This window comes from Marinobacter guineae, assembly GCF_002744735.1.
Classification (GTDB): domain Bacteria; phylum Pseudomonadota; class Gammaproteobacteria; order Pseudomonadales; family Oleiphilaceae; genus Marinobacter; species Marinobacter guineae.
The window spans coordinates 287,247-344,917 of record NZ_KZ319339.1; the positions used below are offsets into that span (position 1 = coordinate 287,247).

At 57.3% G+C, this 57,671-nt stretch carries 45 protein-coding genes (1 of these 45 only partly in view); 6 read left to right on the forward strand and 39 right to left on the reverse strand.

From position 1 onward, the window contains the following. From folC to leuC, 11 genes are all read right to left on the reverse strand, one after another. Nucleotides 1–1,133 carry the 5' portion of a bifunctional tetrahydrofolate synthase/dihydrofolate synthase gene (gene folC / locus CLH62_RS01320; RefSeq protein ID WP_099616356.1) on the reverse strand. It extends 193 nt beyond the left edge of the window, so only the first 1,133 of its 1,326 coding nucleotides appear in the window; the start codon lies at nt 1,131–1,133; the stop codon falls past the left edge of the window. Continuing rightward, a complete protein-coding gene (gene accD, locus CLH62_RS01325; RefSeq protein WP_099616357.1) occupies nt 1,117–2,043 on the reverse strand; it encodes an acetyl-CoA carboxylase, carboxyltransferase subunit beta in 927 nt (308 codons plus the stop codon). Before accD ends, folC begins: the two co-directional genes overlap by 17 nt. Before the next feature lie 46 nt (nt 2,044–2,089). Beyond that, nucleotides 2,090–2,902 carry a tryptophan synthase subunit alpha gene (trpA, locus tag CLH62_RS01330; RefSeq protein WP_099616358.1) on the reverse strand — a complete coding sequence of 271 codons (813 nt, stop codon included), beginning with the start codon at nt 2,900–2,902 and terminating at the stop codon, nt 2,090–2,092. Nucleotides 2,903–2,921: 19 nt separating this feature from the next. Further along, nucleotides 2,922–4,130: a tryptophan synthase subunit beta gene (gene trpB / locus CLH62_RS01335; protein WP_407657769.1), complete on the reverse strand. Its 1,209-nt coding sequence runs from the start codon at nt 4,128–4,130 to the stop codon at nt 2,922–2,924. Further along, the gene (locus CLH62_RS01340; protein WP_099616360.1) at nt 4,123–4,752 is read right to left on the reverse strand and encodes a phosphoribosylanthranilate isomerase; all 630 of its coding nucleotides are present in this window, start codon (nt 4,750–4,752) and stop codon (nt 4,123–4,125) included. The genes trpB and CLH62_RS01340 overlap by 8 nt, the downstream gene beginning before the upstream one ends. Then, nucleotides 4,749–5,657: a tRNA pseudouridine(38-40) synthase TruA gene (truA, locus tag CLH62_RS01345; RefSeq protein WP_099616361.1), complete on the reverse strand. Its 909-nt coding sequence runs from the start codon at nt 5,655–5,657 to the stop codon at nt 4,749–4,751. The genes CLH62_RS01340 and truA overlap by 4 nt, the downstream gene beginning before the upstream one ends. Nucleotides 5,658–5,763: 106 nt before the next feature. Then, nucleotides 5,764–9,024 carry a FimV/HubP family polar landmark protein gene (locus tag CLH62_RS01350; RefSeq protein WP_099616362.1) on the reverse strand — a complete coding sequence of 1,087 codons (3,261 nt, stop codon included), beginning with the start codon at nt 9,022–9,024 and terminating at the stop codon, nt 5,764–5,766. Nucleotides 9,025–9,338: 314 nt separating this feature from the next. Further along, nucleotides 9,339–10,454 (reverse strand): aspartate-semialdehyde dehydrogenase, encoded by a 1,116-nt coding sequence (gene asd, locus CLH62_RS01355; RefSeq protein ID WP_099616363.1) that lies wholly within the window; start codon nt 10,452–10,454, stop codon nt 9,339–9,341. A gap of 131 nt (nt 10,455–10,585) precedes the next feature. Beyond that, nucleotides 10,586–11,659 (reverse strand): 3-isopropylmalate dehydrogenase, encoded by a 1,074-nt coding sequence (gene leuB, locus CLH62_RS01360; RefSeq protein WP_099616364.1) that lies wholly within the window; start codon nt 11,657–11,659, stop codon nt 10,586–10,588. A 33-nt stretch (nt 11,660–11,692) separates the two neighbouring features. Continuing rightward, the gene (gene leuD, locus CLH62_RS01365) at nt 11,693–12,340 is read right to left on the reverse strand and encodes a 3-isopropylmalate dehydratase small subunit (RefSeq protein WP_099616365.1); all 648 of its coding nucleotides are present in this window, start codon (nt 12,338–12,340) and stop codon (nt 11,693–11,695) included. 16 nt (nt 12,341–12,356) lie between these two features. Next, on the reverse strand, nt 12,357–13,775 hold the full coding sequence (leuC, locus tag CLH62_RS01370) for a 3-isopropylmalate dehydratase large subunit (protein WP_099616366.1): 1,419 nt from the start codon (nt 13,773–13,775) through the stop codon (nt 12,357–12,359). Nucleotides 13,776–14,195: 420 nt separating this feature from the next. Between leuC and CLH62_RS01375 the strand changes: the two genes are divergently transcribed. Beyond that, nucleotides 14,196–15,068 carry a LysR family transcriptional regulator gene (locus CLH62_RS01375; RefSeq protein WP_099616367.1) on the forward strand — a complete coding sequence of 291 codons (873 nt, stop codon included), beginning with the start codon at nt 14,196–14,198 and terminating at the stop codon, nt 15,066–15,068. Nucleotides 15,069–15,071: 3 nt separating this feature from the next. On the opposite strand, the gene CLH62_RS01380 is transcribed toward CLH62_RS01375, so the two are convergent. From CLH62_RS01380 to CLH62_RS01455, 16 genes are all read right to left on the reverse strand, one after another. Continuing rightward, nucleotides 15,072–16,220, reverse strand: coding sequence for an MFS transporter (locus CLH62_RS01380; protein ID WP_099616368.1), 1,149 nt, complete (start codon nt 16,218–16,220; stop codon nt 15,072–15,074). Between the two features lie 203 nt (nt 16,221–16,423). After that, nucleotides 16,424–17,896: a gamma-aminobutyraldehyde dehydrogenase gene (locus CLH62_RS01385; RefSeq protein WP_099616369.1), complete on the reverse strand. Its 1,473-nt coding sequence runs from the start codon at nt 17,894–17,896 to the stop codon at nt 16,424–16,426. A 32-nt stretch (nt 17,897–17,928) separates the two neighbouring features. After that, a complete protein-coding gene (locus CLH62_RS01390; RefSeq protein ID WP_099616370.1) occupies nt 17,929–18,741 on the reverse strand; it encodes an ABC transporter permease in 813 nt (270 codons plus the stop codon). Further along, nucleotides 18,731–19,678, reverse strand: a complete 948-nt coding sequence (locus CLH62_RS01395) for an ABC transporter permease (protein WP_099616371.1) — start codon at nt 19,676–19,678, stop codon at nt 18,731–18,733. Before CLH62_RS01395 ends, CLH62_RS01390 begins: the two co-directional genes overlap by 11 nt. Beyond that, nucleotides 19,675–20,730: an ABC transporter ATP-binding protein gene (locus CLH62_RS01400; RefSeq protein ID WP_099617585.1), complete on the reverse strand. Its 1,056-nt coding sequence runs from the start codon at nt 20,728–20,730 to the stop codon at nt 19,675–19,677. Before CLH62_RS01400 ends, CLH62_RS01395 begins: the two co-directional genes overlap by 4 nt. A gap of 84 nt (nt 20,731–20,814) precedes the next feature. Continuing rightward, nucleotides 20,815–21,969 carry an ABC transporter substrate-binding protein gene (locus CLH62_RS01405; RefSeq protein WP_099616372.1) on the reverse strand — a complete coding sequence of 385 codons (1,155 nt, stop codon included), beginning with the start codon at nt 21,967–21,969 and terminating at the stop codon, nt 20,815–20,817. A 247-nt stretch (nt 21,970–22,216) separates the two neighbouring features. After that, on the reverse strand, nt 22,217–23,122 hold the full coding sequence (locus CLH62_RS01410; RefSeq protein WP_099616373.1) for a LysR family transcriptional regulator: 906 nt from the start codon (nt 23,120–23,122) through the stop codon (nt 22,217–22,219). A 103-nt stretch (nt 23,123–23,225) separates the two neighbouring features. Further along, the gene (aroC, locus tag CLH62_RS01415) at nt 23,226–24,320 is read right to left on the reverse strand and encodes a chorismate synthase (protein WP_099616374.1); all 1,095 of its coding nucleotides are present in this window, start codon (nt 24,318–24,320) and stop codon (nt 23,226–23,228) included. A 37-nt stretch (nt 24,321–24,357) separates the two neighbouring features. Next, the gene (gene prmB, locus CLH62_RS01420; protein WP_099617586.1) at nt 24,358–25,260 is read right to left on the reverse strand and encodes a 50S ribosomal protein L3 N(5)-glutamine methyltransferase; all 903 of its coding nucleotides are present in this window, start codon (nt 25,258–25,260) and stop codon (nt 24,358–24,360) included. A 94-nt stretch (nt 25,261–25,354) separates the two neighbouring features. Continuing rightward, nucleotides 25,355–26,569 carry a patatin-like phospholipase family protein gene (locus tag CLH62_RS01425; protein WP_099616375.1) on the reverse strand — a complete coding sequence of 405 codons (1,215 nt, stop codon included), beginning with the start codon at nt 26,567–26,569 and terminating at the stop codon, nt 25,355–25,357. 5 nt (nt 26,570–26,574) lie between these two features. Continuing rightward, nucleotides 26,575–27,489, reverse strand: coding sequence for a DUF4892 domain-containing protein (locus CLH62_RS01430; RefSeq protein WP_099617587.1), 915 nt, complete (start codon nt 27,487–27,489; stop codon nt 26,575–26,577). Continuing rightward, nucleotides 27,482–28,456 carry an alpha/beta fold hydrolase gene (locus tag CLH62_RS01435; RefSeq protein ID WP_099616376.1) on the reverse strand — a complete coding sequence of 325 codons (975 nt, stop codon included), beginning with the start codon at nt 28,454–28,456 and terminating at the stop codon, nt 27,482–27,484. Before CLH62_RS01435 ends, CLH62_RS01430 begins: the two co-directional genes overlap by 8 nt. Before the next feature lie 13 nt (nt 28,457–28,469). Beyond that, on the reverse strand, nt 28,470–28,820 hold the full coding sequence (locus CLH62_RS01440; protein ID WP_008171779.1) for a PilZ domain-containing protein: 351 nt from the start codon (nt 28,818–28,820) through the stop codon (nt 28,470–28,472). Between the two features lie 100 nt (nt 28,821–28,920). Further along, the gene (gene holB / locus CLH62_RS01445; RefSeq protein WP_099616377.1) at nt 28,921–29,970 is read right to left on the reverse strand and encodes a DNA polymerase III subunit delta'; all 1,050 of its coding nucleotides are present in this window, start codon (nt 29,968–29,970) and stop codon (nt 28,921–28,923) included. Beyond that, nucleotides 29,963–32,038, reverse strand: a complete 2,076-nt coding sequence (locus tag CLH62_RS01450) for a transglutaminase TgpA family protein (RefSeq protein ID WP_099616378.1) — start codon at nt 32,036–32,038, stop codon at nt 29,963–29,965. Before CLH62_RS01450 ends, holB begins: the two co-directional genes overlap by 8 nt. Further along, nucleotides 32,035–33,069, reverse strand: coding sequence for a DUF58 domain-containing protein (locus CLH62_RS01455; RefSeq protein WP_099616379.1), 1,035 nt, complete (start codon nt 33,067–33,069; stop codon nt 32,035–32,037). The genes CLH62_RS01450 and CLH62_RS01455 overlap by 4 nt, the downstream gene beginning before the upstream one ends. A gap of 189 nt (nt 33,070–33,258) precedes the next feature. Here CLH62_RS01455 and CLH62_RS01460 point away from each other — a divergent pair, with 189 nt between their 5' ends. Then, on the forward strand, nt 33,259–33,876 hold the full coding sequence (locus CLH62_RS01460; RefSeq protein ID WP_099616380.1) for a hypothetical protein: 618 nt from the start codon (nt 33,259–33,261) through the stop codon (nt 33,874–33,876). Between the two features lie 139 nt (nt 33,877–34,015). Here CLH62_RS01460 and CLH62_RS01465 read toward each other — a convergent pair whose 3' ends face one another. Both CLH62_RS01465 and CLH62_RS01470 read right to left on the reverse strand, forming a co-directional pair. Continuing rightward, nucleotides 34,016–34,978, reverse strand: coding sequence for a DUF6160 family protein (locus CLH62_RS01465; RefSeq protein ID WP_099616381.1), 963 nt, complete (start codon nt 34,976–34,978; stop codon nt 34,016–34,018). 166 nt (nt 34,979–35,144) lie between these two features. Beyond that, a complete protein-coding gene (locus CLH62_RS01470) occupies nt 35,145–35,756 on the reverse strand; it encodes a hypothetical protein (RefSeq protein WP_099616382.1) in 612 nt (203 codons plus the stop codon). 181 nt (nt 35,757–35,937) lie between these two features. On the opposite strand from CLH62_RS01470, the gene pabB reads away from it, so the two are divergent. Next, nucleotides 35,938–37,296, forward strand: coding sequence for an aminodeoxychorismate synthase component I (gene pabB / locus CLH62_RS01475; protein ID WP_099616383.1), 1,359 nt, complete (start codon nt 35,938–35,940; stop codon nt 37,294–37,296). Nucleotides 37,297–37,369: 73 nt separating this feature from the next. On the opposite strand, the gene thrH is transcribed toward pabB, so the two are convergent. Further along, a complete protein-coding gene (thrH, locus tag CLH62_RS01480; RefSeq protein WP_099616384.1) occupies nt 37,370–37,984 on the reverse strand; it encodes a bifunctional phosphoserine phosphatase/homoserine phosphotransferase ThrH in 615 nt (204 codons plus the stop codon). A 214-nt stretch (nt 37,985–38,198) separates the two neighbouring features. Here thrH and CLH62_RS01485 point away from each other — a divergent pair, with 214 nt between their 5' ends. After that, a complete protein-coding gene (locus CLH62_RS01485; protein WP_099616385.1) occupies nt 38,199–38,921 on the forward strand; it encodes a phosphoadenylyl-sulfate reductase in 723 nt (240 codons plus the stop codon). Between the two features lie 29 nt (nt 38,922–38,950). Here the strand turns inward: CLH62_RS01485 and cysB are convergent, their stop codons facing one another. Beyond that, a complete protein-coding gene (gene cysB, locus CLH62_RS01490) occupies nt 38,951–39,928 on the reverse strand; it encodes an HTH-type transcriptional regulator CysB (protein ID WP_099616386.1) in 978 nt (325 codons plus the stop codon). 254 nt (nt 39,929–40,182) lie between these two features. On the opposite strand from cysB, the gene CLH62_RS01495 reads away from it, so the two are divergent. Continuing rightward, nucleotides 40,183–42,891: a winged helix-turn-helix domain-containing protein gene (locus CLH62_RS01495; protein ID WP_099616387.1), complete on the forward strand. Its 2,709-nt coding sequence runs from the start codon at nt 40,183–40,185 to the stop codon at nt 42,889–42,891. Nucleotides 42,892–43,188: 297 nt separating this feature from the next. Here the strand turns inward: CLH62_RS01495 and dinG are convergent, their stop codons facing one another. From dinG to CLH62_RS01520, 5 genes are read right to left on the reverse strand one after another with little or no spacing between them, the layout of a single operon-like run. Next, on the reverse strand, nt 43,189–45,318 hold the full coding sequence (dinG, locus tag CLH62_RS01500; protein WP_099616388.1) for an ATP-dependent DNA helicase DinG: 2,130 nt from the start codon (nt 45,316–45,318) through the stop codon (nt 43,189–43,191). After that, complete coding sequence (locus tag CLH62_RS01505) at nt 45,318–46,034, reverse strand: general secretion pathway protein GspB (RefSeq protein ID WP_099616389.1); 717 nt, start codon at nt 46,032–46,034, stop codon at nt 45,318–45,320. The genes dinG and CLH62_RS01505 overlap by 1 nt, the downstream gene beginning before the upstream one ends. A 2-nt stretch (nt 46,035–46,036) precedes the next feature. Next, the gene (locus CLH62_RS01510; RefSeq protein WP_099616390.1) at nt 46,037–47,773 is read right to left on the reverse strand and encodes an ExeA family protein; all 1,737 of its coding nucleotides are present in this window, start codon (nt 47,771–47,773) and stop codon (nt 46,037–46,039) included. A gap of 1 nt (nt 47,774) precedes the next feature. Further along, nucleotides 47,775–49,262: a DUF3336 domain-containing protein gene (locus tag CLH62_RS01515; protein ID WP_099616391.1), complete on the reverse strand. Its 1,488-nt coding sequence runs from the start codon at nt 49,260–49,262 to the stop codon at nt 47,775–47,777. Between the two features lie 29 nt (nt 49,263–49,291). Next, on the reverse strand, nt 49,292–50,080 hold the full coding sequence (locus CLH62_RS01520; RefSeq protein WP_099616392.1) for an MlaA family lipoprotein: 789 nt from the start codon (nt 50,078–50,080) through the stop codon (nt 49,292–49,294). 92 nt (nt 50,081–50,172) lie between these two features. Here CLH62_RS01520 and CLH62_RS01525 point away from each other — a divergent pair, with 92 nt between their 5' ends. After that, a complete protein-coding gene (locus CLH62_RS01525) occupies nt 50,173–50,580 on the forward strand; it encodes an acyl-CoA thioesterase (RefSeq protein WP_099616393.1) in 408 nt (135 codons plus the stop codon). Between the two features lie 11 nt (nt 50,581–50,591). Here the strand turns inward: CLH62_RS01525 and CLH62_RS01530 are convergent, their stop codons facing one another. The 3 genes from CLH62_RS01530 to CLH62_RS01540 all read right to left on the reverse strand — a co-directional run bounded on the left by CLH62_RS01530 (nt 50,592) and on the right by CLH62_RS01540 (nt 57,578). Then, nucleotides 50,592–51,713, reverse strand: coding sequence for a beta-ketoacyl-ACP synthase III (locus CLH62_RS01530; RefSeq protein WP_099616394.1), 1,122 nt, complete (start codon nt 51,711–51,713; stop codon nt 50,592–50,594). A 131-nt stretch (nt 51,714–51,844) separates the two neighbouring features. Next, on the reverse strand, nt 51,845–55,780 hold the full coding sequence (gene hrpA / locus CLH62_RS01535) for an ATP-dependent RNA helicase HrpA (RefSeq protein WP_211285629.1): 3,936 nt from the start codon (nt 55,778–55,780) through the stop codon (nt 51,845–51,847). Between the two features lie 121 nt (nt 55,781–55,901). Then, entirely contained in the window at nt 55,902–57,578 is a 1,677-nt protein-coding gene (locus CLH62_RS01540; RefSeq protein WP_099616395.1) for an AMP-binding protein, read from the reverse strand. Nucleotides 57,579–57,671: the final 93 nt, after the last annotated feature.

Sequence of the window (57,671 nt, forward strand, 5' to 3'; positions counted from 1 at the left end):
GAAAGCCCCCTGGGAACATCAAGCCCCGCCAGGTACCAGTGATCCACAACTCCGGCCATGGCCCTGCCAACGCCTTCAACATCCTTGTCGGCCAGCGCGGCATAAACGGCGCGAACCTCTTTACCAGGCGCTTTCAACCGCTCCAACTGGCCAGCCAGCCAGCCAGCCGCATGGGGGTTATGGCCCACATCAACAAAGATATCCGGGCTTTTTCCGAGCAACTCGAAGCGCCCGGGGACACTCACGGTGGCAAGCGTCCGTTCGATCGCTGGAATATCCAGCTCCGGCTCTAGACTTCGAATGGCCACTACTGCCGCAGCAACGCTTTTGACCGGCAATGGTCCGGCGGGCAAGCGAATTAGCTGCCCCGCATATTCCAGAGTCAGGCCGGAATTCGGCCCCTTGTCGTCCTTCTGCGGTGTCAGGTGATAATCCCGATCCAGCAATGCCAGATTGACTTTCTGCGCAGCAACCTGCTGAAGCACAGAACGGGGCGGATCATTGTCGGCATAAACGGCGGGAATCCCCGGCCGTAACACGCCGGCCTTCTCAAAGCCAATCACCTCCCGGTTATCGCCGAGAAAGGCAACGTGATCAATGTCCACCGATGTCAGTATGGCGAAATCGGCATCCAGAACATTAACCGCATCCAGGCGCCCGCCCAGACCGACCTCCAGAATCCAGTGATCCACACCGGCATTGGCGAATGCCACGAACGCCGCCAGAGTGCCAAATTCGAAATAGGTCAAAGAGACCTTTCCCCGGGCTGCTTCAACCGCCTCAAACGCCTTCACCAACTCTTCATCGGAGATGTCGACACCGTCCAGACGAACACGCTCGTTGTAGCTCTGGAGATGAGGCGACGTGTAGGCTCCGGTACGACGCCCCGCGGTTTGCAGCAGCGCCTCAACAACCGCAACCGCACTGCCCTTTCCGTTGGTACCGGCGACAGTGATGATGCGAGCTTCCGGTTTGCGCCGGAAAAGCCGGCGAAGCACTATCAGGACCCGGTCAAGCCCCAGGTCGATTTCGGTTGGGTGTATCGCCTCGAGGTAGGTAAGCCACTGATCAACGGTGGCACCAGCCCCCGGCGCGGCCGGAGGCTGGACAGAGCGATTACTCGGTGGGGGCATCGGTTTCCGGCTTTTCTGACACTTCAAACTCGATAGGGTCTTCCGTGCCCGGACGTTCCTGACCGGTGAACTTGGCCAGAACGTGAGCAATCCGCTCCCGCAGCTGGTGACGGTGGAGGATCATGTCTATTGCCCCGTGCTCCAGCAGGAACTCACTGCGCTGGAACCCTTCAGGGAGCTTCTCACGAACCGTCTGCTCAATGACCCGCGGCCCGGCAAAACCGATCAGCGCGTTGGGCTCGGCGATATTCAGGTCGCCCAGCATCGCCAGACTGGCGGAAACGCCGCCGAAGACCGGATCCGTCATGACCGAAATATAGGGGATTCCTTCCTGTTTCATGCGTTCCAGAACCGCCGCGGTTTTGGACATCTGCATCAATGACAGAATCGCTTCCTGCATTCGCGCGCCGCCACTGGCGGAGAAACAGACCAGAGGGATGCGGTGCTCCAGGGCAACGTTAGCCGCCTGAACGAATTTCTCGCCGACCACCTGGCCCATGGAACCGCCCAGAAAACCGAACTCGAAGGAGCAGGCAACGAGCGGAACACCCAGGGTGGTCCCCCTCATCGCAATCAGGGCGTCCTTTTCTCCCGTCGCCTTCTGGGCCTGGGACAGACGGTCCTTATAACGCTTGGTATCCTTGAACTTCAGTCGATCCCATGGCTCAAGTTCAGCCGAAATCTCTTCCCGGCCGTCTTCGTCAAGGAATACATCCAGGCGTCGACGGGCCGTAACCCTCAGGTGGTGATTACATTTCGGGCAAACATCGAGATTTTTCTCAAGCTCCGGCTTGTAGAGAAATGCGCCGCATTTCGGGCATTTCTTCCATAGCCCCTCCGGCACACCGGTTCTCTGCTTGGATTCCGAGCGAATCTTGCTCGGCATGATCTTGTCCAGCCAGTTACTCATGGTTTCATCCTGTCCTTTGATGCCTGTCTGGCCTCACCTCTTTGAATCAGGAGGCCAGGCTGTCCAGTGCTTCGCGCATCGGGTGGAGCAGATCCGTCAACGCTCGTTTGAGCTGGCCGGTATCTGCCTGATTTCTGGCTATTGTATCGACCAGGACACTGCCAACAATTACACCATCGGATACCCGACCCACTGCAGCAGCCGTTTCAGCATCCCGGATACCGAAGCCGACGCCCACGGGAAGCGCTGTCAGTTCGTGAATGTGGTTCACTTTTGCGGCAACCTCTTCCACGTTGATTGTGGCAGAGCCTGTCACACCCTTGATTGAAACATAGTACACATAACCGGAAGAGTGCTCACTGATTGCCCGAATTCGGTCATCGGTGGTGGTTGGTGCCAGCAAGAAGATAGCGTCGAGGTTGCGCTCGGTAAACAATGGAGCCACCTCGTCAGCCTCTTCCGGAGGCAGATCGACCGTCAGGATGCCATCCACGCCGGCATCTTTGGCCGCATCAGCGAATTTTTCATAGCCCATGGCCTCCATGGGATTCAGATACCCCATCAGAACCACCGGCGTGCTGTCGTCGGTCTTGCGGAACTCCTTGACCATGCCGATAACCTGCCGGAGGGACGTTCCATGCACCAGCGCCCGCTCGCAAGCCAGCTGAATGACGGGACCGTCTGCCATCGGGTCAGAGAACGGAACCCCCAGTTCAATAATGTCAGCGCCAGCTGCCACCAGGGTATGCATCAAATCTACCGTGACATCGGGATGCGGGTCACCGGCGGTAATGTAGGGAATAAGTGCCTTGCGACCTTGTCCTTTGAGGGTTTTGAGAACCCCTTCGATTCGGCTCATGCCTGCTCCTGTTGATTGTTCAGATCTCGATGCCTTCAAGCTTGGCAACTGTGTTGATGTCCTTGTCGCCGCGACCGGAGACATTGATGACTACGGTCTGGTCTTTGTCCATGGTTGCCGCCAGCTTGATGGCGTAAGCCACCGCGTGGGCGGTTTCCAGAGCGGGCATGATGCCTTCAACGCGGGTCAGCTTCCGGAACCCTTCCATGGCTTCATCGTCGGTTACCGAAACATAGTGGGCCCGGCCGATATCCTTCAGCCAGCTATGCTCTGGCCCAACTCCCGGGTAGTCCAGGCCGGCACTGACGGAATGGGTAGCAGCAATCTGGCCATTTTCGTCTTCCATCAGATAGGTTCGGTTACCATGCAGCACACCCGGCCGACCGGCACAGAGAGGCGCCGCGTGTTTACCGGTTTCAAGGCCCAGGCCACCGGCTTCAACCCCGTACAACTCCACGGATTCATCGCCGAGGAACGGATAGAACATACCTATTGCATTTGAACCACCGCCAACACAGGCAACCAGTGCGTCTGGCAATTTACCGGTTTTCTCAAGACACTGACGACGGGTTTCACGACCGATTACTGACTGGAAATCCCGTACCAGCATCGGATACGGGTGCGGCCCGGCCACCGTGCCGATGATGTAAAAGGTGTCATCAACGTGCGCGACCCAGTCCCGCATGGCGTCGTTCATGGCATCCTTCAGTGTTTTGGAGCCACTCTGCACGGAATGGACCTGAGCGCCCAGCAGCTTCATCCGGAACACGTTCAGAGACTGGCGCTGAACATCCTCGGCACCCATAAACACATGACACTCAAGCCCCAGACGGGCGCAGACCGTTGCAGTTGCAACGCCGTGCTGGCCGGCACCGGTCTCTGCAATAATCCGTTTTTTGCCCAGGAAACTGGCGAGCAGCGCCTGGCCAATAGTGTTGTTCACCTTGTGGGCGCCGGTGTGACAAAGATCTTCACGCTTGAGCCAGATCTGCGCACCGCCGGTCTCCCGGGTCAGACGCTCGGCAAAATAAAGAGGCGTGGGCCGGCCCACATAATCCGCCAGTTCCTTGTCGAATCGCGCCTGAAATTCCGGGTCTTTTTTGAGGCGGTTATATTCTTTCTCGAGCGTCATCAGGGAATCCATCAGAGTCTCGGAAACAAACCGCCCACCGAAAGCCCCGAAGTGACCCCGTGCGTCCGGCAGTGCGCTCAGCATTTCTTCAGTCAGTTTTACAGACACGGTGAACCTCTTTGATAAAATGAGAAATTTTCTGGAAATCCTTGATGCCTTTGTTCTGTTCGACGCCGCCGCTGACATCCACCGCCCACGGTTTCACCTGGTTTACTGCGGCAAATACGTTAGCAGATGACAACCCGCCGGCCAATATAAGCGGTAGTGGCCGGTCCTCCGGTATCAGGTCCCAGTTGAAGGCCCTTCCCGTACCGCCGTATTTTTCCGGATCCCAGGCATCTACCAGCAAACCGGCAGAGTCCCGAAACTCTTCAAAAGCGCGCTCAATCTGACCGGATTCCCGAACCCGGACAGCCTTGATCCAGCGGCGCCCGAATCCTGAGCAATAAGCAGCTGTTTCGTCGCCATGAAACTGCAGAAGATCAAGAGGGACCTTGTCGAGCACAGCCTCGACCTCCTGCTGAGAGGGATTCACAAACAGGCCGACAACGGATACAAATGCCGGGATTCGGCGGACAAGAGCCGCAGCCTGATCTGCGGTGACCGACCGGGGGCTTGGCCCATAGAAGACGAACCCCAGAGCATCCGCGCCGCATTCAATCGCCGCATCAACGTCCTCAGGGCGAGTCAGGCCGCAAATCTTTACGCGTGCGCTCATTGGCTCGGAACCCGTTGCTTGGGATGGATATGCGTGGGCTCAAGGGGGCGGTTTTCGGCCCGACTGAACCACGGCCTCAAAAAACCCGGACCACACTCGGCAGCAGGCAAACCGAACTCTTCGGGATAACCTACATCAACCAGATACAGACCATGAGGAGGCGCGGTAACACCGGCGACGGTCCGGTCCCTGGCAGCCAGTATCTCATGAATCCACTCTACTGAATGCTTCCCTGAACCCACCGCCATCAACGCCCCTGCAATATTCCGCACCATATGATGCAAAAATGCGTTGGCCTGCACATCTATTACGACAAAATTGCGTTTCCGGGTTACCGAGATCCTCTCCAGAAAACGGATCGGTGTCCGGGACTGGCAGCCGGCTGCACGGAAAGACGAAAAATCGTGCTCACCTGCCAGCGCCTGTGCCGCCTCATGCATTCGCTCGGCATCGAGAGGGCGGAACGTCCAGCTCACCTGTCCCCGTTGAATACCGGGGCGAACCGGGTGGTTGTAGATGATGTAACGATAGCGGCGGTATGTGGCGGAAAAACGGGCGTGGAAATCGCCATCACCATTCCCGGCCCAGTGCACGGCAATATCATCAGGCAACGCAGTATTGATCCCCATTACCCAGGACCGGAGGTTCCGAACGGAAGGCGTATCGAAATGGACAATCTGGTAACTGGCGTGGACACCGGCGTCTGTGCGCCCGGCACAAACCAGATCCACGGGGTGGTCGGCGACCTTTGCGACCGCCTTGGTCAATTCAGCTTCGACCGACCGGACGCCGGATTTCTGGAGCTGCCAGCCGTGGAAACTTCGACCATCGTATTCAAACGCAAGCGCGACGCGCCCCGCACCGATGGCGTTATCCGTGGTGAGTTGCTGGGTTTCAAGAAACAAGGGCGAATCCGGGAAGTATGTTTCTGTAAAAACAAAGCGCCGGCTTGATGCCGGGAATCAACCCGGCGGCCGGCGCTTGCTGCCTGTCAGACCCGATTATAACGGATCAGGACAGATTTTTAAGGAGATCTTGTGCCTCCACTTTCTGATCTTCGTCACCTTCCAGGGCAACCTCTTCGAGGATGTCCCTGGCGCCATCAGCGTCACCCATCTCGATGTAGGCCCGCGCAAGGTCGAGTTTGGTGGCAGCCTCATCGGTGCCGGCAAGGAAATCAAAGTCGTCGTCATCCCCAAGATCGTCCTCGTCAATATCTGCAACGGACGAACGGGAAGACTCCTCGGCGACCTCATCGGATGCCATCGGCAAGTCCAGATCTTCATCTGATGTCTTATCAACATCAGTCGAAAGGTCCTGGCCTTCAAGGTCATCTGCTACGCCCTGCTGCTCAAGCTCCTCGACGCTCTCAACTGTCTCTTCAGGACCAGCTTCTTCGGTATCGCCCAGAACGTCACCTTCCGCGAGGGTGTCCTCAAGGCCCAGCTCCTCATCCAGGGAAGCGACCTCTTCCTCATCGTGATTCGCCGAATCCGCGGAATCGGAGAACTCTTCCATCAGCGCCAGGTCTTCATCTGACACATCCAGCTCAAGGTCATCCAGCGAAGATTCTTCCATCTCGCTGCCGCCCAGCTCGTCCTCTTCACCGGCCACCTTATCGAGCTCGGCATCAAGCTCATCAAGGAAGGACTCATCCAGAGAATCGATATCTGCTTCGGCGTCTTCTTCAGACAGTCTGACGTCATCGGCGGCTTCGCCTGACGCACTCGCTGGCGCCTCTTCTTCCAGATCACCCTCATCAAGCTCCAGACTCAGGTCTTCTTCAATTTCATCAGACTTGATTTCAGTGTCAGAGGATTCATCAAGATCCATCTCGAACTCTGAGGACATATCCCATTCACCGGATTCTTCAGACTCAGGCGTTTCTTCCGTAGCAGTCTTTTCTTCTCCGGATTCCAGTTCGAGGCCTGACAGGTCGTATTCAATCAGGTCGTCCTTGCTCTCTTCTTTCTGATCTGCAGATTCTTCAGGTTCAGACACTTGCGGTTCTTCAAACTCATTGAGGTCAAAGTCTGAAAGATCAGAATCGAAGTCACCGAATTCGTTCTCGGCCGGCTCTTCCTGCTCCGAATCGAACTGATCCGCCAAGAGTTCCTCTGATGCAGGTTTATCTTCATCATGCCCCGAGTCGCCACCCATCTCTTTTCCGGACTCGTAAGAGGTGGCGAAGGAGTCTGAGCGAAGCTGTGATTCAAGGTCATCGATGCTGGGCATGGACTCCGCTTCTTCCAGTCTCGCCCGCAACTCGTTCGCTGTCGTCAGGGCTTCTTCCTCATCCAGTGCCTTAATCTCACCAAACTGCTTTTCAAAGGACTCACGATCCTTTGTATCGGCATATACACCCAACAACTTCAGACGCAGATCAGTGCGGCTCGGCTCACGGGAGATTGCCGTTTCCAGCGTCTGTGCTGCCTGATCGTGGCGGCCATACGCAATATAGGTGTCTGCTTCTTCGAGGGCGTCACTGGCGGCTGACTCCTGATCGTCCTCTTCCAGGTTCAGATCAAAGGAATCTGAACCTTCCTCCGGTTCACTGTTCAACTGTTCATAAAACGCCTTTTCCCGGTTCGCATTGCGACGGGCAAGGAGCAGCAGCAACAACAGAAGAATGATCAGGCCACCCCCGAGGGCAATCTGGTACATCGGGTTGTTGGTGATCGCATCAATAACATTACCCGGGAAACCCTTGTCCGCAGCAGGAGCCTGAGGCGCCGGCTTTGGTGCCGGCTCTGCAGCCTGCGAGGGCTGAGAGACTGCCGGAGCTGGCTCCGGCTCGGTAACGTCGCCACTGGGTTCTCCAGAGGTGTCGTCGGCACCGGCCGTCCCGGATTCGTCCGTGGCCGTGGCCATGGCTTCCCCGGTATCGTCACCGGCCTCCGCCATGACCAGCTCATCGGATGGCGAGGCAGCATCGGCAGCCGCGTCTTCCGGTGCATCTTCAGTTCCCGCCATTTCAGCGGTTTCCGATCGAGGTTCGGCCTGATCACCGGACAGGGTGGGCTCACCCTCTCCAATGGCATTTTCATCCGCAGCGGCAGTTTCTTCCTGGGGTGTTGCGCCCTCAGTAGGCGCAGCGCCGGCATCCGCGGTTTCACCGGAGGCAGTCTGCTCCGATGCGTCAGCCCCGGCTACCTGTTGCATCTCAGCAAGCTGGGTATTTTTCAGTTCAAGCAGACGCTGGAGTGTCTGCACCTGATCCTGAAGATCTTCGACCCGGCTGTTCAGCTCTGTATTTTCACGCCGTGCGCTTTCCAGTTCTTCCATAGCAACGGCGGTGCCGGCATCAGCGCCACCGGGCAGCTGCCCATCCCCGCCGGCCGAGCCGCCTTCGGAAGTGTCGCGACCGGATTCCTCAGAGACAACCAACTTCAGCTCATCACCCCCTGCAGCCGATTCCTGGGCCACAGGTTGCTGTTGCTGGCTTGCAGTGGCGTCAACGGTACGCTGGGGAGACTGAAATTCCTGATTCTGCTGGCTGACGATCCGCGTTGCCTGAGCGCGCGTCCGGCTCTGAATCTGGTCGATGGAGGGTATACGGAGCACTTCGCCGCGCTTCAGGCGGTTGATGTTGTTGCTGATGAAGGCATCCGGATTCAGGTCCTGTATTGCAAGCATGACCTGCTGAGTGGAAACGCTGTCATCGGGGCGGACACTGGAAGCAATCGTCCACAGGGTATCGGATGGCCCGGTTGGCCCAAAGGTATCTGCCTGATATCCCGTGCCCAATGACCGCTCTGCCTGCGACTGGCGGCGCACGGACTCCTGGCTACGGGTTACTGCTGGCTGCCGGGCTGTTTCGGTGGAAGCCGCCGCGGGTACGTTAAGCTGCTCCTGAACCCCCGACTCTTCCGCATACACAGGCGGATCAACGAGGACTGCGTATTCACGCATCAACCGACCGCTCGGCCAGGTCATTTCCAACAGAAAATTGAGGTACGGCTCTCTCAGGGGCTCACGCGAGGAAACGTTGACAGCGAGACTGCCATCGTTACGGGTTACCACCTGGAACCTGAGCTTGCTTAGAAACTGGTTGCGATCCAGCCCCACCCGCTCGTACGCCTGTTCTGAAGCAATGTTGACGAATACGTCCACTGGATTAATGCCACGGCTCTGGGGCAGAACGATCTCTGCATCCAGTGGCTCATTCAGATAGGACTGAAGTTCAATTTCACCCAGCCCAAGGGCCTGTGCGACGCCGGATCCAAGCCCTCCCGCCAGAGCCAGGGCAACCGCAAGCTTGCGTACCTTCATGCTTTTTCCTTTCCAGTCTCCGTTATTCGTTACTGCTCTTTTTCAAACAGAATCGGACGAGGTTGGATGACTTCCGTCTGGATAGTTCTAGTTATTATGTGTTCTTTTTAATATTCAGCCCGGCAAGTATTGTTGATAAAACCTCTTTTATCAATCGATCAGCCGCAATCCTTGCACCATTTTTTTATCAATCGCGTGGAACTGCCTAGCGCTCTTGAAAATAACAGGGGCGGAGGCTGAAATCAGCCTCCGCCCCCTTACCGGATTACTGAAACCGGACACAGTTGGCATTTATTGCCTCTGTGTAACAAATCTTAACGCTCCTGAAGGATTCGGAGCATACGGCGCAGCGGTTCGGCAGCACCCCAAAGCAGCTGATCACCCACTGTGAACGCGGAGATATACTCCGGCCCCATTGCCAGCTTGCGGATGCGACCGATGGGCACACTCAGGGTGCCGGTAACCTTGGCCGGGGTCAGTTCCTCAATAGTCGCATCGCGATCATTAGGAATAACCTTCACCCAGTCATTGGCTTTCGCCAATATCGACTCGATTTCCGAAACCGGCAGGTCCTTCTTCAGCTTGATGGTCAGTGCCTGACTGTGGGAGCGCATGGCGCCAATCCGCACGCAGATACCATCAATAGGAATCGGGTTGTCCGAACGACCAAGAATCTTGTTGGTCTCCACACCGGCCTTCCACTCTTCCTTGCTCATGCCGTTATCGAGTTGCTTGTCGATAAACGGAATCAGACTACCGGCCAGCGGTACCTGGAAGTGTTCGGTCGGAAAACCCTCAGAGCGCATGGTTTCGGTCACCTTCCTGTCAATCTCGAGGATTGCGGAAGACGGATCGTCCAGCTCGGATTTCACGCTGTTGTTGAGCTGACCCATCTGGTTCAGCAATTCACGCATGTTCTGCGCGCCTGAACCGGAAGCCGCCTGATAGGTCATGGGGGATACCCATTCGATCAGGTCCTGCTCCAGCAGGCCGCCGAGAGCCAGCATCATCAGGCTTACGGTGCAGTTACCACCAATGAAGTCCTTTACGCCCTTATCCAGCGCCGCATCAATGACATTGCGATTGACCGGATCAAGAACAATCACCGAATGGTCTACCATCCGGAGTGTGGACGCTGCATCAATCCAGTAACCTTCCCAGCCTGCGTCGCGTAGCTTCTGATAAACCGGACCAGTGTAATCACCGCCCTGGCAGGTCACGATTACGTCCATGGTTTTCAGAATCTCGACATCAAACGCGTCCTGAAGAGGGGGCACGTCCTCCTTGCCTACATCCGGTGCCGGCTTGCCGGCCTGGGATGTGGTGAAAAAGACCGGTTCGATATCGGCGAAATCGTTTTCTTCACGCATGCGCTGCATGAGGACCGAGCCCACCATGCCACGCCAACCTACAAGTCCAACTCGCTTCATGTGCGATCTTTAGACCTCGTTTTATGCCTGCCCGCAGCCTTTATCGCCGGCAGGGACAGGATGGATGATCCCGCGGAAACTGCATCCCGTTGCCGTCGGGTCTCGAATACACTGTTTTTCAGAAGCGCTGATTATAACGCAGCAAGTACTGCCTCGCCCATCTCCCGGGTTGAGACCTTCTTCGCACCTTCAGACATGATGTCTGCCGTACGTAGTCCCTGATCCAGCACCTTGCTGACAGCGGCTTCAATCGCCTCAGCTGCGGCTTCCTCGTTAAGACTGTACCGCAACATCATTGCAGCACTGAGGATAGTAGCCAGCGGATTGGCAATACCCTGGCCGGCAATATCCGGCGCCGAACCATGACAGGGCTCGTACATACCCTGCTTTTCGGAGTTCAGCGACGCCGATGGCAACATGCCAATGGAGCCGGTGAGCATAGCCGCTTCGTCCGAAAGAATATCACCAAACATGTTGCCAGTCACAATCACATCGAACTGCTTGGGTGCACGAACCAGCTGCATGGCGGCATTATCTACGTACATGTGGGACAGCTCCACATCAGGATATTCCCGGCGCAGATCGTTCATGATTTCCCGCCACAGAACAGTCACTTCCAGCACATTGGCCTTGTCGACTGAGCACAACTTTTTACCCCGCTGTTGCGCTGCCTCAAAAGCAACACGGCCTATACGACGAATTTCCGATTCTGTATAGGCGTAGGTGTTGTAGCCCTGACGCTCGCCACTTTCCAGTTCGCGAACGCCGCGCGGCTGACCAAAATAGATGCCGCCGGTCAGTTCCCGGACAATCATGATATCCAGGCCGGATACCACTTCCGGCTTCAGAGACGACGCGGAGGCCAGCTGCGGATAAAGGATGGCCGGGCGCAGATTGGCAAACAGCTCCAGGTTGGAACGCAATCCGAGCAGGCCTTTTTCCGGACGCTGGGCCATCGGCAGACTGTCCCACTGAGGGCCACCAACGGCGCCCAGCAGAATGGCATCCGCCTTCCTGGCCTTTTCCAGGGTCTCCTCCGGTAACGGGCTGTCGGTTGCATCAATCGCAGCCCCACCCACCAGGCCGGATTCGAAGCCCAGGCCCAGGTTGAACTGATCGTTGATCTTGTGAAGTACCTTTTCTGCTTCCGCCACGATTTCCGGGCCAATACCGTCACCGGGGAGCATTAATACTGTTCTGGACATAGCGTTTCCTTGCAAGACTCTTTTTCTTCGGATTTAGCTGCTGGCGCCAAACAACCAGGGCGCGGTTTTACGACGGCTGTCTTCATAGGTTTTGATTGCATCCGCATCTTCCAGCGTAACTCCGATATCGTCCAGGCCGTTAAGCAGACAATGCCGGCGGAAGTCATCGACCTCAAAACTGAACGTCTCACCGGACGGTGTGGTCACCGTCCTGGCTTCAAGATCCACAGACAGCTGATAACCTTCATTCTGCTCCACTTCCCCAAACAGCTGATTAACAATTTCTTCTGGCAGAACAATAGGTAACAAACCATTCTTGAAGCAGTTATTATAAAAGATATCGGCAAAACTCGGGGCAATAATCACCCGGAAACCAAAATCCTCCAGCGCCCAGGGCGCGTGCTCGCGGCTGGACCCACAACCAAAATTGCGACGAGCCAAAAGTACGCTGGCATTCTTGTATCTGTCCTGATTCAGAACAAAATCCGGATTGATGGGACGCTCGGAGCAATCCTGATCCGGCCTGCCCTCGTCCAGGTACCGCAATTCATCAAACAGGTTCGGGCCGAAGCCGGTGCGCTTGATGGATTTCAGAAACTGCTTGGGAATAATCATGTCCGTATCCACATTGGAACGGTCCATGGGGGCTACAACGCCCTGATGTTGCGAAAATGCGCGCATGGTTCTCTCCTGTGGATCAGTTCATCAACTCACGAACATCAACGAAATGGCCAGTCACCGCAGCGGCGGCCGCCATAGCCGGGCTCACCAGGTGGGTGCGCCCACCAAAACCCTGACGACCCTCGAAGTTCCGGTTTGAAGTGGAGGCACAATGCTCGCCCTGGCCTAACTTGTCCGCATTCATGGCCAGACACATGGAGCAACCCGGGTCACGCCATTCCAACCCGGCTTCGAGAAAGATCTTGTCCAGACCTTCCTGCTCTGCCTGTGCTTTCACCAACCCGGAACCCGGAACCACCATAGCCTGCTTCAGGGTCGGAGAAACCTTCCGGCCTTTCACCACCGCTGCCGCTTCACGCAGATCCTCGATACGGCTGTTGGTACAGGAGCCAATAAATACCCGGTCCAGCTTAATTTCAGTGATCGGCATATTCGGCTCCAAACCCATGTATTTCAGCGCCCGTACGATACCTTCACGCTTGATCGGATCCGCCTCCTTCTCAGGATCCGGCACATGGCCTTCGACCCCGACAACCATTTCCGGTGAGGTGCCCCAGCTGACCTGCGGCTGGATTTCCGAGCCTTCCAGCTCAACAACCTTGTCAAATACCGCATCGTCGTCGCTGCGCAGGCTACGCCAGTACTCAACCGCCGCGTCCCATTGCTCGGCTTTCGGCGCAAACGGGCGTCCGCGCACGTAATCAATGGTGGTGTCGTCCACAGCAACCATGCCAACACGGGCACCCGCCTCGATGGACATGTTGCAGATGGTCATACGGCCTTCCATGCTCAAACCACGGATGGCCTCGCCGCCAAACTCAATGGCATGACCGGTGCCACCGGCCGTTCCGATCTTGCTGATAATGGCCAGAACAACATCCTTGCCGGTCACTCCCGGTCCAAGCTTGCCGTTCACCCTCACCAGCATGTTCTTCATCTTCTGCTGAACCAGGCACTGGGTCGCCAGCACATGCTCAACTTCACTGGTACCGATACCATGAGCCAGACACCCAAAGGCGCCGTGGGTAGAGGTGTGGGAGTCACCACAGACAATGCTCATACCCGGTAAAGTGGCGCCCTGCTCTGGCCCGATCACGTGGACGATGCCCTGGCGCTGATCCTTGATTTTGAACTCAAGAATGCCGAACTCATCGCAGTTCTTGTCGAGGGTTTCCACCTGAATCCGGGATACCGGGTCGACGATGCCTTCCACGCCCCGTTCACGGTCGGTGGTCGGTACGTTGTGATCCGGGGTGGCAATGTTGGCATCAATCCGCCACGGCTTCCGCCCGGCCAGCCGCAGGCCTTCAAATGCCTGAGGCGAGGTAACTTCGTGCAGTAACTGGCGATCAATGTAAATCAGCGCGGAGCCGTCGTCCCGCTGTTTGACGAGGTGATCGTCCCACAATTTGTCGTATAAGGTCTTGCCCGCCATGGTTCTCTCTCACTCTCTGGGGGTTTCTGGTTATCAGATTCGATGTCCCCATCTTACCGCCTGGGCATGGATAACCTCAATTCATGTTTTTTATCTTTGGCATCCTTTTTGGTTATACTTTGGTGAAGGTCGCGGATGGGTATAACGGTTTCAAAACACGCCAACAAGCACGTCCATGTGGGCTCGTTTCGGGCCGTCCATGGCCCTCAACGGTTTTGAAACCGTTATACCCATCCACTCCCCGAAACTCAGAGGACTCCTCAACTGCTCGGGGCGCAGGCAGGGACAGGCTTTCCAAAACCGTGGAGCGCCAGGGATGGCGCGACCGAGCCCTACAGGGACGTATTCACGGGCGTGTTTTGGAAAGCCTGTCCCTGCCTGCAACCTCCTCCAAAGTTTCAGGCTAAAAGGACCGTTTCCGTGGACTCGAACGCATTAAAAGCCTTCCTGACAATCGTAGATCAGGGCTCATTCTCAGAAGCCGCAGAAACCCTGCACCTGACACAGCCGGCTATCTCCAAACGCCTGGCCTCCCTGGAAAACCAGCTCGGCACCACCCTGATCGACCGCAGCCACCGCCAGATCAGGCTGACCGATGCCGGCAGCCGTTTGCTTCCTCATGCCCGTAGAATCCTCGACGAAATCCACAATGCCCGGATTGCCCTGTCCCCGGATTCGGGACAGGTGGAAGGCGAACTACAGATCATTGCCAGCCACCACATCGGGCTACACCACTTGCCAAACTGGCTGCGGCGATTCAAACGGGAATACCCGCAGGTTTCCATCAATCTGCAATTCATGGAATCCGATGCGGCTTATGAGCAGATGCGCAAACGAAATGCGGAACTGGCTTTTGTTACCCTGAGCGATAGCATGGAGCCCAACTTCAAGGTATTCGCCCAATGGCCGGATCCCATGGTGTTTGTGGCAGGAGTTGAGCATCCGCTTGCGGCGCAAAGTAAACCGGCGCTTTCAGACCTTGCCGACCACCCTGCGCTACTGCCGGACACCACAACAGCCACCTACCGGGTAGTCAGCCGGTTGTTCCTGGAAGCCAACCTTCACCTGAACCCTCAGATGCCAACCAATTACCTGGAAACCCTGAAAATGATGACCAGTGTCGGCCTTGGCTGGAGCGTTCTGCCCCTGCGGATGGTCGACGACAGCCTTCGCGTGCTGGAAGTAAACAGGCCCGTTTCCCGGGTTCTCGGCGGCATAGGCCTCACGGGCCGGCAGCTAAGTAATGCGGCAAAGGCATTCCTGGCAATAGTACAGGAAGAGGAAGGCGCCTGAATTTCAGACTTCACCATGGATCGGCGGTGGCCGAAGGCCGCGCCAGGTAATCACGATCGCAATCGCCATGGCCGCGGCACCGCCCCAGAATGCCGCGGACGTACTGAAACCATCCACCAGAAAACCGGACAGCCACGCCCCCAGTGCACCACCGGCGCCAAATGTCAGACCGCTATACAGCGCCTGCCCCTGGCCATGGTGATGCTTTCCGAAAAAGCCCTGGATGTATTGAACCGAAATGGCATGAAGTGCGCCGTAGGAAGCAGCGTGGAGCAACTGCGCAAACAGCAGCACCGCCAGCACATCGGTCACCTCGGCAATCAGCACCCAACGAATCATGGTAAGCGTAAGCGCACCGATTGCAATCTGCCGAATGGTAAAATTCCGGGTCAACCGGTGCATAACCAGAAACAGCGCAATTTCCGCCACAACACCCAATGACCACAATAGCCCGATCGCCAACTTGCCGTAACCGTGCTGCGCCAGGTGAATGCTGAAAAAGGTGTAATAGGCGCCGTGGGACACCTGAAGCAGAAAATTCATCAGGAAAAACGTCACCACCGCCGGGTGAGTAATAATCGCCTTGAGACTGCCTTTCGGTGCCGGTGGCTTCCGCTCCCCCCGCTCAGCAGGCAACAAAAACGCGGATATGGCTATTCCCGCGAACACCGGCAACAACAACCAGGGCAGATTCCGGATCGGCACCAGCTCCAGCAAACCACCCACCAACGCCACCGCCCCGATAAACCCGACCGACCCCCAAAGCCGAACCTTGCCGTACTTCTCTTTGTTCTTGCCAAGGGTGCGGAGCGTGATCACTTCATACAACGGGAGAATGGCATTCCAGAAAAAGGTAAACGCCAGCATCACCAGCAGCAGCCCGTAAAAGCCCGGTTCCAGCAACACGCCGGCAAAAAACAACGAACCGGTAATTGCCCCGAACCGAACCAGCCGCACCCGCTGGCCAGTTCGGTCCCCAATCCAGCCCCAGATACTGGGTGCAACGATCTTGGTCAGCTGAATCGTCGCCATCAACGTGGCAATTTGCAAATAGGAAAATCCCTGTCCTTCGAGATACAGGGACCAATAAGGAAGTAGCCCGCCAAGCAGGGCAAAAAACCAGAAATAGAGATTGGAAAGTCGAAAGTAAATGGCAAACCTCTTTCAGACTATCGAAAGGCCATGGCGTCAGGGCCCGGGCTGGGCGCCCGGAAATGGGTAGCGCCAGAGGTGGCGCTACCAAGCCCTACAGGGATGATTCACGGCCGCTTTTTAAAGGGGCACTCCCCCGGATGCGTTACTCCAGCCGTTAGTCCCCCAGGAGTCACCTACTTCCACGCGGTCGGGTTGCGCTGTCAGGCGTACTTTATCATCACATGGCGCACAGTGGTGTAGTCCTCTAGCGAGTACATGGACATGTCTTTACCGTAGCCGGATTGCTTCATGCCGCCATGGGGCATTTCATTGACCAGCATAAAATGGCAGTTAACCCAGGTACAGCCATAACGCAGTCGTGACGACACATCCATGGCGCGGCTGACGTCATTGGTCCAGATGGACGAGGACAACCCGTATTCCGAGTTGTTGGCCCAGGCGACCACATCATCGGACTCGTCAAAGCGGGTCACAGAAACTACAGGACCGAAGACCTCACGCCGCACGATTTCATCGTCCTGGCGGGCGCCGGCAATGACTGTGGGCTGGTAGTAGAATCCCGGGCTCTCCGGCTTGCCATTGCCTCCGCCGGTGGTGACTTCCATATGAGGGTGCTCCGCCGCCCGTTCCACAAAACTGGCCACCCGCTCCCGCTGGCGTTGAGAAATCAGAGGAGGAATCTCGTTTTCGTCATCATTGCTGCGATCGTAGACGATGCTTGCAGCGGCATCAGTCAGCTCCGCTACCAGCCGATCGTAGATGCCGGCACCGGCGTAGACCCGGCAGGCGGCGGTACAGTCCTGGCCGGCATTGAAGTAACCAAAGGTGCGCACCCCCTCGATTACCGCGTCGAGATCGGCATCGTCATAGACAATCACGGGGGCCTTGCCCCCCAACTCCAGGTGAGTCCGCTTGACGCTCTTTGCGGCGTTAGTGAGGATCTTCTTCCCGGTGGCAATATCCCCGGTCAGTGACACCATGTCCACCTCGGGATGGGTTACCAGGGCATTGCCCACGCTTTCCCCCCGCCCCAGCACAATATTCAGCACCCCCGGAGGCAGCACTTCAGCGGCCACCCGGGCCAGCAGCAGGGAAGTCAGCGGCGTCTGCTCCGAGGGCTTGAGCACCACCGTGTTGCCGGCGGCCAAGGCGGGGCTGATCTTCCACGCAGCCATCATCAATGGATAGTTCCAGGGCGCGATGGTTCCCACCACCCCTACCGCCTCACGGCGGATCATGGAGGTATGACCTTCCATGTACTCACCGGCCGCACTGCCCTGCAGGCAGCGCGCGGCCCCGGCGAAATAGCGCAGGCAATCCACCACCGCCGGAATTTCCTCTGCCAGCACGATGTGGTAAGGCTTGCCGCAGTTGAGGGCCTCAAGCGCGGCAAATTCCTCACTCATCTGCTCAATCCGGTCCGCCAGCCGCAGCAGCAAGGTGGAACGTTCGCCCGGCGTGCTTCGGGACCAGCCCGAAAAGGCCTTGCGGGCAGCAGTCACAGCCTGGTGCACCTGCTCGTCGGTGGCCTCCTGCAACCCCAGGATTTTGGTACCGGTACGCGGGTTTAGTATGGGTTCCTCGGGACCGTCTCCGTGCACCAGCGAGTTGCCGATGAGCATCCGGATATCTCGGGGCAACTGTCCCCGGAACTGACCGTTTGTATTGGACATCATGGTTTCCTCGTCGTTGTCGCCGGCCCGCCCTACTTGCCTTGGCCGGCGATGGTTTCGCTGCCGCGGGTGAAGTAGTAGGCCATCAGAATGGGTAGAAAGGTTATGATCACTACAAATACTGCCACCACGTTGGTGACCGGCCGCTGCCTTGGGCGCACCAGTTCGCTGAGCATCCAGATCGGCAGGGTCTCCTGCTGACCGGCCGTGAAAGTGGTGACAATGACCTCGTCAAAGGACAGGGCAAAGGCGAGCATGCCTCCTGCCAGCAGTGCGGTGGCCAGATTGGGCAGCAATACGTGGCGAAAGGTCTGGAAGCTGTTGGCGCCCAGATCCAGAGACGCCTCCAGCAAGGACGGCGACGTTCGCCGCAGGCGCGCGACCGCGTTGTTGTAGACCACCACCACACAGAAGGTGGCGTGCCCCAGCACTATGGTCCAGAAAGAGAAAGGAATGCTGGCAATGTCAAAGGCCGAGCGCAGGGCAATGCCGGTCACCACGCCTGGCAGCGCAATGGGCAGGATTATCAAAAGCGACAGAGCTTCCCGTCCGAAGAAACGGGTGCGGGCAACGGCGGCCGCAGCCAGGGTTCCCAGTACAATAGCGGCGCCGGTGGCAATGCAGGCAATCTTCAGGGAAAGCATGAAAGCATCCCAGATATCCTGGCGCTCCCACGCCACGGAGAACCATTTCAGGGTGTAGCCCGGGGGCGGAAACTGATAGCTTTTTTCTTCCGTGGTGAAAGCGTAGAGAAAAATCAGCACCAGTGGCAGGTGCAGAAACAGCAGACCCGCGATCGCCGCCAGTTTCAGGCGCCGGGGTGCACCGGAACGGTTAAAGCGCATTGAAGGCCCCCATACGTTTGGCAATCCATAGATAGATGGCCATCACCACGATAGGTACCATGGAGAAGGCTGCGGCCATGGGCAGGTTGCCCGCCGTGCCCTGGTGCACATACACCGCCTGACCGATGAACAGGCGTGACGACCCGACGATCTGGGGTGCAATGTAGTCCCCCAGTGTCAGTGAAAAGGTGAAAATGGAGCCGGCGACAATACCCGGGAGCGCAAGAGGGAAAATAATCTTGCGGAAGGTCTGACCGGGGCGGGCGCCCAGGTCACCGGAGGCATCCAGCATGGAAACGGGTACCCGCTCCAGGGCTGCCTGTATCGGTAGGATCATGAATGGCAGCCACAGATACAGGAATACCAGGAAGGTGCCAATATAACTGAAGGTCAGCGACGGCCCACCAATGACCGGCAGCGACAGCAGCGCCTCGACCAGAGGACTGAGGCCAACCTTACTGACACCCCAGTTGAGCACCCCCTCGTTGGCCAGGATCAGTTTCCATGCGTACACCCGCACCAGGTAGCTGGACCACAGCGGCAGCATTACCGCAATAAAGAACAGCCCCTTCACCCAGCCCCGGGCATAGCGGGCCGCATAGTAGGCTATGGGGAAAGCGATCATGGCGGAAGCCACCGTCACTGTCGCCGCCATCAGCACAGTGCGCAGCACAATATCCAGATTCGATGGCCGCAGCAGCTCCAGATAGGTTTTGAAAGTGAACTCCCTGACGATCCGCCCGGAAAACTCGTCGATGGAGTAGAAACTCTGCACCAGCAGGGCCAGTAGCGAGCCCACATACACCACCCCGATCCAGAGCAGGGGTGGGCCCAGCAACAGCGCCAGCAGAATCGCCGGGCGGCGATAGAACAGATCCGACAGACGCCCCAGAACGCCGCCGCGGAACAGGGTTAGGCTCGCATCCCGGGTGTTCATACGTGCTTCATCCCGTGCATGTCATCGAGATGCCAGCGGGCATGAGCCATCCGGCCCACCACGGGCTCGACGCCCACAGCCGGCACCGCCAGGGCCAGTTCGGCACCCTTGACCGCGAGAACACAGCGGCGGGTAGCACCTTGGTACTGCACGTGGCGCACTTCGCCGGTGACAGTAATGGTGTCCGCTTCATCCGTAAGACCCTCTGGCACCAGACGGATCTTTTCGGGGCGCAGACTCCAAAGTCCGGAGGGAGCGCCAATGCGCTCACAGAAAGCCGGCTCCAGGATATTCGAGGAGCCCACGAAATCAGCAACAAAACGGGTCTCGGGACGCTCGTAGATATCCACAGGACTTCCCACCTGTACCACCCTGCCTTCATTGAACACTGCCACCCGGTCACTCATGGACAGGGCCTCACCCTGATCATGGGTGACAAACACGAACGTAATCCCCAGCTCCCGTTGCAGGGACTTGAGCTCAACCTGCATCTGCTCCCGCAGTTTCAGGTCCAGAGCCCCCAGGGGCTCATCCAGCAGCAGCACCTTGGGGCGGTTGATCAGCGCCCGGGCCAGGGCCACACGCTGGCGCTGGCCTCCGGACAACTGTCCGGGCTCCCGATGGACGAATTCCGACAGCCGCACCAGTTCAAGCATCTCTTCCGCCTGGCGGCGGCGCTCCTTTTTGCCTACACCACGAATCATCAGTCCGTAGGCAACGTTGTCCACAACATTCATATGTGGAAACAGAGCGTAATCCTGAAATACCGTATTGACCGAGCGGCGATAGGGAGGAACCCCGTCTACCCGCTCCCCGAAAATGATAATGTTGCCGGCGGTGGGCTGTTCGAAGCCTGCCACCAGCCGCAGGCAGGTGGTCTTGCCGGAGCCGGACGGGCCCAGCATGCCGAAGAATTCACCTTCATGAACTGTCAGGTCCACCTTATCCACTGCCTTGACCGCATCGAAGTGGCGGCTAACACCGGCCAGACTGACTGCGACTGGAGACGATGCCTCCCGGCTTGGCGACACTTGGCGGGTAGTTTCTGGCATGGAGATAAACACCGTTTTTTGTTGCATTAAGAACTCTCCGACCCGGTACCACAGCGGTGCTGCCGGATACCGGGCCCTGTTTTTCTAGCGGCCGCCGAGAATAGCGATGTAATCAGTGACCCAGCGGTAGTAAGGGACGCAGCCAGCAGGGTCACTGCAGCTGGAGACCGGAGTGCGCCAGAAGCTGATGCGCTCGAAGTTCTGCAGACCGTTAGTCTCGCAGCCGTTCTCGCCCAGCAACTCGTTGTCTTTGCAGGCTTCCAGGACCACAGGCACTGAGCCGAACCAGGACGCCAGATCCCCCTGCAGTTTCGGGTTCAGGGAATGCTCCATCCACTTGTAGGCGCAGTTGGGATTGGCGGCCTCGGAGTGCATCATGGTTGTATCGGCCCAGCCAGTGGCGCCCTCTTTCGGGATCACCGTGGCCACAGGCTCACCCTGGGCCTTGAGGATGTTTGCCTGGAAAGGCCAGGCGGAGGAGGCAATCACGCCCTCATTGGTAAAGTCATCGATCTGCACAAAGGCATCGTGCCAGTAGCGGCCTACGAGTTTGCGCTGCTCTCGCAGCAGATCGAGTACCGCTTTGTACTGCTCCGGGTTGAGCGCATAAGGGTCGTCAATGCCCAACTCAGGCTGATGAAACTTCAGATACAGCGCGGCATCTGCAATGTAGATTGCGCCATCGAACGCCTGCACCCGGCCCACATTGGAGGTGCCATCCGGCAATTCCATTTCTTCAAATACCACGCGCCAACTGGTGGGTGGTTGGTCCTTGAAGGTCTCGGTATTGTACATCAGCACATTGGCGCCCCACTGATAGGGCACTCCGTAGTGGACACCGTCCACGGTGTGCCAGGGCGATTCCTTCAGGCGCTCATCGATGGTGTCCCAGCTGGGTATCAAATCGGTGTTGATGGGCTGAACCCGGTCACCCATGATAATGCGCAGGGAGGCATCCCCGGAGGCGGTGACCAGGTCAAAACCGCCCTCGTTCATCAGCGCAACCATCTCGTCCGAGGTACTGGCGGTCTTGACCTGCACCTTACAGCCGGTTTCCTGCTCAAAACCGGTCACCCAGTCATAGTTTTTGTCTGTCTGACCCCGTTCGATGTAACCCGGCCAGGCCACAATATTGACCTGACCCTCACCAGTACCAACCGACTTTTTCATGTCGGCCGCTACTGTCATCGTTGTCACCATAAAGGCAGCCGCCACCAAGGTAGTGCAAGCATTTCTCATGATTATTCTCCTGCTTGGAAAAGCTGGCCGCTATCGGCCCCTTCGAATGTCCTGCAACATGTATTTTCAGATTATAGGTAGTGACCCTCATATCGCCACATATAAAAACAGAAAACATATATCGTTATTTCCGATATCACAGAAAGCGAAGAAGTTCAGCGAGTAATAGAGCCAAGGCAGGGAGAATAATTTCGGGAATTCCGATGTATCTGGGGAAGCGGCGTGACACGTCAACCGGACAGGCGCCTTAACGGTGCTGCAACGATGGTTGCTCCAGGGCCAGATCGATAAATGCACGGGCCGGGTCGCTGACCGCGGCACCACGGCGCCAGGCCAACCCTACTTCGACCGGCGGCAGCGGCTCGGCCAGCGCCACGCCATCAATGCGGTCTCCCTCCAGGGACCAGGGTCGGTAGACCAAATCAGGCAGCACCGACACTCCGGCCCCGGTAGCCACCAGACTGCGCACCGCTTCCACGGAGGAGGTGCGCATGGCCATCCCCGGCTTGTGTCTGGCGGCCGTCCATAATTCAGCGGTGGCAAGACGGATCTCGTCGGTATTGAGGAGAATAAAGCGTTCTTCCAGCAGAGCTTCCCGGGAAACTGCGGCAGAAGCGGACAGCCGGTGCCCATTGGGCAGCCAGGCACGAAAAGGCGAGGTTTCCATCACCGCGGTATTTAGGGCACCGCGTTCAGACAGCGCCGAAAGGATCAGGATCGCCACGTCCAGTTCACCACTGAGCAGGTAATGCTCCAGGTATTCGGGCGCGTCCTCTACTACCCGCACCGCGGTGGCACTAAAAGCTCGCCGGTAACGGGCCAGCAAATCCGGCAGGGCGTAACCGGCAACGATGGAAGTCACACCGACATTGAGCGTGCCGGAGACCTGAACCTGATCTTCAAACACGCCCCGGGCGTAGCTAACCTCCGCCAAAATCCGATTGGCATGTCGGAGAAAGGCATGACCCTTGTGGGTGAGCCCCATGCCCCGGGAATGACGCTCCAGAAGCACCACCCCCAAGTCTGCCTCCAGGTCCTTGATTGCTTCGGTGACCGTTGACTGGGACACGGACAGGTCCCTGGCGGCGCCGGAAATCGAACCTATCTCCGAAACCGCCACGAAATAGCGCAATTGCCGAAATGAGAAGCTCATGTCACAGGCCTGTACCGAACCGTGCCCTTCACTGGCGCGATTATCCCTTTGCTTGGCAGCCGCATGCCAACGTCAACTCCGCTACTCCGAAGCCAAAACGAAATCAGAGCTGCCCAATAACCGGAGTGGAAACCGAAACATCCCCATTCTGCCCCCGATGCCGTAAATAATGATCCATCAGAACAATGGCCATCATCGCCTCGGCAATCGGCGTCGCCCGGATACCAACACAGGGATCGTGCCGCCCGGTGGTAATCACCTCACAGGGATTACCGTGCACATCAATACTACGGCCCGGCAGACGCAGACTCGACGTGGGTTTCAGAGCAATACTGGCTACAATCGGCTGGCCCGAGGAAATGCCGCCCAACACACCGCCGGCGTTGTTGGAGAGGAACCCCTCAGGAGTCATCTCATCCCGGTGCTCGGTACCCTTCTGCTCGATGCAGTCAAAACCGGCACCAATCTCCACACCCTTCACGGCATTGATACTCATCAATGCGTGGGCCAGATCCGCATCCAGGCGATCAAAAATCGGCTCACCCAGCCCCGGAGGTACACCTTCAGCGACCACGTTGATCCGCGCACCAATGGAATCACCTTCCTTACGGAGGGCGTCCATGTAAGCCTCCATCTCGGCAACCTTGTCTGCATCCGGGCAGAAAAAGGGATTCTGGTGCACCTGATCCCAATCCAGCTTTTCCGCCTTGATCGGTCCCAGTTGAGAAAGGTAGCCGCGAATACGGATACCCAGACGCTGCTCAAGAAACTTTCGCGCAACCGCACCTGCAGCCACCCGCATCGCGGTTTCCCGGGCCGAAGAGCGACCGCCGCCCCGATAGTCCCGAACACCGTATTTGTGCATGTAGGTGTAATCAGCATGGGCAGGACGGAACTGTTCGGATATTTTCGAGTAATCCTTGGACCGCTGATCGGTGTTCTCAATCATCAACCCGATCGGCGTTCCGGTGGTTTTACCTTCAAAAACCCCGGAGAGAATTTTCACCTCGTCCGCTTCCCGGCGCTGGGTCGTGTGACGGGAGGTGCCCGGCTTGCGTCGATCCAGGTCCCGCTGCATGTCCGCTTCCGACAGCTCGAGCCCCGGAGGACAACCATCAATAATGCACCCCAGCGCCGCCCCGTGACTCTCGCCGAAAGAGGTGACAGTGAACAGTTTTCCGAAAGTATTTCCAGACATAATTCAGTATCTTGTTAGGCTTTTGTAAGAAATCGGATTAACTGGAAGCCTGCCAATGGCGCAGGTCCTGCTCAGTAACCACAAACACACCGTCACCGCCGTTCTCGAAATCCAGCCAGGTAAACGGCAGATCCGGATAAGCTTCATCCAGAGCCACCCAGCTGTTGCCAACCTCCACAATCAGCAGGCCTCCTGGCGTGAGGTGATCAGCAGCGCCGCCGATAATCCGGTGGGCAATATCCAGCCCGTCTTGCCCGGCGGCCAGACCCAGCTCCGGCTCATGGCGGTATTCTTCCGGCATGCTGGCGAGGTCTCCCGCATCCACGTAGGGCGGATTGCTCACAACGACATCATAGCGCCCGTCGATGTTTTCGAAGACGTCCGATTGTACGGTACGAACACGGTCCCGGACTCCGTGAAGCTCGATATTCGATTCAGCCACCGCCAAAGCATCCGCGGAAATATCAGAAAGATCCACCTCCGCCTCGGTGAAAACAGACGCCGCACCAATACCAATACAACCACTACCGGTGCAGAGATCAAGTATGCGTTCAACCGGCTTGTCACCCAGCCAGGGCTGAAAGCCGTTCTCAATCAGCTCACCAATCGGTGAACGAGGTACCAGCACGCGCTCATCAACGTGAAACGGCATTCCCATAAACCAGGCTTCGCCTAAAAGGTAAGCCAGGGGGACTCGCTCATCCACACGCCGGCGAATCCGCTCCAGAATCAACTCCCGCTCTTGCCGGGTAAGCCGGGCATCGAGAAACAGCGTGTTGTTCTCCAATGGCAGATGCAGGCTGCGCATGACCAGCTGAACCGCCTCGTCCCAGACATTATCGGTACCATGACCAAAAAACAGAGGCGAGGCAGCAAACTGTGAGGAGGCGTAGCGGAGGTAATCCCGAACGCTATGGAGATCATCTATAGGGCTGGTCACAAACATGAATCCTGTGCGAGAGCGTGTCAGCGCGGGATTATACGCTGTTTATCCACCTGACTGCAGCCTTGCGAATACCGTCGGGGCCGTGGTCTCAGATCGCCAGCGGGCCGGAACTGCTGCGGCTTTCCTCAAATCGGTCCAGAGCCGCCGCCATGCGCTCCCTGCCCAGCTGAATCAGTTCCGGAGCCTTGTGGTAATCGTAACTCCGGCAGGCATTTTTCGGTACGTTTACCAGCAGATCCGGCGGATAGCCAGCAATCTTGTACTGTACAAGTGCGCTCTGCATCGTCTCGATGGTGAGGTTCATCACGTCGAACTTGCCGATACCAAGTTTATCCCAATCGATGGTTTCGTGATCTTCCTGAGCCTTCTTGTCGGTAGGTTTCCTTTCGACCTGCTTCTGGTGCTCTTTTTTTCGTACCTCTTTGGTAATCTTGTCTTCCGGGCTTTCTCCGTTGTCCGGTTTGCGCGCGGCCAGGGATTTTAGAGTGTCCCAGTCAAACCAACGCGAAGCTTTCTCGCGAATAGCATCCACCCACTCATCCATGTCTGAGCTACCGTCCACGGCTGAGGCAAAGGCAGCATCCGGAATGCGGTTACTTCGGTCATCCTCACCACTGAGGTTAACCGCCACAATCATGTCGGCGTGGGAGGAAATGGTGGGAATGATCGGCAACGGGTTCAGTAAGGCCCCATCCACCAGAACCCGGCCATTGAGAACCAGGGGCGTAACCACACTCGGAATGGCGACCGAAGCACGAATAGCCTGGTCTAACGGGCCCTCCTGGAACCAGATTTCCTTGTGGGCCAGCAGGTCAGTGGCGACTGCGGTGAAGGCAATGGGCAGATTCTCAATTCGGATATCACCGAGCATTTCCCGTACCACGGAGAAGATCTTCTCGCCCCGGATAGCCCCAACGGAATTGAAAGTCACGTCGAGCAGCTTAAGGATGTCGAACTGGCCCAGGCCGGTCACCCAGTCCTTGTAGTCCTGCATTTTCCCCGCTGCGTACATGCCGCCAATCAGCGCCCCCATGGAGCAGCCAGAAATAGCGACGATGTCATAACCACGCTCTGCCAGTATTTCGATGGCGCCAATATGAGCGTAGCCCCTCGCCCCACCACTGCCCAGAGTGAGCGCCACAGTTTTCCGGCGCTTGCGCCTGTGTTCTACAGCCTCGGGATTTGCCGGGGCATGGGAAGCGGACACATCTGAGCTTTGCAAAACCTTGGAGACACTATCCTGGGGTTGGTTCTCCGAGGAAGAGCCTTTCCGGCCCTGATCGTCGTCCTTTGATTTGCCCATTGTGTTTACCTCGAGATCATTACCAGTTCTACCCGGTCACCCTGACGATCCGGTTCGCTGAATACCACGGCAGGGCCTACCACAATGATTTTCTGCTGGTCACGGGAAACACCGGTCTTCGAGAGAACCTCCGAAAGCGATTCGGTAGCCCGGCGCGCCCGCTCCATCGCATCACTGAACGATTCGTCGGCTTCCAATGCAGAATAGCCCACCAGTGCAACGAGCGTACCCTCTTCCCGTGCGAGATCGGTTACTCGCTGCCGGTCGCCTGCCTGCCAGTCAAAACTGTAGGTTACGCCGCCGCGCCACGGAACGATAACCGGTCCCTCAACCCGTCTGGCAAGATTCCCGAATCCGGGAATGGAAGCACCGGGAGCCACGCGCAGATGCTCAACCCAGACATACTCCCGCAAATTGCCCCGGGTGACGGTGTAAACCAGTGTCAGCCACCGGGTTCCGTCGTCAGAGACAGTGCCCGCGACCAGGTAATCCTGATTGGAATCCGCGCCATACAGAACCGCTTGATTGAAGATCTGGTTTGCCCAGACGTTACTTCTGCCACAGCGGACGCCGGAGCAATCAAACAGGATCTGGGCGTTTCTCTCGCCCAGCAGTCGCAGATAATGGTCCCTCGCCCGCTCCCGGCTTGAGTCCCGGGAAACCTGATACAGGCGCCCCTCCCCGCTTACGGGAAGCCTTGCGAGGCTGTCGGAACGGATTTCGTTATTCACTTCCCGGACCGCACTGAAAAGAACCAGGTGGCCCGAGGATTCGATGTTAACCGTGGTTTCCAGGGTCGACTGCGGGAATGCGGCGGGAATATCCCCGGGCGCAGCCAAGACAAGACATGGCAGGGCCAGCGCACAAAAAGTGGCTGCGATAAAACGGGTGAACAGTATTTTCAGCAAGCGATTACTCATTTCCCAGGAATTGTCTGACCGCATCTACAACGTAGCCGGTTTCTCCATCCAGGTGGCAGTGGTGTCCCCCCGGCACGTTCGATACCTGAAGATTCGGGATGGCGCTGGCGCGTTCATCCAGGTCCTTTCTGTACGACAGAAGCCCCTCATCGGCTCTGACAAAAAGCACCCGGCTTTCCAGGGCGCCCAGGGACGCCATCACCTGCTCTTCCGTCATCATCAGCGGAGACGGATGCCGGAGACGCGGGTCGGTCCGCCACACGAACCCGTTTTCCTCTGGCTTCATGTTCCGGGGGATGAGCGCCAATGCGGCTTCCGGACTGAGCGGGCTCAATCCGCCCTCCCGCGCTTTCGCCGCAGTTTCGATATCCGGGTACACCACTTGCCGGCCGGATCCCGAGATACGTTTCTTGATGGCCTTTCTCAGTTGGGGGATTGTTTCGCTGACCGGTCGACTGATTGCACCGAGACTGTCAATCATCACCAGATTGCGCACCCGTTCAGGAAAGGCTGCGGCGTATAGGGCGCCAACAATACCACCCAGGGAATGGCCAACCAGATTGATTCGCCCGTCAGAGGTTTCCTGGAAATAGCGCTCGACCAGTTCAGCGAGGTCTGCCACGTAATCCATCAGGAGGTAACTCTGGCCTTCAGGCCGGTGGCCGGAGTGGCCATGGCCGGCCAGATCCAGGGCGTAAACAGCACCAAGACCTGTCAATTCCGGAGCCAGCTTTACAAAGGTAAGGCTGTTGTCGAGCCAGCCATGCAGCATTACGACCGGGGTGTTTTCGTGAACACCTTCATCCGCCTGCCAGCTCAGCCCGGCAAGCGTTATATGCCTGAGTTTCCACTCGGATTCACGGAAATCCCGCGCACCTTTTTCATCCCGGTTTTTGTCCAGGCTTCCGTCCACGCCGTCTCCCGACAGAGTGTCGACGGCCCCCGGAAGTATAGCAATATCATTCATGCAGGCCCCGCCTTCACATGGTGTGTGTTGGCCGATCGGAACTCAGAGAGCCTGCCAGGTAGGATTCGATTTTGGTGCGTGCGGTTTCATCATCACCGTTAAACTGAACCCCGATTCCCGCAGCACGGTTGCCCTGTGCACCCTTCGGAGTAATCCAGATCACTTTGCCGGCAACCGGGATTTTCTCAGGCTCGTCCATCAGGTTCAGGAGCAGGAACACCTCGTCCCCCAACTGATACTGTTTCTGGGTCGGGATAAACAGACCGCCCTGGCGAATGTAGGGCATATAGGCCGCATACAAAACGGCTTTGTCCTTTATCGTCAGGGTGAGAATGCCACTGCGCGCACCAAATCCGGGCCCCATAACTGACACCTTTCTGTAAGATCGTTTTGAACGTTTAACGGGATACAAAAATCCCTTTCATTCCGGAATCATAGCAGCTGTTGGACCCGAAGGCGCAATCCTAGCGGGCGACCGCTGCCCGTGCTGCCGGGCGTTTGACTGGCATCAGCTTCTGCCATTCGATCAGCAGGCGGCTGGCTTCCAGTTCCGGGCTCGCGTTGTATACACCGGCGGCTCTCGATTCCTTTACCATATCCAGCAATTCGTGAGCTCGCCAGGGTGGATTGGTTTTTGCCAGAAATTCGAGCATATCGGAGGCATCCGTGTCCTGTGGTGTGCCCCCGGCAATAAGTCGGGCCAGATCCGCTGCCCAGGTTTCGAACAACCAGAGCGTATCTTCCAGCCCCAATGCCTTGAACGCCTTCGCGGCCTCCCCCACGGGAATCCGTGACTTCATGAATTCCTTGAAACGCTCCAGGGCGGCATCCCTAAGTCCGATAAAATCCCCGGTGGCATAATCAAATGCCAGTCTGGGCGCATTACCTGACAACATGAGTGCTTTGGACAGCACATCCGCACCTGGCCTGGCATCTTCGGCAAGTTCCTGAACCCGCGTGGCCAGCCACCGGTTCGCATCTTCGTTGCCCGGCACCGGAATGGTCAATGTCTGACACCGGGAGCGAACCGTGGGCAGGAGCGGCCGGCCGCTTTCCTGCAGAAGGATCAGGGTGACGTCGGGCAACGGCTCTTCCAGTGTCTTGAGCAACGCATTTGCCGCGTTGATGTTCAGCTGATCCGCGCGATCAATGATGGCCACCTTATGATGGGCCACCTGAGGAGACGCGACTGCGAAGGACGAGAGCGCCCTGATCTGATCCACCTTGACCATGCGGGATTTCTCTGGCGCATAAACCCGGACATCCGGGTGGCTGGAAGCGGCGAAAAGCTCACACTGCTTGCAGTGCCCACAGGCAATCGGCTGGCCTGATTCCCGGTTCAGAGGCTTTTCACACAGCAGTAGCCCGGCCACAGCGTTAGCCCAGGCGCGCTTTCCGACGCCCCGCTCTCCGGCGAGAATCAAAGCATGGGGGAGCCTGTCCTCGGCCACCCGGCTCTGTACCGTTTGCCAGGCACGCTTGAGCCAGGGCATGTCTTGGGCAATATCAGTCACGGCGCCTTCCTGTTCGGGAATTGGATCTGCGTAATTGTCGCTTCATGGTGGCGAGTAAACGGCGCATTCGTTTCAACTGGTAACCGCTGTCATTCTCTTTGCCTGCGCTATAGTAATGGCTGTTGACCATCCGGGCAAAAAGCCTGGCGGAATCCGCCGCAGCGGGCTCTGCTTTTGCGAGCCTTGAGGCCAACACCGACGGCGTCTCGCCATGACGAACCGGCACACCGGCGGTGGCGCACAGCCGATGCCAGGTATCAACCACCCGACGGAAAGCGTCCCGCCGTTCCCCGCGGCGCATCTGCAACGCTGATATCAGTCCCGCGATCAGTAGTCCGGCCCCCACGATGCCAGCCGTCAGATACCCCAGCTCCCGCATACCAAAGCCGCCCGGCAACCGGGACATCAGGTCCATCTGGCTTTGACCCTGATAACCGACGACCCAACGCTGCCACTGGTAATTGATGCGGTCCAGTTGCAGGCTCGCCCACTGAACCAGAGGAACATCTGTGTACCGCTGGGGCGAGGCCCAGTCGTTTTCCAGGAATGATCCTTCTTCTGCAACCGCTTCCCGCAGCCCGGATTCGATCCGCTCGGGCGCAATCGCCGCAGTGGGGTCGACCCTGACCCAGCCCCGACCATCCAGATAGGCTTCAACCCAGGCGTGGGCATCGTACTGACGCACAATCAGGTAATCCCCTCCGGCACCGGGCTCACCGCCCTGATAACCAACCACAACGCGGGCCGGAATACCGGCTGCTCGCAAGACAAAGGTCGTTGCCCCGGCATAATGAGCACAGAAGCCCCGCTTTTCGTCGAACAGCAGGGTATCTATGCCATTGTCCGGCATGGCAGGCGGCCTTAACGTGTAATAGTAAGCCTGCTCCCGGAACCGTGCCATCAATGAACGGATGAGCTGATCATCACTCATGCTGCGACGAAGTTCCCCAGCCAGCGCACGGGCCCTCGGGTTGCCTTCCCTGGGCAGTTGGAGATACCGGCGAAGATCCGCGCCTCGCGCCTGCTCGGCTGAGTCGGCGTCCTCTTCCAGAGCCAACCTGTAACGGACAGGGCTGTCAGCAGGCCGACGGAACCGGAACAGGTCCGCCATTTCCTCAGCCACGTTGTCGGACACGGCCCGGGAATTTTCCAGGGCAAAGGCCCAGCGCTGATCCGTGGGTTCCAGCAATACATCGTATTCCTCGGATTCAAGAGGGCCAACACCGCCATCAACGGCTACCCGACCAAGAGGACGAAAACCCTCCGTTTGCCCCTGCCGCCAGGTTTCGCCGTCCAGATAATCCAGAATCAGACCGCGCCAGTATCGATCACGATAGGGAGGAATCTCGCCACCGAAGGTCACCCGGAACGCCCGTTCACTGCTCTGCGCCAGGCTGGAAATATCCCCGGGCCGCATGGTGTCGCTGATGCCGGTCCGGGCCTCACCCGAAACCAGGGGGACGCTCCAGAGAGGAGACATACGCGGGAAAAAGACAAACAGCAGAACCACGACAGGCAGGGTTTTCAGAAACAGGCCACCCAGCCTCCGCCAGCCGGATGTCATGCCTGCCGGCAGCTCCGGTGCGTTCAGAACCTGCAACCCCACGAGGAGCAGCGCCACACCTGTGAAGGTCACCAGGGCCCAGAGAATCTCCTGGTGGAACAGGAAGTTGACGGTTGCCAGATACACAAGGATAAAAAACAGCACGTAGAAATCCCGGACTGTTCGGGTTTCCAGCCATTTCAGGCCCACTGCAAGTACAAAGAAGGATGCAGCGGTATCAACCGTAAAGCGCCCCTGAACTGTCGCGGCATACACGCTGATCAGTATCAGCATGATCCCCGTTTTCAGCCAGCGCCCGGGTAATCTCACCCGGCCATACTGGGCCAACCATCGCCAGCTGGCGAGAACAGCGCAGGCCGCGATGAGCCACAGGGGAAGCCGGTCCCACTGGGGCGTTAACAGAAGCGCAAAACTGCCAACCAGCCACAACAGGGCTCTCGATGGCAGTCCTGTTGCCGGGACACTGTCCGCGTCGCTGCTCCTTAAACGATCCAGAAAACTCAAACCTGCCCCTCCGCGATAACCTGCGATGATCTGCCTGACCGGCGTCTCCGGGTGCCATGGGTTTCGGCTTTTGCATCCCTGGGACGCTCTTCACCCCAGGTTGCGAGCACCCTGAGACACCTGGAAACATGGGCAGGCCCGGAATCAGGTTCGATAATCTGTCCTGGAAGATTCAGGCCAAACCGCGCGCCACTTCTCCCCCGCTCCTTGACCAGAAAGGCCAGATAACTCAGCCGCAATTCATGGTCTGCCCCCGGGTAGGCATTGAAATCCAGCCAGTGCGGACTTCCCTGCTCACCCTCCCAGTCTGCAACCACCATCTGCCCCGTTCGTGCGAACCGCTTCCACAGAACCCGCTGGCTCAGATCCCCCTCCCTCCAGGGCCGGATATCGGCATGGTCGTTACCATCAACGGATCGTGCCTCCGCCGATTCCTCACCATCCTCAACCGTGCTAAAAGCTTCCGGCGCGGGAACCGGCCTCGGGAATACAACACCGGCCGACACCGGCCGAATCCAGGACCAGGCCTTCAATAAGCCAAACGGAAACCGGGTTTCTATCCGGATCCTGTCCGGGCGCAGGTATCCCCGGTGAGCGGAATGAACCGTCAGGCTGACGTCCTGCGCTTGCCTAGAATGGACATGCACAGGGGCATGGCCCAATTCCTCACTGGAAAGCATGATGGCAATGGCATCATCCCGGCCAGCCTTGAGCCGGAAGCGGAACGGAATATCATCTCCGGCGAAACCTTCTCCTGGCTGCACCAGCGTTAACTCCAGGCCTGAAAGATTTCGATGAGTCTGGTGCATGGCCCCGACAAAAACAGCACCCAGAAGAAACGTGCTCAGATAAATCAGGCTGTTCTGATAATTGATACCGGTTAACAGCATGATGAATAGCAACAAGCCAAAAACCGCCCCGGCTCCAGTTGGCAGAATGAATATATTTTTCTGGCTGAAGGACTGCAGATCGGATCGGGGAATCCTTCGGTTGATCCAGCGGTGCCAGCGGTTTCGGAACAGGTTTTTCATAAGGTCAGTGAGGCCACTTATTGCCAAAAAAGTTCATGGTATCTGACCATGCTTTTGCAGTTATTGATAACAGTACCGAAAAATGACCGATTCTGATCACAATCCCGGGGTTTGCAGCTTGAATTCCTGTCCGACAAACCGAATACTCAAAAAAAGGAGTGTGCTTTTTACACAGCCAGAGGCAACATTATGAAACGCCGACACCTGCTCGCCACCGCCATAAGCGGGCTGGTCATGTCTTCACCCTCCTTGGGAGGGGTCCAGGCCATGACATCCGATGAGATGGTGGACACCTACGTCAAGGATTCCGCGGTTATTGTTGTGCCGAAAGCACGCCAGAAAACCGAAGCAGACCGCCAGCGCATCATCCGCTCCCTCACAATTTCTCCCGGCGAGCCGGTTCTGACCGAGGCCGAAGAAGAAGCCTACCGTGAAGCCCTTCAGCGTTACATGGACGAAGGCAAAACCGATGCCCTGGAAAGTGCTGAAGAAGAATTCCTGCGCCGCGCCCTGCTACTTCCACAAGAGGAACTCGCACGGGCCCAGCCTCCGGCCGAGTTTTCTCAGACTTTGCCGCCTCTGATCTTCGGGCAACAGGCCCAGATTCCGGAGGAACCTTTCACCCAGACGTTTCTTAATGACCAATTGGGGATTGGCTTTGACGGGCAGAACCTGAATTTCAGCATCGGCAATCCGCCGGGCATTGATCAGATCCAGATTCCCCAGGCGATTAATGAAGGGCCGATTACGCTGACGCCGCGGCCGGGGGGTGGGTTTGATCTTTCTATTGCGGTGCCGGATCAGTAACGGCGGGTTCCTCTGGTCCTGAAATACAAAACGGCAGCCATTGATTGGTCGCCGTTTTTTATTGTCTTGGGGTTTTTCTATTGCCTACAAAAACGCCCCGCAACGCGGGGCGCTTCACCAACTTGGGTGTCAGGTCAGATTAGTGACCGTAGACAGCCAGGCGGGTGTTCTGAACATGCAGGTTGTCCAGAGCAACGGAACCGATGCTGGTTCCACCGATAAGAACACCACCCACGTTCACGTCCATTACGACATCGTTGACATCAACTCGCAGCACGTCTGTTGCAGTAGATGCACCAAGGCCATTCCCTTTGTAAACGTCGAGATTGACCTTTGCAAAGCCCATGTGGACTCTCTCCGCACTCGTGTCTCCCGCAGTGTTACTACCGTCGAGATCTGTATCGGCAAGATCAACGACACCGTCACCATTGTAATCGAAGTTCGCTCCGGCTCCGGTAACTGACATGCCGCGCACGCCTACCGCCAGGAATGGAACGTCAAACTCCATATTATTCACGGTGAAGGCCGTGTCTATGTTCAAAGAACCGTCACCGGTACCGCCAAGGTTAGTGGCCGCATCTTCAGTATCAACCCGGATGTCCAGCTTGGCCAGCATACCCCAGGCGCTCAGGCCCGAAATCAGAGTGGTGCTGTCTGTGCCTTCCAAATTCATTGAAGAAGCTGTGAAGCCCCAGTCAATCGGCAGGCCACTAATAGTGTGAACAGAAATGACAGCATCGCCGTCAGAAGCCAGGTCGATGTCGATAGACAAATCGTCCAAAAGCTGAGATGCAGCAAGATCAGGAGTTCCGTCGCTATTGGTGTCAAAGATAGCGGAGGAACCGGTGATAAGACCAGCACCGCCCAGCTCAATGTCGTTCACGGTGAAAGAACCACCACCAATTTCACCAGCGGCACCGCTGTTAGTATCGGTGTACTTGAACTGACCGATGCTTACCTGGGTTTCGAGCTCGATGGTCACACCGGCCTGACCGGTGACGTTACCCATCGCAGAGTCATTCATTGCCGTCAGTTCTGCCTGAGCGGCGAACGGAGCGGCGGCTACGGCTGTAGCAAGTGCAATTTTCTTCAGGCCTTTCATTCTTTTCTCCTTATAAACTCATCTTTGTTCTTGTGTGAGTCTGTATTTTTTGTAGCAGGATCTGCGATCCCACAATTCCATTTAAGATTGTTTTACAGTCCGAATCCGTGATTGCACTCACAATTCTCAACTACTCCGAAACAAACCGTTACAAAACGGATTCGCGTCACGTTTTGCCTTGGGTCTGCCCTTCACTCTCAGCTTTCCGGCCGTCATAGAAGAGCTCATATGGCTTTTTCTGGGTGTTGGGTTTACCAAAACTCAGATCACCCTGATCAAAGCGATATGGCACAACCTGTAAACCTGAGAGCCCCAGGCGATGCTCATGTTCGATAGCCAGAACCCGGGTGTCCTTTTCCCCTTCCACTGTGCCCGCATAGACTATTGCAGTACCGAGAATCTTCCCGTGTCGGGCGAGTGACTTTAAAGCTGCCCTGAACATAAGCACCTTCATGGTTGCCGCAGCTTTCTCTCCACTCTCACCCAGTCGAACCCGTTTAACCTCTCCATCATTCATCATCATCCATGCAGCAGGGATCACCACACCACTCTGCTCAAGCTCACTCCCTACCTCCTCACGGGCAACGGCAGTCAACTCCTGGATATGCTTCGCAGCGAGCGCGGCGTATTTCTTGATCTCATCCGAGGTTAACTTGCCGTCAGCTAGAGCATTGCGATCTGGTATATCTTCATCAAACCCATCTTGCGCCAGAGAGGCGGGTGACACGGCTGCCAGTACTAGCAGAGTGGATAGAAAAAGCGGTTTCATGTGCCTCATGATCGTTGTTGTCCTTATATTCCGTTGTTTACTGAGGAAGCGCCGGCTTTAGTGCGATAAAATACCGAAAAGTCAGCCACCACCCTCCTATTCCGTTTTCATTAGATCAGTGGCCCGACAATTCCGACAATGCCTGTTTTGTGCCCTGTTTATCATTCTTTCAAAATTATCCGGAGGTATCTTGAGCCCTGCCACAACCCGCCAGCTGTCCCGGGATGAATTCACTCGCCTGCTTCAAGAGGCTTCGAAGAAAAGTGATTTTGTCCATTTGGGTACCGTGGGCAACGGCCCGGGGCGTGGCGCCTGGAGTGGCTTCTCATGCGATGCAGCCCAAAGCCGGGCTCTGCATCCGGGCGATGCTGATAGTCGTGGGATCGTAGGTTTAGCCGAAGAAATGGAAACCGAAGCGGATAAGTATGCGGGTTGCCAGGTTGACCTCAACTGCCTGGTGGGAGGGTGGATTGGCTTTCTGAGTTACGAGTTGGGTTACGTCCGGGAGCCGAGACTCGCTCCCATCTGCCCCACGCCACCAGTACCTTTGCTCGCCGCCGGTCTTTACCTTTGGCTGGCCAGTCATAACCGGCAAACCGGTGACTATTACCTCTGGATACATCCAGAGTGCCCGGATAGTCTGGTCACTCAGATCAATGAATGGCTTTCACGTTCTTTTCAGACTGAAATTGAACCGTGCTCCTGGAAGGTCACGGAACCCTTCAAATCCAGACAAACACCCGAAGCCTTCAAGGTAAACGTCCAGTCCGTCCGCGATTACATCCATGCCGGCGACTGCTATCAGGCCAACCTGTCGCAGGAATTTGTCGGAAAGTTCTCTGGTGAACCCTGGTGCGCTTTTCAGGCACTGGCAGACGCTAACCCTACGCCCTATAGCGCTTTCGTGCGCTGCGGAGAGTACTCCGTACTATCCATCTCACCAGAACGATTCCTCGAAATTAAAGGACGCACAGTCAAGACAAGCCCCATCAAAGGCACCCGCCCCCGAGGTAAAACCACCATAGAGGATGCCTCTCTCGCAGCCGAGCTTCAGGCTTCAGAAAAAGACATCGCCGAAAACCTGATGATCGTGGATCTGCTACGCAACGATCTCAGCCTGAATGCCAAAACCGGCAGTGTGAAAGTCGACAAACTGTTTGCCCTGGAGTCCTACCGCAACGTCCACCACCTGGTCAGCCATATCCGGGCGGAACTTGCGGATGGTGTTACACCCATGAAGGCCCTGTTCGATGCTTTTCCCGGGGGCTCCATTACCGGAGCGCCCAAGATCCGGGCAATGGAAATCATCCGGGAACTGGAGCCCCATTGGCGTGGGCCCTACTGCGGTTCAGTGTTCTACCGGGGACTGGATGGCACGCTGGACAGCAATATCGCGATACGGACCATGCTGTGTGACGGCGAGGGCACCATTCGTTGCTGGGGCGGTGGCGGTATCGTGGCGGATTCGGATCCTGAGGCGGAGTATCAGGAGACTCTGGCGAAGGTGGGGCCTTTGATGCGGTTTCTGGAAGAGTTGGTGATTGAATAAGGCCGGTGTTCGATTGGAACGCAGGTGTCAGAAGAAGGCTTTCTTCTGACACCTGGCCGGAGCTGGAAAGGAGTCAGGCGGTGTGTATGTTACTGGCCTTGAGGAACTCCTGCCTCAGGTCATCAAAGTTATGCACCGCCGGGAACTGCGGAAACTCATCAATCACATTCTGGGGCGCATGAAACAGAATGCCCTGCTCTGCCTGCCCCAGCATGGTGGTATCATTGTAGGAGTCCCCAGCAGCAATCACACGGTAGTTCAGCAGCTGGAAGGCCCGTACAGACTGGCGCTTCGGATCACGCTGGCGTAACAGGTAGTTGGTGATCTGGCCGTCATCTGCGACTTCAAGCTTGTGGCACAGCAATGCCGGATAGCCCAGCTTCTTCATCAGCGGCATGGCGAATTCGTAGAAGGTGTCTGAGAGAATTACCACCTGAAAACGCTCACGCAGCCAGTCCAGGAATTCCCGGGCACCAGGAAGCGGGTCCAGCTCACCAATCACTTCCTGGATCTGGGGCAGCCCGTAGCCGTGCTGGTCCAGCAGTTTCAGGCGCTGCTTCATCAGGACATCGTAATCCGGAATGTCGCGGGTAGTGGCCTTGAGCTCATCAATGCCGGTTTTTTCGGCGAACGCGATCCAGATTTCCGGGATCAATACTCCTTCAAGGTCAAGGCATGCGAGTTCCACAACGATCTCCTGATTGATTGGTAGGGGGCAGCAGCGGAAAATCCACCGGCCGGGATACGGAGCGTATGATAAGAAAAACCGGGTGGGAATGCATCGTGGAAGTGAAAGCTAACCGCGAAAAACGGCGGAATAACCATATAGATTGTCATTCCTTCAGGGTATGAGGTATTTAATGGTAGCCTTTTCGCACATTTAGATAAGGTGATTCCGGCACATGACCGATATTCAAACCTTGCGGGACGAGCTCGAAGGCCAGAGCCCCCGTTCGATTCTCAAGGCCGCTCTGAAACAGTACGACAACATCGCGATTTCCTTCAGCGGTGCGGAAGACGTGGTACTGATTGAGATGGCACACAAGCTTACCGACAATCTACGGGTATTCACTCTGGATACCGGGCGCCTGCATCCGGAAACCTACGAGTTTGTGGAACGCGTTCGTAAGCACTATGGCATCGAGATTGAGATTCTGTTTCCGGACGCTCAAGAAGTTCAGGACCTGGTTAACAAGAAAGGCCTGTTCAGCTTTTTCGAAGACGGCCACGGAGAATGCTGTGGCATCCGCAAGGTCAATCCGCTGCGGCGCAAGCTGGCAACAGTTGATGCCTGGATAACCGGCCAACGCAAGGATCAGAGCCCGGGCACCCGTAATGACGTGCCGGTGGTTCAGGAAGACACGGCCTTCTCCACCAATGATAAATCCCTGGTGAAGTTCAACCCGTTGGCGAACTGGACCTCGAAGGAAGTCTGGGATTACATCCGCATGACTGAAGCGCCATACAACGAACTGCACGAGAAAGGGTTTGTAAGCATCGGCTGCCAGCCCTGCACCCGCCCTGTCCTGCCTGGACAACATGAGCGGGAAGGCCGCTGGTGGTGGGAAGAAGCCACCCAGAAAGAGTGTGGCCTCCATGCCGGCAACCTGATCGCCCGGGAATGATCGGGCAGCGAGCTACCCGCGCTCACCGCTCAATAGGTGGGTAGCTCGATATCCCTGAACAACTCCTCTATTTCTGACCGACTGCCCTGGTGCGCAACCGCTTCGTCTACCTTTTCCTTGGTGAGATGCGGCGCAAAGCGCTGGATGAAGTCGTACATATACCCCCGAAGGAAGGTGCCCTTACGGAAGCCGATTCGCGTCACGCTGGGGCGGAACAGTTTTCGGGCATCCAAAGCGACCAGATCGGTATCGGTTTTCGGGTCGAATGCCATGCTGGCGATGATGCCGACACCGAGGCCAAGCCGCACGTACGTCTTGATAACGTCCGCATCCGCTGCGGTGAACACCACTTTGGGCGTTAGCCCCTGGGTCTGGAACGCTTCGTCCAGCTTGGACCGACCGGTAAAACCGAATACGTAGGTAACCAGCGGGTATTCCGCCAGCTCAGGCAGCGTCAGTTCCGGCAGCTTGGCCAATGGGTGATCCTTGGGCACGATCACACTGCGGTTCCACCGGTAGCAGGGCATCATGATCAGGTCGTTGAACAGCTCCATGGCCTCTGTGGCAATGGCGAAGTCAACGGCGCCGTTGGCGGCCATCTCGGAGATCTGCATGGGCGTTCCCTGGTGCATGTGCAGGGAAACGTCCGGGTACTCCTCAATAAACCCACTGATCACAGGCGGCAGCGCGTAACGGGCCTGGGTGTGGGTGGTGGCAAGGCTAAGGTCACCCTTGCGCTGGTTGCTGAATTCCTGGGCAATTTTCTTTATGCCCTCCACCCGCCGCAGAATCTCTCCCGCTTCCCGGATAATGATCTCCCCGCCCGGGGTAATACGGGTCAGGTGTTTACCGCTGCGGGCGAACACCTCCAGGCCCAGCTCGTCCTCCAGCAGACGGATTTGCTTGGAGATACCGGGTTGAGAGGTAAAGAGGCTTTGAGCGGTTGCGGACACATTCAGGTCGTGATGCGCAACTTCCCAGATATAGCGCAACTGTTGTAGTTTCATTGAGTCTGTTGCTCCCTGGCGATCGAAGGACCTTGAAGAAGAATACGCATAAAAATACAACTTTTCATTCTTTTTTAATATAGGAATTTCCTTCCACACAGTTTAGACCAAAATTGCATTTCCGCAGCCTTTGATAAAACCCTGCAGTGAAGAAGTAGTGATGAAGTGGCGATTAAAGTGGCAGCGCGGCCCTTGACTTGGTCGTGACAAAGGACACAATCCCTAATCGATACGCTCCACCTTTCAGGGAAATCATGCAGCTGACCACCAAATTCCTCAGGCCTACCTCGGATCCCCGCGCGGTAAAACGCGAACGGTTGAGCGCGCTCCTTGAACCCGATAGCCCGAGACGTCTGAACCTGGTGATTGCACCTGCAGGGTTCGGCAAAACCACCCTGGTCGCTCAATGGTGCTCGCGATCGTCGTCGCCGACCGCATGGCTTTCACTGGACGAACACGATGATGAGCCGAGGCGCTTCTGGCAGTATGTTACCGGCGCCTTCGAACACGCCGGCCTGACAGGAGCCGCTGAGCTACGTAAACAGCTGGCCCACAGCAATGATGAGGCCTTCACCGAAGCCATTACCGGGCTGATCAACACCCTCGCCCGGGATGGCAGCCCCTGGGTCCTGGTGCTGGACGACTTCCATTTTATTCACGACCCCGCCATACACCGGCAATTCGCCTATTTTGTCGATTACCTGTCTCCTGGCGTTACCGTCACCCTTGCTTCCCGGACCGAACCGCCGCTGCCCCTGGCGCGGTGGCGGGTGCGCCGCTGGATTCAGGACATACATCCTGGCCTGCTGGCATTTTCAGAAGATGAGTGCCGGCAATTTTTCCAGGACACCATGGGCCTGGAGATTTCCGAGGAAGACGTCCGGGCAATTTGCCGGAAGACAGAAGGCTGGGTTGCCGCCATGCAGCTGTCGGCACTGTCCGGCAAAGGCAGCTCAGGAGGAACGAAGCAGATTGATCTCGACGAGCGCCATATCAGTGATTATGTGTTGAGCGAGGTACTGGACCAACAGCCCGCGGAGCTTGCGGATTTTCTGCTGGAAACCGCCTGCTGTCCCCGCCTGTGTGCCTCATTATGTGATTCGATCCGCAGCTCCGACGACAGCCAGGAAATTCTGGAGAAATTGCTCAGCCAGAACCTGTTCCTGATCCCCCTCGACACCCGGAACGAGTGGTTTCGATATCACGATCTGTTCCGGGATGCCCTTCTTCTTCGTATTCGTCATCGCCAACCCGAGAAGGCAGAACGATTATGGCAGGGAACCGTAGACTGGCTGCTGGGCCATGGCCATGTGCAGGAAGGCATTGCCCAGATCGTCCATCACGAAGACTGGCACTGGTTGGCCCGGGTACTGGCTGAGCATGGCAATAACCTGATTCACGGTGGCTATCATTTACCGGTTCTGAACTGGCTCGACGCCCTCCCCCGGAATCTGGTCACCGACAACCCACAACTCCAGATGCTGCGGATCTGGGGGCTGTTCTTTGCCAACCGCGTGGACTCCCTGGCGCCATTGCTGACCTCACTGGAAGATCTCCTCGACCGGCATGTGGCAGATTCCCATCCGGATGCCGAGGGGGCGCTCGGGCTCCAGAGCGAAATTTCGCTGATGCGCTCCTACCTCGCCCGGACCCGCAGCGATGACAAAAGCGCCACCGATCTCACACGGCAGGTTCTGAAAGAAATCGACCATACCCGCATCCCCCTGAAATCGGTGACCTATTACGGTCTGGGCCTCGACTACTACGGCAAGGGCGAGCTGGCCGAAGCCGAAGACGCCCTGCAGTCCGCCGTCCGTTATGGTCAGGTGGAACAAAAGCCAAGTACCGTTCTCTCCAGCGGCGGATTACTGGCCTGGATCCAGTACAACCGTGGCGATATCGACCTCGCCCTGGATACCTGCACCGATATCCGGCAGTGGGTGGATCGGCACTATGCGGATCCCAGCCAGCCCAGGCTGATTTCCTGCTGGCAGAACAGCACCTTGTGCGAAATTCATCGGGAACGGGACCATCCCGAGCTTGCGGCCACCCACCTTCAACCATTGCTTGAACACGTGGAGCGGGGCACTGAAGCCGGACAGCACGTAGTCATCCAGTACGTCCGCGGCCACCTTGCCTTCAGCGAGGGCAAACTGCAGGAGGCCATCGAGGCGCTGGAGGACGCGGCCCAGACCGCCCGGAAGCGCCGGGACCAGATACTTTTCGAGCCACCGGCCAGCACCGCCTTGCTGGCCCGATGCTACCTGGCCAGCGGTTACCCGGACAAAGCCCGGGCCTGTCTCGATGCAAGAGTGGATGTCGAGTACACCAACCCCCTGAACCTGGAACAGAACCGGATCAGTGAGGCGCGGGTGCTCGTGGCTTTGGGCCAACCTGAACGGGCCCAGGAAATTCTCAGCGCCCTCCTGCAGCCCGCCGAACGTAACGCCCACAACCGTCATCTGGTAGAGATCCTGCTGGTCTATGGCGAGGCTCTGGCACTTCAGGACCGCAAAGAAGAGTCCCAACAAATGCTCACCCGGGCAATAACCCGGGCCACCGAAGCCGGATTTATGCGGCTGCTGGCAGAAGAAAGCCCATACCTTCGTTCACTCCTTCTTTCTCTACCCGCGCTGAACGCACCGGGGAGCTGGAACAGCAGCGTGCGAGCCATGCTTCTGAAACAGGAAGATAGGGCTGGAACAACAACCGTAGCGACTGAAGTTTCGCCTGAGCGTTCACCCCAAACACCAGAAACCCTTCCGGAGCCTCTCAGCCAACGGGAGCTGGAAGTGCTTGCACTGATTCACCAGGGCCATGCCAACAAGGAGATTGCCTCCCGGATGAGTGTGGCTCCAGCCACCGTCAAGGCCCACATCCGCAACCTTTACGGCAAGCTGGGCGTGGGCCGAAGAACCGAAGCGCTGGCCCGTGCGCGGGAACTCGGGCTCCTTGATAACTGACAGTAGCGCCCAGAAACTGTGACCTCCATCACATTTTTCCGGAACTTTCTAAGCCTACTACGCCCTTTGGACGATCCGTTTACGCCCCCTGCTGCTCTATCATTTGCTCAACGGTGAGGGAAACCTTACCAGGATTTCTGAAACTTCAGGCCTTCAGATTTCTTGTTCCGCGTTGTTTCGACGCCCGGGTTCGAAAGGACCCCTTCGATGAGAGCCAACCCATCTGGGCTGGCTCTTTTTTTATGGGCGGGGTATGTGCTGAAAAGGGTGTGCTGGAGAAGGTTGTGTTGGGGACGATCAGCGTTCAATCATCCGCCGGAACGGCGGCAGGGCATCCAGCAACAGCTGGCCGTAGCGCCTGGCGATGATGCGGCGATCCAGAATGGTCACCCGACCGGTGTCCTGCTCGGTTCTGAGCAAGCGCCCGACCGCCTGAACCAACTTGATCGAGGCATCGGGCACCGTGATTTCCATAAACGGATTGCCTCCGCGCTGGCTCACCCATTCCGCAAGGCTTGCCTCTATCGGATCATCCGGCACCGAGAACGGCAGCCTGGTAATAACCACGTGGTGCAGGTACTTACCCGGCAGGTCGATACCCTCGGCAAAACTGGCAACCCCGAAGAGTACACTGGGCCGCCCCTCGTCCACGCGGCTGCAATGCCGCCGAAGCACTTCACCCTTGGCCATGTCGTCCTGGGTAATGATCAGGTCCGGATACTCCGGAGCCAGTGCATCCCGAACCTGGATCATCTGGCGCCGGGACGTGAACAGCACCAGGGTTGCCTTTTCACCTGCCCACAAGTCGGGTAACCGTTTGATCAGCTCATCGGTAAACCCATCATCCGTGGGCATGGCCGACATAGCAGGCACTTCCACCGTTGCCATTTCGGCATAACGGAAGGAACTGGGCACCACCAGAAACCGGCTGTCCTGAGGCAGTCCGGCCCGGGAATTGAGGCGGTCAAACCGCCCAAGGGCTGTCAGAGTCGCGCTTGTCAGCACGGCCCCATAAGCCCGGGACCAGAGCCGGGAATACAGCAGATTGTCCGCCAGTACCGGAGAGCTGTAGAGCGTAATGTCTTCGGCATGATCCCAACGCTGCCGGACTGCCCAGCGCGCGGGTGGCGGGCTGCCTCCTCCCTCGCACCAGGCGGTCCAGAGTCTCAACTGATCTTCAGCCCGGCTATGGAAAGAGCCGATCACCGGGTACCAGGCTTCGGCGGTTTCCCGGTCAATCTCGTGTTCCTTGCGCTCATCAAACGCGCCCTGCAGCTCATCCGCAAGCACGCCGAGCTGGCGCACCAGGTTGGCCGTGGCTATCCGGCTCTCGGCCGACAGATCCGCCATGGCTTCCGGTAGCTCACCTTCCGGGTAACGCCACTGGGCGGTTCGGCGCTCCTCGTTGAATTCCCAGCCGGTGTTCTGTTCGGCTTCCTCATAGACCCTGGCCAGAACCAGATCGACATCCCGGGATGCAGAGCCAATGCGGTCCAGTGTCTTGGTCGCCTGGCTACCTCCAGGCAGGTAAGGTTGCATTTTGACCAGCGCCTGGGAGAGTTGCTTCAGCCACTGGCGTGTGGAATTCAGCGGTACCGATGCTGCAAAATGGTTCAGCGCCTTGTCCGGAAGATGGTGGGCCTCATCAAAAATGTACAACGCATTTTCAGGTTCGGGCAAAATGGCACCGCCACCGAGCGCCAGATCCGCAAGCACCAGATCGTGGTTCGCCACCACGATATCGGCATCATCCAGATCTTTGCGGGCATCGAAAAACGCGCAACTGTCGAAGTAGCTGCAGTGGCGGTTGGTGCATTGCCGGTGATCCGTGGTGACCTGGCGCCAGACATCGTCCGGAATCTGCTCTGGCCAGTGGTCCCGGTCGCCATCCCAGTTTCTTGAACCGTAACTGGCGAGCATCTCCTCGAAGAAAGCCCGGGTGCCCGGCTCTTCGGACTTGGGACCATCCAGCAGGAACAGCGGCATGGTATCGCTGTCGCCATTGCCCTCGTCGTGCAGGCGTGCCTCCAGTCTGGACATGCACAGGTACCGGCCCCGACCCTTGGCGAGGGTCCAGTTGAAAGCCATCTTGCTGTGTTTTTTAAGATCCGGGAGGTCTTTCAGAACAATCTGATCCTGCAATGCAACAGTGGCCGTGGAGATAACCAGGGTTTTACCCAAGGCCTTGGCCACAGGAATTGCCGCAATCAGATAAGCCAGGGTCTTACCGGTACCGGTCCCCGCCTCGACAACGCACGCTGAAGCCGGCGAGGTTCTCTGGCCATCGTTCTCGGTGATCTCGCCCATGTATTTTGCAATTTCGGCGATCATCAACCGCTGGCCGTAGCGGGCACGGATATCCTTGCCTGCCAGCACATCCCGGTAGCCCTGCTGAATCTCCTGCTTGGTGTCGTCAGTCAGCGCCATTATCGGGGGCTCACCCAATCCCGGACCACACCCACCCGGAAGCGTTGTCCGTTAAGGCTAAGCACGACTCCCTCCTCGGTGATGTCTTCCACCCGTAAACCGGCAAACGCGTCACCGATGCGCAGATAGGCATTATTAATCATGACACGGCGGGACGCCGGAGATGAGGAGTAGATATGGCTGTTAAAGGTCAAGTCCGGAACACTCTTCTGAAACGAAAGGGGCAACTCTACCAGATGGGGCACCCTGCCCGCCTGCTCAGTCGCCGGCAAGGGCGGAAAAGTCTGCGATGAATCGGATGACGGAACAATAATGGTCGCCCGCTCACGGGGTACGGGCACAGCAACAGTCTCGGCGTCTGGCGGGCTGACAGACGATTCTGGCAGGTTTTCGGCCTCTGCGATCGGCTTATCCGGTTCGGATTCCTTCACTGCTGCCGTCGCTTCGGGTGACTCTAACCCTGGTTCCAGTTCCGGCTCTGGCGCTGGTGACGCCTCAACCTGTTCGGCCGGTTGATCTGGTGGCAGGAAGCCTGGCCAGAAAACAAAAGCCAGCACACCGGCGTTGAGCAGCAGGGCCACAGCGACCCAAATCACCGGCGATACCCGTTTCTTTTTTGGCCGGTGAATTAGCTGCACCTGTTGGCCAAGGTCGGGTACCCGGCCCTGGCGGCGCTCCGTTTCGGATTTTCTCAATGCGTCAAGAATATAAGACATAGCTACTCTCGATTGCCTGACCGATTGCCCGACCGATTGCCTGACTCTGAAGGCTGAAGTCGGGGAACAGACGCCTCAAGATCGTTATTCATCTGGATAATGGTCATGGCTCCGGCAATTCCGTCAACGGTAAGACCACGGGCGGACTGGTACCAGCGCACCTGCTCCTCGGCACTCATCCGTTTGATCTGATCGCTTTCGGGGCGACTGGCACTGAGCGCCTCCGCCAGTTCCATCATCCGGGCGCCAATCCATAACTGTTGGCCGTTGTCGGTGCTGTAGAAGCCGTCGCCCGTGAGGTATTCCGGAAGGCGCCACAATACCCGGTATTCCCCAAACCAGTAAGGCTCGATACTGGCGAACGATAGCTCCACGTTACCGGAGGGCAACGCGACTTCGGCGGTGTCGCCATCCAGGTGGCGAATCACCACATAACCGCTGTTGCCGGCCTGGTCCTGAAGCTGCAACATCACCGGGCGGTCCAGAAACTCAAGACTCCTGCGGCTGCCCTGCCGCTCCAGACACGCCAACCCGTTTTCACTCGCAAAATCACAGGCCACTGGCGCATCGGCGGGTTGATAATCGCGCCCCCAGATCCCGAACAGCATTCGGAACGCTTCGGCCGGATCGAGCAACTGGCCGGGCACCTCCAGTTTTGCAAGGGCCTGAGGCTCAGGTATTGAAGTGCTATCCCCGGTATCCGCCGAGTCCGGCATTTCCGCTTCGACCATTTGGGCCGGTTCATCCGCAACCCGCTCAATTGCACCCTGCAATGGTTCCGCCGCGGGCTGCTCTGCCAGAGCCGGCTCGCCCGGGGCCCAACGCTCAAACAGCCAGGCGGTTCCGATGATGGCAACAAGCACCGATGCCGCAACGATCAGATACTGGGACCTGTCTGGTGAGCCGCCTTGCCGCGACGGCCGGGGGCCGATGGAAGGGCCACGAACCTCTTTCGCTGCGTGCCTAATATGATCAGCGGTAATTTCGTGCTCACCTTCCGCGTAGGCCCCAAGCAGCGCCCGGTCACTGATCAGATTGATCAGCCGGGGAATGCCCTGACTTTCCCGGTACAGTCGCTGAACGGCCCGAGGGGAAAAAATATCCCCGCGCATGCCGGCAACGCTGAGCCGGTAACGCAGGTAAGCAGGCAGCTCGTTCTTGCCAATGGCATCAAGGTGATACCGCGCAGTTACCCGCTGGTTCAGTTGCCGCAGCTCCGGAAGGGCAAGTATCTCCTGCAACTCCGGCTGGCCAAGCAGGACAATCTGCAGCAGTTTTTTCTCGGCGGTTTCCAGGTTGGTGAGCAGTCTCAGTTGCTCCAGAACGTCTGCAGACAGATTCTGGGCCTCATCAATCATCAACACCTTATGGCGGCCGGCCGCATGGGCCTTCAGCAGATCCTGGTTGATCAAATCAACCAGCTCCTTGATGGTGGCGCCAATGTCGTGGGGAATCTCCAGCTCATCGCAGATGGATGACAGCAACTCCCGGGCAGACAGGCGGGGGTTCAGAACCAGTGCAATGTCGACGTTATCTGGGGCATTTTCAATAAAGCAGCGGGAAACGGTGGTTTTTCCCGTTCCCACTTCGCCAGTAATGACAATAAAACCACCCTGGCCCTGAACCCCGTACATCAGGTGCGCCAAAGCTTCCTTGTGGCGGTCACTGAGATAGAGATAACGGGGGTCCGGGGCGATGGAAAACGGTGGTTCGCGAAAGCCGAAAAAGTCGTAATACATATCAGGACGTACCGGAATCCGCGTTATTGATCAGTCTGAGTTCCGCCGTGCGCCGGTTCTGCTGTTTCAGCCGTCGAACGCAACGCTCCAGAGTCTTGGAGATGCGGGCGTGGGAACGGATCATGGAGATCTTCGGCCAGGTGGCCCGTTCGCCGGCAAGAATCATTTCCCGAACATAGGCCGGGTCCGGATTCGACAACATCCGTCGAAAGTCTCTGAAGGAGTAGTTGGGCGCGATGGTGACATCTCCCGAGTACCGCTGGGCCATAATCGTGTACAACTGACCGGACATCTGCCGCAAGAGTTCCGGCCTTAGCCGTTTCCGCAAGTAATCGAACACCCCCTGGCCGTGAAACTGTATTTCAGATTTCATCAGATGCATGGGCAGGTTTGCCAGGGAGAGTTTTTCGTCCCTGCCCTGCTGGCTGAGAAACGGTACAACATGGGGATTGGTCTGGCTCGCGATGGTGAAGTTCACATCGTACAGGTGCATCAGGCGCTCAATGGGCAAGTCGCTTACAACCGAACCGTCTACGAATTTCAGGCGCGGCATATAAGGCAGTGTATTGCCATGGATATCCTTCTTCATCAGCGTGACCGGCGGAAAAATACCCGGCACCGCCGCACTGGCCAATACCGCACTCCATACCATCAGGTAGGGAGAGGTATAGCCACAAAGCAGACGGGACTTCTGATGCGCCTGCACCGGCGAAACGCTGACGTTAATGGAGCGGCCTGTCCGCTGGTAGGCTTCCTCAAAGGTATACTCACCAATGTTGGCCCGCAGGCAGGATCGCAGCTGCTCCTGGTCCATAAGACCGTCGCCCCGCACCGCACTGAGCAGGCCCCGCCATTTCCAGGCATTGAGATTGTGGTTCTCGGGCACCAGCATTTCCGGCACTTCCGCATCCGTATGGACACCGAGAATACCGGCAATAATGGCACCGATACTGGAGCCGGCAATCACCTGGGGCAAAAGCCCTTTCTCCCAAAGCGCCTTGATCACCCCGAAATGGAACATGCCCAGTGTTGCACCGCCACTGAGCAGCAGAGCCGGACGACCATAGCTGGTAAGCGTATCCCGGAAAAACTGGAGTTTATCCGCGACCGGAAAACCAGGTACCGGGTGATCACACAGATAGTCGAGGGCTTCACAAACCTGGGTAATGTATTCCTCGATCAGGTGTTTGGTGCCCACCCGTGACCGGGTATAAAGCGCCGGGTTTCCCATGTTTCCCAGGTCATGGTGCAGCCCCTCACGCAGGGCACGCTTGAGGCGTTCGAAATCATTCTGCTGCCGATACTGCTTGAGATTGCTCAGCCGATCGTAAATGAGCTCGTAATGGTAATAGTCGGAGGCAAAGTCCTCCTTCCACTCCGCATTTCCTTCCAGGAAATCCAGTTCCAGCGCGGCTGCCTTCCACACCTCGTAGTTGGGCGCTTCGGCCAGCATTCTCCGGAATTTCGTTATTCTTGGATCCTTGAGCACCGCTGAACTCCTTTCGCCCGGGCTGAAACTCAGAAATCATCCAGCATCAGATTTTCATCATCGCCACTGGCGAACGGATCATTGATTACCTTACCGTCGTTAATCATGAACTCGCGACGTTGCAAAAACGCGTTGCGAACAAAAGTATAACTGTCGCCGGATATGAAGCTTTCCGCCGGGATCAAATCCGCCCGTTTATCGACAATCTGCACCGCCCTGGCAAAGTAAACGTCCGGACTCTCCACGGCATCCCAAGCCGACGGCAAAGCAAACCCGTCAGTCAAAAATCCGCCAAAATGCCGGGGCGTAGACGGGCCAAGAAAAGGTAACATCAGATAAGGCCCCGACTTTGTCCCCCAGTAACCAAGCGTCTGGCCGAAATCTTCCGGCCGCTCTGGCAGATCAAAGGCAGTGGCAACATCGATCAGGCCGCCGAGCCCGAAGGTTGTGTTATAAGTGAAACGACCTACAGCTACCACGGCGGACTCTCCCTTCAACTGGAGCACGCTGTTGGTAAAGTTCCGGAGTTCGGTCAGGTTATTGAAGAAGTTGGTGATGCCCCGATCAATCAATTGCGGAGTAAATGTACGGTAGGCCTGGGCCACAGGCTTCAGAACCCAGCGATCAATGGTATCGTTGAAGGTAAAGACCTTGCGATTCCAGCTTTCGTAAGGATCCTTGGGATCAACCGGAACGGAGCCTGCAGGAGCGGGTTCCTGCATTGTCTGGGCTGCCGCCTGGCTGACTGGAAAAAACACTGCCAGGGCAAGAAGAATGACAATCGCTGTTGGCCGGCGCCGGGTAAAAAGTTGTTTCATCGTCTGCTCTTGGGTTGTTTAATTCGTCTCGATTCGTCAAAAATACCGGCGCTTTTCTTATCATTATTGAACCGTTGTTCCGGAGGAACCCGATGTCAGTACCGGGAAATCTTGTAAATACAATTACCATGCCTCTCCGCTGGGGAGACATGGACGCCTACGGCCACGCCAACAATACAGTCTACTTCCGTTTTTTCGAGGAAGCGCGGATTGTGTGGCTGGCGTCACTGGAACTCGGCGGTCCCGAGGAGCCAACCGGCCCAGTTATTATAAAGACCAGTGCCACCTTTCTAAAGGAATTGAATCATCCGGCAACGGTCGAGGTGAAAACATACGCTGACAAGGCAGGCAACACCAGCCTCGATACCTATCATTTGCTGACAGATGCCGAAACCGGCGCCGTATATGCAGAAGGCTATGCAAAAATTGTGTGGTTTGACCGGGCAACCCGTTCATCTGCGCGGTTGCCAGATACCCTGAGAGCACTGGCAACCGGGTAACGCTGCCGAACCTATCGGCGGCGTACCACTACGCTGCCGATGGAATAACCCGCACCGAACGAGCAGATAACGCCAAGATCGCCACTCACAAGATCTTCCTTGTGCTTGTGGAACGCAATGATCGAGCCTGCAGAGCTGGTATTGGCGTACTCATCCAGAATAACCGGCGCCTCATCTTCGTTGGCGTCACGGCCCAGCACCTTGCGGGCAATCAGCTGATTCATATTGAGGTTGGCCTGATGCAGCCACATGCGCCGAAGATCGTCCGGTGCAAGCGAGAGGCTCTGGAGCTGGTTCATAATGGTCTCAGCCACCAGCGGCGAGACTTCCTTGAACACCTTGCGACCCTGCTGGACAAACAGCTTGTCAGGTTTGCCAATGCCGGATTCGTCCGCACGGTTCAGGAAGCCGAAATTGTTCCGGATGTTATTGGAGAATTTCGTCTTCAGGCTGGTGCCGAGAATCTCGAACCCCTGCCCTGCGCGGGTATCCTCTTCCCGTTCCACAAGAATCGCGGTGCAGGCGTCACCGAAAATGAAATGGCTGTCCCGGTCCCGGAAATTCAGGTGGCCGGAGCAGATCTCCGGGCTCACCACGAGCACGGAACGGGCACTGCCGTTTTCCACGGAATTCACGGCGGCTTGCAGGCCAAAGGTGGCCGAGCTGCAGGCCACGTTCATGTCATAGGCAAACCCGTCGATCCCCAATGCTTCCTGAACTTCGATGGAAATCGCCGGGTAGGCGCGTTGCAGATTCGAACAGGCGACAATAACGGCATCAACGTCCTGCACGGACTTACCTGCCTGCTCCAGAGCTTCGCGGCAGGCTGCCACGGCCATTTCGCATTGAACGGAGGGCTCTTCGTTATCGCGCTCCGGGATGTAAGGCGTCATGCGCTTCGGGTCAAGGATGCCATCCTTGTCGATGACATGACGGCGCTTGATGCCGGAGGCTTTTTCAATGAAGGCAGAAGAGGATGGCTGCAATGGAGCAACCTCGCCCTGGGCAATGGCGTCTGCATTCTCCGCATTAAACAGTTCGACGTACTGGTTAAAGGCTTCCACCAGTTCGTCGTTATCGATGGTTGCTGGCGGTGTGTAGAGACCGGTCCCGCTAATAACGGCTTTAATCACGCTAACCCCACGTCATGATAGTGAAAACAGGATGTCAGGAAATCCACTGTCAGAAATACTAACACAGTCTCCGGGTTTTGCCCGCCGGGAATCGGTCAGCGGCACCTGATTGGTGCGGGTCTATCGGCGCCTTAAACCCTGGTCTTCTCCCACTGCCGGTCCATCCGTTTTACCGATACCGTCATTACCGTGCCCAATTGTTGGGCAAAAAACGATACCCGGAACTCCTCGAGCATCCACCGGTACAGCACCAGTTCCGGGTCCCGCACACCCTGGCGCTGCTGTTCGTCCCGCTTTACCGCATACCGTGACCAGAGCGGCTCGATGGTATGCAGGAACTCGCGCTCGCGGCCCATCTCCCGGGGCATCTTTTCCAGTCGGACCAGGGCAGCCTCGAAGTAGCGCCCGAATTCCGCCAGCCACTCCGGTGGTGTCTCTACCAGGAACCCCGGATAAACCAGGTTCTGCAACTGGAACTTCAGGTCCGCCATACTATTCGCCAGTGCCAGGTTAATCTTTCCTTTCAGCTGCTTGGCCACTTTCTGGTAACCGGACATGGCCTGGAACAGCCGTTCGTCGGCCAGTTCGAGTGCTGGAATGAAATCGCCCCGATGCCTGTCAAACATCTGGTCGAAGTCATCGGCACTTCTGGGGATACCTTCGATGAGAAAATGCTGCATGGCCGTCGCCAGCAGCAGGTCGTCCAGCAGAACCTTCGCCTGGCCCACCGGGGCAAACATCAGGGCGGATTGCCGGAAACGCGGAAGTTTGCGCTCCAGATCATCCAGGGTCCTGCCGAACCGGTTGAGAATCAGACGGGCAACCGCTTTGCGGGTGGTATCCTCTGCCGTCAACCGGTCCAGGCAACGAATCTGCCGGACCTGTTTGCCGAGGTCTTCCAGTGCCGGATAGACCGTTACCTGCATTCCGCCTTTCTCGGTCTGCACCTGTTCGGGCAATTGTCCGAACTGCCAGTCGGTATACTCACCCACCGGTTCTTTTGAGGAATTTTCACTGGTTGCCGAAGCCAGCGCCTCCTCTGCCCGGCCCTCAAGCTGCCCCTGCAGCTCCGTGGTATCCCGGCTTTCGGCAATCGCCTTTCCACCATCCCCCATAACCCGGAGGTTCATCCGCAAATGCCTGGGCAATTCCGCCTGGGACCAGGCCTCCGGGTCGATTCGCACGCCAGTCATCCGGCGCAGTTGTGCGCCCAGCTGCAACGCCAGCGGCTCATTGGATGGCTGGAGATTGGCCAGTGCGGCATCAACAAAATCCGGCACCGGCACAAAATTGCGCCGCAATGCCTTGGGGAGCGACTTCACCAACGCTATGCATTTCTCCCGTAACAGCCCCGGCACCAGCCATTCCAGACGACGGGACGGAATCTGTTTGAGCGCCATCAACGGCACCTGAAGGGTAACGCCGTCCTGTTCACTGGTGGGTTCGAACTCGTAACTCAACGGGTAGCGCACACCTTCCCACTCCAGGTAATCCGGGTACAGATCCGCCGCCTGGGCGTCGACCGGGCGCTGGAGGATGTCTTCTTCAGTCAGCTCCAGATCCTTCAGCTGCTCTGCCGACAGGCCTTTCCACCAACTCTCGAAATGGCGCCCGCTAACGATATCCGCCGGCAAGCGCTCATCGTAGAACGCCACCAGCACTTCATCGTCTACCAGAAGATCCCGCCGCCGGGTTTTCTTTTCGAGATTTTCAACCGTATCCAGCATTTCCCGGTTACGGGCAATGAATGGCGCCCTGGACCGGTAATCACCCTCGACCAGCGCCCGTCGAATGAACAGATTCCGGCATTCGGCCGGGTCCACTTTGGCGTAGGGAATCCGCCGTTTGGCCACGATATCCAGACCGTAAAGCGTCACCTTCTCGTAGCCCATCACCTGGGCCCTTTTCTGTTCCCAATGGGGCTCAAAATAGTGGTGTTTGACGATGTGACCAGCCAGGGGCTCAATCCATTCCGGCTGAATGGACGCCACCACCCGGGCAAACACCCGGCTGGTTTCGACAATCTCGGTGGCAACAATCCACTTGGGGCCGGTTTTGGACACCTTGGAGCCGGGAAAAATCATCACCTTCCGGTTGCGGGTGGCCAGGTATTCCTTTTTCTCGACCTTGACAGCCACCTGCCCCAGCAGGCCGGCCAGAATAGACTTGTGAAGTGATTCGTAGCTCGCCGCATCCTTGTTCACCGAGAGCTTCTGTTCACGGCAGATCAGGGTTAGCTGACGGTGGATATCCCGCCATTCCCGCATTCGCATCCAGCTCAGGAAGCTCTTCTGGCAGACCTTCTTCATCTGGTTCTGGGACAACTCCTGCCGCTGCTCCTCATAGAAGTTCCAGACATTCAGCAGGGTTATAAAATCCGATTCCTTGTCATTGAACGGAGCGTGGGCCTGATCGGCGGCCTGCTGTTTGTCCTGCGGACGCTCACGGGGATCCTGAACACTCAACCCGGCAATAATCACCAGGGTTTCCGACAGGCTGCCAAGGTCGGCGGCGGTTACCAGCATTCTGGCCAGCCGCGGATCAAGCGGCAGGCGGGCCATGGTTCGCCCCAGTTTGGTAACACGGCGTTTGTCATCAACTGCCCCAAGCTCTTCCAGCAGCTTGTAGCCATCGTTGACCTGCCGTTTGTCCGGCGCTTCCAGAAACGGGAACTGCCGGATCTCGCCAAGCCCGGAAGTAGCCATCTGCAGGATAACGGAAGCCAGATTGGTGCGCAGGATTTCCGGATCGGTGTATTCCGGGCGATTGATAAAGTCGGTTTCGTCGTAAAGCCGGAAGCAGATGCCCGGCGCTACACGACCACACCGACCGGCTCTCTGATTGGCACTGGCCTGGGAAACGGGTTCTATCGGCAACCGCTGGATCTTGGAACGAACGCTGTAACGGCTGATCCGGGCAACGCCGGTATCGATCACATAGCGAATACCCGGCACCGTCAGGGAGGTTTCCGCCACGTTGGTCGAGAGCACAAGACGTCGGCCCTTGTGGGACTGGAACACCCGGTTCTGCTCGGCATTGCTCAGGCGGGAATACAGCGGCAGCACTTCAGTATGCTTCAGGTCGACATGGCGAAGAACCTTGCTCAGGTTCCGGATTTCCCGCTCGCCGGGCAGAAACACCAGAACATCGCCGGGGGGCTTCTTTTCGCTACGCTCATGCTGCTCGATTTCGTCCAGGGCACTCAGTACCCCGTCGGTCCAGCCCTGATCCCGGTCATCTTCATCGCCAGTCAACGGCCGGTAACGGATATCCACCGGATAGGTCCGCCCACTCACTTCGATCACAGGGGCCTTGTCGAAGAATTCGCTGAACCGGTCAACCTCGATGGTCGCAGAGGTGATGATGACTTTCAGGTCCGGCCGCTTGGGCAGGAGCTGGCGCAGGTAGCCAAGCAGAAAGTCGATGTTGAGGCTGCGCTCGTGGGCTTCGTCGATAATCAGGGTGTCGTAGCGATCCAGAAACCGGTCGTGCTGAACCTCCGCCAGCAGGATACCGTCGGTCATCACCTTGACCCGGGACTGCTCCGAGGTGTTATCGGTGAATCGCACCTGATAGCCGATCTGCTGGCCGACCTGTTCGCCGATTTCCTCTGCAATCCGGGCCGCCACACTGCGGGCGGCAATACGGCGGGGCTGGGTGTGGCCAATCAATCCCCGGATACCCCGGCCACTGTTCATGCAGATTTTCGGAATCTGGGTGGTTTTGCCGGAACCGGTCTCCCCGGCAATGATCACCACCTGATGGTTTTCGATGGCCTCCCGGATATCGTCCACCCGCTCGGAAACCGGAAGACCCTCAGGAAAGCTGGCCGGCTTGTGTAAGGCGTGGCGCTGCTGAACTTTCTCAAGCCCACGCTCCAGCCAATTGGCCATTTTTTCCAGGTCCTTCTGGCCCGGCTTGCCCTTGGTACGGGCAACGGTTTTGACGATGCGTGCCGCTTCCTGCTGGTTACAGGCGTCCAGCTGCTCCATCATGGCCTTGACGGCGGCTTCGCCATCGGGCTTGAGGGTCGATGTTCTGGGCGTATCGGAAGTGGTGTCTGTCATTGAAGTGCCGGAATTGCGCTCACTCGGATCGGGTTTGGCGACAGTCTATCGGGAAAGTCCGGTTCTTAAAAACGGAAAACCCCGCCGAAGCAGGGTTTTCCTTTACGAGCCTGGAACTGGCTTACTTGTTATTGGCCTCGTCCCGCAGTTCGCGCCGCAGAATCTTGCCCACGTTGGTCTTGGGCAGTTCATCGCGGAATTCAAAGTGCTTGGGCACTTTGTAAGCTGTCAGACGCTCGCGACAAAACTCCTTGAGTTCGTTCTCGGTCACGCCCTCAGCAGTCGGCACCAGGTAAACCTTCACCGCCTCACCACTCTTGGCATCGGAAATACCCACGGCGGCACACTCGACCACCTTCGGATGGCTGCTGACCACATCCTCAATCTCGTTCGGGAACACATTGAAGCCCGATACGATGATCATGTCCTTCTTGCGATCGACGATACGGATGTAGCCGTCTTCCTGGATCAGGGCGATGTCACCAGTGCGCAGGAAACCGTCCTCAGTGAAGGACTTCTGAGTGTCTTCCGGGCGTTGCCAGTACCCGCGCATAACCTGAGGGCCTTTGACGCACAGCTCACCGGGCTCACCTAACGGGGTTTCATTGCCCTCTTCGTCCAGGGTCTGAACGAGGGTGGAAGGAATGGGCAGGCCGATGGTGCCGATCTGGATGGCACTGGGAGGATTAAAGGTCACCACTGGCGACGTTTCCGTCATACCGAAGCCTTCGCAGATCTCACAGCCAGTTACCCGCTGCCACATTTTCGCAGTGTCGGTGGTCAGAGCCATACCGCCGGAGGAGGTAAGCTTCAAGTTGCTAAAGTCCAGGTCCTGGAATTCCTCGTTGTTGCAAAGCGCTACGAACAGGGTGTTGAGGCCCAGGAATGCAGTGAACTTGTGATTTTTCAGCTCCTTCACAAAACCCGGGATGTCTCTGGGGTTCGGAATCAGAACGTTGTGGGCACCAGCCTCAAGCATGATGCCGCAGTTCAGGGTGAAGGAGTAAATGTGGTACAGCGGCAGAGGCGCAATAACAACCTCCTGCCCCTCGACAACCATACCCTCCATCATCGGGCGGGTCTGCAGCAGGTTTGCCACCAGGTTGCCGTGGGTCAGCATGGCGCCTTTGGCCACGCCAGTAGTGCCGCCGGTGTACTGAAGAACAGCGATATCGTCCTGCTTGCAGTCAATCGGCGTGAACTTTTCACGGCCACCGGCACTGAGTACCGCCGGCAGTTTATGGGCCTGGGGAAGGTTGAACGGAGGCACCATTTTTTTGACATGCTTGATCACCCCGTTCATCAGGGTGCGCTTGATCGGCGAATGCATGTCGGCAATTTCAGTTACGATGACGTGCTCAATGCCGGTGTGGGGTAATACTTTTTCGGCGTTCTCGGCCATGTTGGCCAGCACCACCAAGGCCTTGGCACCGGAATCGTTGAACTGATGCTCCATTTCCCGCGTGGTGTACAAGGGGTTGGTGTTCACCACAATCAGGCCGGCACGCATGGCGCCAAACACAACCACCGGATACTGACCGACGTTGGGCATCTGAACCGCGATACGGTCGCCAGGTTTCAGGTCGGTCTTGTTCTGTATCCAGGCTGCAAAGTTGCGGCTCTGGGTGTCTAGGTCACGATAGGAGAGCGTTGCGCCAACAGCGGAGAAGGCAGGACGGTCAGCAAACTTTTTAACGGCCTGCTCAAACACATCCACCATGCTTTTGTATTTGCTCAGGTCGACCTCGCGAGGTACGCCGGCGGGGTACTTGTCCTGATAGAACTTCTCAAAATCCATCACCATCTCCTGTTTGGCGCTTTTGATTGTAATGATTTACCGATGTCAGGTTGATCAAAAAATCAACCCTACAAAAGTATCAGCCTCAAAAAA

What these genes read in the sequence shown, in the direction of transcription:
- accD (WP_099616357.1), bottom strand. Translation starts at nt 2,043, where the DNA reads ATGAGTAACTGGCTGGACAAGATCATGCCGAGCAAGATTCGCTCGGAA.
- trpA (WP_099616358.1), bottom strand. Translation starts at nt 2,902, where the DNA reads ATGAGCCGAATCGAAGGGGTTCTCAAAACCCTCAAAGGACAAGGTCGC.
- CLH62_RS01340 (WP_099616360.1), bottom strand. Translation starts at nt 4,752, where the DNA reads ATGAGCGCACGCGTAAAGATTTGCGGCCTGACTCGCCCTGAGGACGTT.
- CLH62_RS01350 (WP_099616362.1), bottom strand. Translation starts at nt 9,024, where the DNA reads ATGAAGGTACGCAAGCTTGCGGTTGCCCTGGCTCTGGCGGGAGGGCTT.
- asd (WP_099616363.1), bottom strand. Translation starts at nt 10,454, where the DNA reads ATGAAGCGAGTTGGACTTGTAGGTTGGCGTGGCATGGTGGGCTCGGTC.
- leuB (WP_099616364.1), bottom strand. Translation starts at nt 11,659, where the DNA reads ATGTCCAGAACAGTATTAATGCTCCCCGGTGACGGTATTGGCCCGGAA.
- leuD (WP_099616365.1), bottom strand. Translation starts at nt 12,340, where the DNA reads ATGCGCGCATTTTCGCAACATCAGGGCGTTGTAGCCCCCATGGACCGT.
- leuC (WP_099616366.1), bottom strand. Translation starts at nt 13,775, where the DNA reads ATGGCGGGCAAGACCTTATACGACAAATTGTGGGACGATCACCTCGTC.
- CLH62_RS01385 (WP_099616369.1), bottom strand. Translation starts at nt 17,896, where the DNA reads ATGTCCAATACAAACGGTCAGTTCCGGGGACAGTTGCCCCGAGATATC.
- CLH62_RS01390 (WP_099616370.1), bottom strand. Translation starts at nt 18,741, where the DNA reads ATGCGCTTTAACCGTTCCGGTGCACCCCGGCGCCTGAAACTGGCGGCG.
- CLH62_RS01395 (WP_099616371.1), bottom strand. Translation starts at nt 19,678, where the DNA reads ATGAACACCCGGGATGCGAGCCTAACCCTGTTCCGCGGCGGCGTTCTG.
- CLH62_RS01400 (WP_099617585.1), bottom strand. Translation starts at nt 20,730, where the DNA reads ATGCCAGAAACTACCCGCCAAGTGTCGCCAAGCCGGGAGGCATCGTCT.
- CLH62_RS01405 (WP_099616372.1), bottom strand. Translation starts at nt 21,969, where the DNA reads ATGAGAAATGCTTGCACTACCTTGGTGGCGGCTGCCTTTATGGTGACA.
- CLH62_RS01410 (WP_099616373.1), bottom strand. Translation starts at nt 23,122, where the DNA reads ATGAGCTTCTCATTTCGGCAATTGCGCTATTTCGTGGCGGTTTCGGAG.
- aroC (WP_099616374.1), bottom strand. Translation starts at nt 24,320, where the DNA reads ATGTCTGGAAATACTTTCGGAAAACTGTTCACTGTCACCTCTTTCGGC.
- CLH62_RS01425 (WP_099616375.1), bottom strand. Translation starts at nt 26,569, where the DNA reads ATGGGCAAATCAAAGGACGACGATCAGGGCCGGAAAGGCTCTTCCTCG.
- CLH62_RS01430 (WP_099617587.1), bottom strand. Translation starts at nt 27,489, where the DNA reads ATGAGTAATCGCTTGCTGAAAATACTGTTCACCCGTTTTATCGCAGCC.
- CLH62_RS01435 (WP_099616376.1), bottom strand. Translation starts at nt 28,456, where the DNA reads ATGAATGATATTGCTATACTTCCGGGGGCCGTCGACACTCTGTCGGGA.
- CLH62_RS01440 (WP_008171779.1), bottom strand. Translation starts at nt 28,820, where the DNA reads ATGGGGCCCGGATTTGGTGCGCGCAGTGGCATTCTCACCCTGACGATA.
- CLH62_RS01455 (WP_099616379.1), bottom strand. Translation starts at nt 33,069, where the DNA reads ATGAAAAACCTGTTCCGAAACCGCTGGCACCGCTGGATCAACCGAAGG.
- CLH62_RS01460 (WP_099616380.1), top strand. Translation starts at nt 33,259, where the DNA reads ATGAAACGCCGACACCTGCTCGCCACCGCCATAAGCGGGCTGGTCATG.
- CLH62_RS01465 (WP_099616381.1), bottom strand. Translation starts at nt 34,978, where the DNA reads ATGAAAGGCCTGAAGAAAATTGCACTTGCTACAGCCGTAGCCGCCGCT.
- CLH62_RS01470 (WP_099616382.1), bottom strand. Translation starts at nt 35,756, where the DNA reads ATGAGGCACATGAAACCGCTTTTTCTATCCACTCTGCTAGTACTGGCA.
- CLH62_RS01485 (WP_099616385.1), top strand. Translation starts at nt 38,199, where the DNA reads ATGACCGATATTCAAACCTTGCGGGACGAGCTCGAAGGCCAGAGCCCC.
- cysB (WP_099616386.1), bottom strand. Translation starts at nt 39,928, where the DNA reads ATGAAACTACAACAGTTGCGCTATATCTGGGAAGTTGCGCATCACGAC.
- CLH62_RS01495 (WP_099616387.1), top strand. Translation starts at nt 40,183, where the DNA reads ATGCAGCTGACCACCAAATTCCTCAGGCCTACCTCGGATCCCCGCGCG.
- dinG (WP_099616388.1), bottom strand. Translation starts at nt 45,318, where the DNA reads ATGGCGCTGACTGACGACACCAAGCAGGAGATTCAGCAGGGCTACCGG.
- CLH62_RS01505 (WP_099616389.1), bottom strand. Translation starts at nt 46,034, where the DNA reads ATGTCTTATATTCTTGACGCATTGAGAAAATCCGAAACGGAGCGCCGC.
- CLH62_RS01510 (WP_099616390.1), bottom strand. Translation starts at nt 47,773, where the DNA reads ATGTATTACGACTTTTTCGGCTTTCGCGAACCACCGTTTTCCATCGCC.
- CLH62_RS01520 (WP_099616392.1), bottom strand. Translation starts at nt 50,080, where the DNA reads ATGAAACAACTTTTTACCCGGCGCCGGCCAACAGCGATTGTCATTCTT.
- CLH62_RS01525 (WP_099616393.1), top strand. Translation starts at nt 50,173, where the DNA reads ATGTCAGTACCGGGAAATCTTGTAAATACAATTACCATGCCTCTCCGC.
- hrpA (WP_211285629.1), bottom strand. Translation starts at nt 55,780, where the DNA reads ATGACAGACACCACTTCCGATACGCCCAGAACATCGACCCTCAAGCCC.
- CLH62_RS01540 (WP_099616395.1), bottom strand. Translation starts at nt 57,578, where the DNA reads ATGGATTTTGAGAAGTTCTATCAGGACAAGTACCCCGCCGGCGTACCT.